This is a genomic window from Streptomyces sp. yr375, from assembly GCF_900110755.1.
Taxonomy (GTDB): Bacteria; Actinomycetota; Actinomycetes; order Streptomycetales; family Streptomycetaceae; genus Streptomyces.
This window is the reverse complement of sequence record NZ_FOFF01000047.1, coordinates 1-57,499: the sequence shown is the minus strand read 5'-3', so window position 1 is coordinate 57,499 and position 57,499 is coordinate 1. Positions and strand designations below refer to the sequence as shown.

At 70.5% G+C, this 57,499-nt stretch carries 49 protein-coding genes, 2 pseudogenes and 1 riboswitch (1 of these 52 cut by a window edge); of the genes and pseudogenes, 19 read left to right on the top strand and 32 right to left on the bottom strand.

What is annotated here, in order from left to right:
• The 3 genes from BMZ82_RS32065 to BMZ82_RS32055 all read right to left on the bottom strand — a co-directional run.
• Positions 1-821, bottom strand: partial view of an ABC transporter ATP-binding protein gene (locus BMZ82_RS32065; protein ID WP_371271338.1) — the 5' portion only. The gene continues 178 nt to the left of window position 1, outside the view; only the first 821 of its 999 coding nucleotides appear in the window; it begins with the start codon at positions 819-821; its stop codon lies beyond the left edge, outside the window.
• A gap of 78 nt (positions 822-899) precedes the next feature.
• Positions 900-2,213, bottom strand: coding sequence for a LolA family protein (locus BMZ82_RS32060; protein WP_177244765.1), 1,314 nt, complete (start codon positions 2,211-2,213; stop codon positions 900-902).
• A 305-nt stretch (positions 2,214-2,518) separates the two neighbouring features.
• Positions 2,519-3,529, bottom strand: coding sequence for a polyprenyl synthetase family protein (locus BMZ82_RS32055; RefSeq protein WP_093780907.1), 1,011 nt, complete (start codon positions 3,527-3,529; stop codon positions 2,519-2,521).
• 432 nt (positions 3,530-3,961) lie between these two features.
• Positions 3,962-4,163, top strand: a riboswitch (cyclic di-AMP (ydaO/yuaA leader).
• A gap of 3 nt (positions 4,164-4,166) precedes the next feature.
• Here BMZ82_RS32055 and BMZ82_RS32050 point away from each other — a divergent pair.
• Positions 4,167-4,649, top strand: a complete 483-nt coding sequence (locus tag BMZ82_RS32050) for a transglycosylase SLT domain-containing protein (protein WP_093780906.1) — start codon at positions 4,167-4,169, stop codon at positions 4,647-4,649.
• A gap of 22 nt (positions 4,650-4,671) precedes the next feature.
• On the opposite strand, the gene BMZ82_RS32045 is transcribed toward BMZ82_RS32050, so the two are convergent.
• A complete protein-coding gene (locus BMZ82_RS32045; protein WP_093780905.1) occupies positions 4,672-5,514 on the bottom strand; it encodes an HAD family hydrolase in 843 nt (280 codons plus the stop codon).
• Between the two features lie 258 nt (positions 5,515-5,772).
• Between BMZ82_RS32045 and BMZ82_RS32040 the strand changes: the two genes are divergently transcribed.
• From BMZ82_RS32040 to BMZ82_RS32015, 6 genes are all read left to right on the top strand, one after another.
• Entirely contained in the window at positions 5,773-6,837 is a 1,065-nt protein-coding gene (locus BMZ82_RS32040) for a GNAT family N-acetyltransferase (protein ID WP_256252226.1), read from the top strand.
• A 77-nt stretch (positions 6,838-6,914) separates the two neighbouring features.
• Positions 6,915-8,339 carry a glycosyltransferase family 2 protein gene (locus tag BMZ82_RS32035; protein ID WP_093780903.1) on the top strand — a complete coding sequence of 475 codons (1,425 nt, stop codon included), beginning with the start codon at positions 6,915-6,917 and terminating at the stop codon, positions 8,337-8,339.
• Positions 8,336-9,166: a polysaccharide deacetylase family protein gene (locus tag BMZ82_RS32030; protein ID WP_256252225.1), complete on the top strand. Its 831-nt coding sequence runs from the start codon at positions 8,336-8,338 to the stop codon at positions 9,164-9,166. Before BMZ82_RS32035 ends, BMZ82_RS32030 begins: the two co-directional genes overlap by 4 nt.
• 84 nt (positions 9,167-9,250) lie before the next feature.
• The gene (locus BMZ82_RS32025) at positions 9,251-11,158 is read left to right on the top strand and encodes a hypothetical protein (protein WP_093780902.1); all 1,908 of its coding nucleotides are present in this window, start codon (positions 9,251-9,253) and stop codon (positions 11,156-11,158) included.
• A 39-nt stretch (positions 11,159-11,197) separates the two neighbouring features.
• Positions 11,198-11,710 carry a DUF1616 domain-containing protein gene (locus BMZ82_RS32020; protein ID WP_256252224.1) on the top strand — a complete coding sequence of 171 codons (513 nt, stop codon included), beginning with the start codon at positions 11,198-11,200 and terminating at the stop codon, positions 11,708-11,710.
• A 32-nt stretch (positions 11,711-11,742) separates the two neighbouring features.
• A complete protein-coding gene (locus BMZ82_RS32015; RefSeq protein ID WP_256252223.1) occupies positions 11,743-12,861 on the top strand; it encodes a glycoside hydrolase family 26 protein in 1,119 nt (372 codons plus the stop codon).
• A gap of 4 nt (positions 12,862-12,865) precedes the next feature.
• Here the strand turns inward: BMZ82_RS32015 and BMZ82_RS32010 are convergent, their stop codons facing one another.
• Together BMZ82_RS32010 and BMZ82_RS32005 are read right to left on the bottom strand one after the other, a co-directional pair.
• The gene (locus BMZ82_RS32010) at positions 12,866-15,223 is read right to left on the bottom strand and encodes a lipopolysaccharide biosynthesis protein (RefSeq protein WP_371271337.1); all 2,358 of its coding nucleotides are present in this window, start codon (positions 15,221-15,223) and stop codon (positions 12,866-12,868) included.
• Positions 15,216-16,451 carry a DegT/DnrJ/EryC1/StrS family aminotransferase gene (locus BMZ82_RS32005; RefSeq protein WP_093780900.1) on the bottom strand — a complete coding sequence of 412 codons (1,236 nt, stop codon included), beginning with the start codon at positions 16,449-16,451 and terminating at the stop codon, positions 15,216-15,218. The genes BMZ82_RS32010 and BMZ82_RS32005 overlap by 8 nt, the downstream gene beginning before the upstream one ends.
• 355 nt (positions 16,452-16,806) lie before the next feature.
• Between BMZ82_RS32005 and fahA the strand changes: the two genes are divergently transcribed.
• The 4 genes and pseudogenes from fahA to BMZ82_RS31990 form a co-directional block, all read left to right on the top strand.
• Positions 16,807-18,030 (top strand): fumarylacetoacetase, encoded by a 1,224-nt coding sequence (fahA, locus tag BMZ82_RS32000; protein WP_093780920.1) that lies wholly within the window; start codon positions 16,807-16,809, stop codon positions 18,028-18,030.
• 271 nt (positions 18,031-18,301) lie between these two features.
• Positions 18,302-19,240 carry a M56 family metallopeptidase gene (locus BMZ82_RS31995; RefSeq protein WP_093780899.1) on the top strand — a complete coding sequence of 313 codons (939 nt, stop codon included), beginning with the start codon at positions 18,302-18,304 and terminating at the stop codon, positions 19,238-19,240.
• Between the two features lie 110 nt (positions 19,241-19,350).
• Positions 19,351-19,584, top strand: a pseudogene (locus BMZ82_RS41015) (GntR family transcriptional regulator); the annotation flags it as partial.
• Positions 19,582-20,134: pseudogene (locus BMZ82_RS31990) on the top strand (HEAT repeat domain-containing protein); the annotation flags it as partial. The pseudogenes BMZ82_RS41015 and BMZ82_RS31990, both read left to right, overlap by 3 nt.
• A 96-nt stretch (positions 20,135-20,230) precedes the next feature.
• Here the strand turns inward: BMZ82_RS31990 and recQ are convergent.
• From recQ to BMZ82_RS31915, 15 genes are all read right to left on the bottom strand, one after another.
• Positions 20,231-22,264, bottom strand: a complete 2,034-nt coding sequence (gene recQ, locus BMZ82_RS31985; protein ID WP_256252222.1) for a DNA helicase RecQ — start codon at positions 22,262-22,264, stop codon at positions 20,231-20,233.
• Between the two features lie 228 nt (positions 22,265-22,492).
• Positions 22,493-24,151: an NADH-quinone oxidoreductase subunit NuoN gene (gene nuoN, locus BMZ82_RS31980; RefSeq protein ID WP_093780897.1), complete on the bottom strand. Its 1,659-nt coding sequence runs from the start codon at positions 24,149-24,151 to the stop codon at positions 22,493-22,495.
• Positions 24,148-25,719: an NADH-quinone oxidoreductase subunit M gene (locus BMZ82_RS31975; RefSeq protein WP_093780896.1), complete on the bottom strand. Its 1,572-nt coding sequence runs from the start codon at positions 25,717-25,719 to the stop codon at positions 24,148-24,150. Before BMZ82_RS31975 ends, nuoN begins: the two co-directional genes overlap by 4 nt.
• 5 nt (positions 25,720-25,724) lie before the next feature.
• Positions 25,725-27,638, bottom strand: coding sequence for an NADH-quinone oxidoreductase subunit L (gene nuoL / locus BMZ82_RS31970; RefSeq protein WP_093780895.1), 1,914 nt, complete (start codon positions 27,636-27,638; stop codon positions 25,725-25,727).
• 15 nt (positions 27,639-27,653) lie between these two features.
• On the bottom strand, positions 27,654-27,953 hold the full coding sequence (nuoK, locus tag BMZ82_RS31965; protein ID WP_020130147.1) for an NADH-quinone oxidoreductase subunit NuoK: 300 nt from the start codon (positions 27,951-27,953) through the stop codon (positions 27,654-27,656).
• A complete protein-coding gene (locus BMZ82_RS31960; protein WP_093780894.1) occupies positions 27,950-28,804 on the bottom strand; it encodes an NADH-quinone oxidoreductase subunit J in 855 nt (284 codons plus the stop codon). Before BMZ82_RS31960 ends, nuoK begins: the two co-directional genes overlap by 4 nt.
• Positions 28,801-29,439, bottom strand: coding sequence for an NADH-quinone oxidoreductase subunit NuoI (gene nuoI, locus BMZ82_RS31955; RefSeq protein ID WP_093780893.1), 639 nt, complete (start codon positions 29,437-29,439; stop codon positions 28,801-28,803). Before nuoI ends, BMZ82_RS31960 begins: the two co-directional genes overlap by 4 nt.
• Entirely contained in the window at positions 29,432-30,796 is a 1,365-nt protein-coding gene (gene nuoH / locus BMZ82_RS31950) for an NADH-quinone oxidoreductase subunit NuoH (RefSeq protein WP_093780892.1), read from the bottom strand. The genes nuoI and nuoH overlap by 8 nt, the downstream gene beginning before the upstream one ends.
• Entirely contained in the window at positions 30,793-33,294 is a 2,502-nt protein-coding gene (locus tag BMZ82_RS31945; protein WP_093780891.1) for an NADH-quinone oxidoreductase subunit G, read from the bottom strand. The genes nuoH and BMZ82_RS31945 overlap by 4 nt, the downstream gene beginning before the upstream one ends.
• The gene (gene nuoF, locus BMZ82_RS31940) at positions 33,291-34,640 is read right to left on the bottom strand and encodes an NADH-quinone oxidoreductase subunit NuoF (protein ID WP_093780890.1); all 1,350 of its coding nucleotides are present in this window, start codon (positions 34,638-34,640) and stop codon (positions 33,291-33,293) included. The genes BMZ82_RS31945 and nuoF overlap by 4 nt, the downstream gene beginning before the upstream one ends.
• The gene (gene nuoE / locus BMZ82_RS31935) at positions 34,640-35,512 is read right to left on the bottom strand and encodes an NADH-quinone oxidoreductase subunit NuoE (protein ID WP_093780889.1); all 873 of its coding nucleotides are present in this window, start codon (positions 35,510-35,512) and stop codon (positions 34,640-34,642) included. The genes nuoF and nuoE overlap by 1 nt, the downstream gene beginning before the upstream one ends.
• Positions 35,509-36,846, bottom strand: coding sequence for an NADH-quinone oxidoreductase subunit D (locus BMZ82_RS31930; RefSeq protein ID WP_093780888.1), 1,338 nt, complete (start codon positions 36,844-36,846; stop codon positions 35,509-35,511). Before BMZ82_RS31930 ends, nuoE begins: the two co-directional genes overlap by 4 nt.
• A complete protein-coding gene (locus tag BMZ82_RS31925; protein WP_093780887.1) occupies positions 36,843-37,577 on the bottom strand; it encodes an NADH-quinone oxidoreductase subunit C in 735 nt (244 codons plus the stop codon). Before BMZ82_RS31925 ends, BMZ82_RS31930 begins: the two co-directional genes overlap by 4 nt.
• The gene (locus BMZ82_RS31920; RefSeq protein ID WP_093780886.1) at positions 37,574-38,128 is read right to left on the bottom strand and encodes a NuoB/complex I 20 kDa subunit family protein; all 555 of its coding nucleotides are present in this window, start codon (positions 38,126-38,128) and stop codon (positions 37,574-37,576) included. Before BMZ82_RS31920 ends, BMZ82_RS31925 begins: the two co-directional genes overlap by 4 nt.
• A 13-nt stretch (positions 38,129-38,141) precedes the next feature.
• Positions 38,142-38,501, bottom strand: a complete 360-nt coding sequence (locus BMZ82_RS31915; protein ID WP_007383963.1) for an NADH-quinone oxidoreductase subunit A — start codon at positions 38,499-38,501, stop codon at positions 38,142-38,144.
• A 741-nt stretch (positions 38,502-39,242) separates the two neighbouring features.
• Between BMZ82_RS31915 and BMZ82_RS31910 the strand changes: the two genes are divergently transcribed.
• Together BMZ82_RS31910 and def are read left to right on the top strand one after the other, a co-directional pair.
• Entirely contained in the window at positions 39,243-40,052 is an 810-nt protein-coding gene (locus BMZ82_RS31910; RefSeq protein ID WP_093780885.1) for a C40 family peptidase, read from the top strand.
• 327 nt (positions 40,053-40,379) lie between these two features.
• Positions 40,380-41,006, top strand: coding sequence for a peptide deformylase (gene def / locus BMZ82_RS31905; RefSeq protein ID WP_093780884.1), 627 nt, complete (start codon positions 40,380-40,382; stop codon positions 41,004-41,006).
• Positions 41,007-41,033: 27 nt separating this feature from the next.
• On the opposite strand, the gene BMZ82_RS31900 is transcribed toward def, so the two are convergent.
• Positions 41,034-42,341 (bottom strand): geranylgeranyl reductase family protein, encoded by a 1,308-nt coding sequence (locus tag BMZ82_RS31900; protein WP_371271336.1) that lies wholly within the window; start codon positions 42,339-42,341, stop codon positions 41,034-41,036.
• Positions 42,342-42,438: 97 nt separating this feature from the next.
• On the opposite strand from BMZ82_RS31900, the gene BMZ82_RS31895 reads away from it, so the two are divergent.
• Positions 42,439-42,945: a GNAT family N-acetyltransferase gene (locus BMZ82_RS31895; protein ID WP_093780883.1), complete on the top strand. Its 507-nt coding sequence runs from the start codon at positions 42,439-42,441 to the stop codon at positions 42,943-42,945.
• Between the two features lie 120 nt (positions 42,946-43,065).
• On the top strand, positions 43,066-43,383 hold the full coding sequence (locus BMZ82_RS31890; RefSeq protein WP_093780882.1) for a PASTA domain-containing protein: 318 nt from the start codon (positions 43,066-43,068) through the stop codon (positions 43,381-43,383).
• A 76-nt stretch (positions 43,384-43,459) separates the two neighbouring features.
• On the opposite strand, the gene BMZ82_RS31885 is transcribed toward BMZ82_RS31890, so the two are convergent.
• The 4 genes from BMZ82_RS31885 to BMZ82_RS31870 all read right to left on the bottom strand — a co-directional run bounded on the left by BMZ82_RS31885 (position 43,460) and on the right by BMZ82_RS31870 (position 48,182).
• The gene (locus tag BMZ82_RS31885; RefSeq protein ID WP_093780881.1) at positions 43,460-44,155 is read right to left on the bottom strand and encodes a demethylmenaquinone methyltransferase; all 696 of its coding nucleotides are present in this window, start codon (positions 44,153-44,155) and stop codon (positions 43,460-43,462) included.
• A gap of 43 nt (positions 44,156-44,198) precedes the next feature.
• Entirely contained in the window at positions 44,199-45,326 is a 1,128-nt protein-coding gene (locus BMZ82_RS31880) for an acyltransferase family protein (protein WP_177244763.1), read from the bottom strand.
• Positions 45,327-45,448: 122 nt separating this feature from the next.
• On the bottom strand, positions 45,449-47,845 hold the full coding sequence (locus BMZ82_RS31875; RefSeq protein ID WP_093780880.1) for a bifunctional polysaccharide deacetylase/glycosyltransferase family 2 protein: 2,397 nt from the start codon (positions 47,843-47,845) through the stop codon (positions 45,449-45,451).
• 19 nt (positions 47,846-47,864) lie between these two features.
• Positions 47,865-48,182 carry a hypothetical protein gene (locus BMZ82_RS31870; RefSeq protein ID WP_093780879.1) on the bottom strand — a complete coding sequence of 106 codons (318 nt, stop codon included), beginning with the start codon at positions 48,180-48,182 and terminating at the stop codon, positions 47,865-47,867.
• A gap of 396 nt (positions 48,183-48,578) precedes the next feature.
• On the opposite strand from BMZ82_RS31870, the gene BMZ82_RS31865 reads away from it, so the two are divergent.
• On the top strand, positions 48,579-49,661 hold the full coding sequence (locus BMZ82_RS31865; RefSeq protein WP_093780878.1) for a chitinase: 1,083 nt from the start codon (positions 48,579-48,581) through the stop codon (positions 49,659-49,661).
• A gap of 15 nt (positions 49,662-49,676) precedes the next feature.
• On the opposite strand, the gene BMZ82_RS31860 is transcribed toward BMZ82_RS31865, so the two are convergent.
• From BMZ82_RS31860 to BMZ82_RS31840, 5 genes are all read right to left on the bottom strand, one after another.
• Positions 49,677-50,300 carry a hypothetical protein gene (locus BMZ82_RS31860; protein ID WP_093780877.1) on the bottom strand — a complete coding sequence of 208 codons (624 nt, stop codon included), beginning with the start codon at positions 50,298-50,300 and terminating at the stop codon, positions 49,677-49,679.
• 15 nt (positions 50,301-50,315) lie between these two features.
• Positions 50,316-51,515 carry a cyclic dehypoxanthinyl futalosine synthase gene (gene mqnC, locus BMZ82_RS31855; protein ID WP_093780876.1) on the bottom strand — a complete coding sequence of 400 codons (1,200 nt, stop codon included), beginning with the start codon at positions 51,513-51,515 and terminating at the stop codon, positions 50,316-50,318.
• A gap of 72 nt (positions 51,516-51,587) precedes the next feature.
• Entirely contained in the window at positions 51,588-52,346 is a 759-nt protein-coding gene (locus BMZ82_RS31850; RefSeq protein ID WP_093780875.1) for a prepilin peptidase, read from the bottom strand.
• 2 nt (positions 52,347-52,348) lie between these two features.
• Positions 52,349-54,007, bottom strand: a complete 1,659-nt coding sequence (locus BMZ82_RS31845) for a serine/threonine-protein kinase (protein WP_093780874.1) — start codon at positions 54,005-54,007, stop codon at positions 52,349-52,351.
• Between the two features lie 62 nt (positions 54,008-54,069).
• On the bottom strand, positions 54,070-54,927 hold the full coding sequence (locus BMZ82_RS31840; protein WP_093780873.1) for a menaquinone biosynthetic enzyme MqnA/MqnD family protein: 858 nt from the start codon (positions 54,925-54,927) through the stop codon (positions 54,070-54,072).
• 288 nt (positions 54,928-55,215) lie between these two features.
• Between BMZ82_RS31840 and BMZ82_RS31835 the strand changes: the two genes are divergently transcribed.
• From BMZ82_RS31835 to BMZ82_RS41010, 3 genes are all read left to right on the top strand, one after another.
• The gene (locus BMZ82_RS31835; RefSeq protein ID WP_003974443.1) at positions 55,216-55,419 is read left to right on the top strand and encodes a cold-shock protein; all 204 of its coding nucleotides are present in this window, start codon (positions 55,216-55,218) and stop codon (positions 55,417-55,419) included.
• Between the two features lie 166 nt (positions 55,420-55,585).
• Complete coding sequence (locus BMZ82_RS31830) at positions 55,586-56,287, top strand: class I SAM-dependent DNA methyltransferase (protein WP_093780872.1); 702 nt, start codon at positions 55,586-55,588, stop codon at positions 56,285-56,287.
• Between the two features lie 37 nt (positions 56,288-56,324).
• The gene (locus tag BMZ82_RS41010; RefSeq protein ID WP_177244761.1) at positions 56,325-56,465 is read left to right on the top strand and encodes a hypothetical protein; all 141 of its coding nucleotides are present in this window, start codon (positions 56,325-56,327) and stop codon (positions 56,463-56,465) included.
• 175 nt (positions 56,466-56,640) lie between these two features.
• Here the strand turns inward: BMZ82_RS41010 and BMZ82_RS42865 are convergent.
• The coding region (locus BMZ82_RS42865) for a LamG domain-containing protein (protein WP_093780871.1) at positions 56,641-57,499 on the bottom strand (859 nt) is incomplete at its 5' end.

Sequence of the window (57,499 nt, the reverse complement as noted above, 5' to 3'; positions counted from 1 at the left end):
ACGTCGCCCGCGCCCTGCTCCTTCAGTACCCGGGCCGCGTCCGCCGGGTCCGGGGTCGTCACGACCAGCCGGCCGCGGGTGCCCGCCGCGAGGTCCGCCACCGCACCCTGGACGATCAGCCGGCCCTGCGCCATCACCGCCGCGTGCGTGCACACGTGCTCGATCTCGTCGAGGAGGTGCGAGGAGAGGAAGACGGTCGTGCCCTCCGCTGCCAACTCCCGGATCAGCGAACGGATTTCGCGCATGCCCTGCGGGTCCAGACCGTTGGTCGGCTCGTCGAGGACGAGCAGCCGGCGCGGCTGGAGAAGGGCGGCTGCGAGGCCCAGGCGCTGTTTCATGCCGAGCGAGTACGCCTTCGCCTTCTTGCCGGCGGCGGCCGTCAGCCCCACCCGCTCCAGCGTCGCCGCGACCCGCGCACGCCGGGTGCGCGGGTCGGCGGTCGGGTCGGCGGCGTCGTAACGGAGAAGGTTGTCGCGGCCGGAGAGGAAGCCGTAGAGGGCGGGGCCCTCGATGAGGGCCCCGACGTGCGGCAGTACGGTGCGCGCGGCCTGCGGCATGGGTTGCCCCAGGACGTGGGCCGAGCCCGCCGTGGGTTCGATGAGCCCCATCAGCATGCGGATGGTGGTGGTCTTGCCGGAGCCGTTGGGACCGAGGAAGCCGAAGACGCTGCCCGCCGGGACGGTCAGGTCGAGGCCGTCGACGGCGAGTTGTCCGCCGCGGAAGCGTTTGGTGAGGGCGCGGGTGCGGATGACGGTTCCGTCGTCCACAGTTCCGTCGTCGACGGTTCCGTCGTCCGTGGACTCCCTCACCGGCTCCCCCATCCCCGCCCCATCCGCTCCCCGGTCTCCCGTACCCGTGCCGCCTGCTTCGCCTTACGCGCCTTGCACGCCTTACCCGTCTTACTTCGCCGCGTTCGCCGCCTTCACCAGGGCGTCCTTGGTGACCGCGCCGACGTAGACCTTGCCGTCGTCCGTCATCAGGGCGTTGATCAGGCGGGTGGAGAAGACCGTGCCGGAGCCGAACTTACCGCTCACCTTGTCGCCGAGGGAGCCGAGGAAGCCGCCGAGTTCGCCGCCGGACGCGGAGCCCGAGGGCGCGCCCTTGCTGCCGGTGTCGAAGGTGGCGATGGAGGTCCAGCCCTCGCCGAGGACGTTCAGACCGTCGGCACCGCCGAAGCCCTGCGCGAAGTCGTCGCCGGAGCCGGACGCGTCGGAGTGTCCCGGTGCCGTCCCCGTCGCCCCTTCCTCGCCCCACTTTTCGCCCTTGCCGGCCTTGTCGGCCTCGTCGGCCTTCTCGGCCTTGCCGCCCTCGGTGACCTTCGCGCCCTTGGGGGCGGTGAAGTCGAAGGTGGCGGCGGCGGGCTTGGCGAAGCTGACCTCGGTGAAGCCGACGTCCACGACGGCGGCGCCGCCGCTCGCGGGGGTCAGCGTGAACTTCAGCGGCAGGCCCGTCTTCGCGTCCACGGCCACACTGATCGCACCGACCGTGGAACCGGACTGCTTCGGCTTGACCAGCAGCTTGTAGGCGTCGCGCCCGGCGACGTGGACGGTGCCGTCGACGGTCACCGAGGTCGTGTCGTCGACCGCCTTCAGGGCGTCCTCGGTGAGGTCCTTCGGCGTGGCGGGAACGGGGGTTTTCGTCTCGCCCTTGTGGGAACTCTCGTCGACGGTGGAGTGATAGACCTCGTTGGAGGCGCTGTCGTACCCCCACACATTCGTGCCGTTGTGGATGACGCTGTACTCGGCCGCGTTCTCCAGCAGCGAGAGCTTCTGCTTGTCGGGGCCGTCGGCGGCGACGCGCAGGGTGTGCGTGCCGGAGGCGAGTTCGGTGAGCTTGGCGGACGGGTCGGCGGACGAACCGTCACCACCCTGCTGCGCGGCCCCGGAGAGGAGCCCGCTCTCCAGCCCGCCGAGGTCGGGCAGGCCGAGGTCGGTGGTGATCTTCACCGTTCCGGACAACTGCTGTACGTCCGAAGCGGCGATCTTGTCGAGGAGTTGCTGCGCGGTGATCTTCGGCAGGTCGGGGTCGCCGGAGTCGGCGAGCGCGGGGACCAGCCCGATCGTCGCCGCCGCGACACCGATCACGGTGACCGGGACGACGTACCGAAATGCCTTGCGCCGCCCGGCGCGCAGGTCGCCGGCCTCCCCGCCGTCGAACGTCCCGCCGATCGCCGCCCCGCCGGTCATGGTGTCGTCGGTTGCCTTCGGTGCCATGTCTGCCTTACCTCCGTCGTCGGCGGCGGCCGGCCATCCCGCTGAACGTCCCACCCCAAGCCGCCGTTCTCACCCGAATCGGTGAGGAGTGGTGTTTTCCGTGGTTCCCATCTGACCAAACGGCACACGGAAAAACGTCAGACCGGGGAGCCAACTCCGTGTACGCCTGCGGTATGACACGAAGGCGTGGAGGCGGCATCCAACCCGTAGGGGTTGCGACGAACGGGGGTTACGACGAACGGGGGCTACGACAAGCACGGGCTCCGACCCGTAGGGGAAAGGAGAGGGTTCCGGAGCCGAGAGGGTCAGCCGGCTCGGTGGACCACCGCGTCGCACAGCTCCATCAGCGCCGCCTTCGCGTCGCACTCCCGCAGCGGCGCCAGCGCGGACCGCGCGTCCTTCGCGTACCGCACGGTGTCCCGGCGGGCCTGCTCCAGCGCCGGGTGGGCCCGGAGCGCCGCCAGGGCCTCGGCGAGCCGGGCGTCGTCACTGAGGTCGGAGTCCAGCAATTCGCACAGCGCGATGTCCTCGGGCAGCGACAGCCGCGCCGCCCGCTCCCGCAGCCGCAGCACGGGCAGCGTGGGAACGCCCTCGCGGAGATCCGTCCCGGGCGTCTTGCCCGACTCGTGCGAGTCGGAGGCGATGTCCAGGACGTCGTCCGCGAGCTGGAAGGCGACGCCCAGCCGCTCGCCGTACTGCGTCAGCACGTCGACGACCGTCTCGTCGGCGCCCGACATCAGCGCTCCGAAGCGGCAGGCCACGGCCACCAGCGAGCCAGTCTTGCCGGCGAGCACGTCGAGGTAGTGCTCGACCGGGTCGCGCCCGTCCGTCGGCCCGGCCGTCTCCAGGATCTGCCCGGTGACCAGCCGCTCGAACGCCTCCGCCTGCACCCGCACCGCCTCCGGCCCGAGGTCGGCCAGGATGTGCGAGGCGCGCGCGAAGAGGAAGTCACCCGTGAGGACGGCGACCGAGTTGCCCCAGCGGGCGTTGGCGCTGGACACCCCGCGGCGCACGGCCGCCTCGTCCATCACGTCGTCGTGGTACAGAGTCGCCAGGTGGGTCAGCTCGACGACCACGGCCGACGGCACGATGCCCGGCGCGTACGGGTCACCGAACTGCGCCGCGAGCGCCACGAGCAGGGGCCGGAACCGCTTCCCGCCCGCCCGCACGAGATGCTGGGCGGCCTCCGTGATGAACGGGACCTCACTCTTGGTGGCCTCGAGCAAGCCTTCCTCGACAGCCGCCATTCCGGCCTGGACATCGGCTTCCAGAGCCTGGTCCCGCACGCTCAGCCCGAACGGCCCGACGACGGTCACGAGGGGTCTCCTGTCTGCTGGTGTCTAGTGGCGGTTACGCGGTTTGTCGATAGGTCTCTGCCATCACTCAAGTCAGCGTATCCGGTCACGTTTCGATCACCGATAGCCCCCACGGTTACAGGCCAGGCGGTATCGGATCACGCCCCTTATATTTCCGATCAGCATGTATGAACAAATATTTATATAGATTGGGCTCAATGCCCGATTTGCCACTCTTGTGGATGCCGGTGAGTTGACTCACTCGCCGCGGTGACCCGGCCTCGGCCCGGCCTCGGCCGATTCCCCCGCATCCCCCCGCACCCCCAAGCAAGTTGGCGCTTTGCACTTACAAAGGATCAAGCACCCCATAGGCCCCATACAAAGGTCAATAGGGCCGATCTGTGAATTCGCCACTTGTTCCGGACATGTGCTGTCGCATACGTTCCCGGCCTGTCGGGCGGAACGCCGAATCCTGCCGCCGCCCGTCACCCATCGAGATCCGCACGGCAGGAGCGGGGGAACCAGGTAAGCCGCCGAACCGGATGTTTCAGACATACCGGTACGGCTCGGGGTGAAGTCGCGTCCGTCAGGGCGCGGCCGGGCAGCTCCCGCCCGAACCCGACAGCTCACCTCGCAGGCGCCGGAGAGGAACTTCGTCATGTCCGCAGCCGCTCAGCCGCGCCGCAACCGGCGTACCCGTCTCGTCCGCACGCTCACCGCCGCCGCCACCGGCGCGGCCGTGCTGGCCCTCCCGATCATCGGGGCGACCAGCGCCTCCGCGGCGACCCCGACCGTCGCCACCGCGACCAGCCTCGGCTACGCCGACAACCTCGACGGCTGGATCCGCGCGTCCCTCGAGGTCATGGCGGACCACGGGATCCCGGGCTCGTACAACGGCATCTACCGCAACGTCATCCGCGAGTCCTCGGGCAACCCCTACGCCATCAACCTCTGGGACTCCAACGCGGCCGCGGGCATCCCGTCCAAGGGCCTGCTCCAGGTGATCGACCCGACCTTCAACGCCTACCACGTCTCCGGCACCTCGTGGAACTCGTACGACCCGGTCGCGAACATCACCGCCGCCTGCAACTACGCGGCCGACCGCTACGGCTCGATCGACAACGTCTTCGGCGCGTACTGATCACCGACGACTGACACGGGTACTACGGAAACAGTCTTTCGAGGACGACGGCCACGCCGTCGTCCTCGTTCGACGTCGTCACCTCGTCGGCCATTGCCTTGAGTTCGGGGTGGGCGTTGGCCATCGCGACTCCGCGCGCGGCCCAGTCGAACATCGGGATGTCGTTGGGCATGTCGCCGAAGGCGATGGTGTCCTCGGGCCGCAGGCCGAGGTGTTCGGCGGCCAGGGCCAGGCCGGTCGCCTTGGTGATCCCGCAGGGCTGGAGCTCGACCGTGCCGGGACCCGACATGGTCACCGTGGCGAGCGAGCCGACCGCCGAGCGGGCCGTCGCCGCCAACTCGTCGTCGGACAGGGTGGGATGGCGCAGCAGCACCTTGCTGATCGGCTCGCACCACAGGTCGTCGCGCCGCTCGACGCGCAGGGCGGGCAGGGTCGGGTGCGGCATCCGGTAGCCCGGCTCGATGAGCGTCAGCCCGTCCACGCCGTCCTGGTCGACGGCCGCGTACAACTGCCCCACCTCCGCCTCGATCTTGCCGAGCGCGGTCTCCGCCAGTTCCCGGTCCAGGGTGACCGACCACAGCAGACGGTCCGCGCCGGCGTCGTACAACTGCGCGCCCTGTCCGCACACCGCGAGCCCCCTGCTGTGCAGGCGGTCGAGCAGCGGTCGTACCCGCGGGGCCGGGCGGCCCGTCACCACGAGGTGGCGTGCGCCGGCGTGCGCGACCCGCGCGAGCGCGTCGAGCGACCGGTCGGAGAAGGTGTCGTCGCCGCGGAGCAGCGTCCCGTCCAGGTCGGTGGCGATGAGGGAATACGGGGAAGACGGGGAGGACGGGGTGCGTGGGGCATATGCGGTGGGTGCGGCCATGATCAGAGAATACGGATCCCACAGCCCCCGGGTTCGACGCGAACCGAACGACGACCGGGTCCTGCCCGGTTCTGCCAACTCCCCTTTAAAAGAAACGGCTTTCTGACGCATCGCCGGGTAGCGGACGGTTAAAGGCCTCTGCACCGGTTGGCAACAACATCCGACGCTACCTACCGCGACGCCCTGATGGAGCGGTACCGTCCAGGTGTCCAGGGGGGACTTGATCGGGGGGTCAGGTTGAGCAGTGGGCGCATTCGTGTGCTGAGGACGGAAGACCTCGGCGAGGGGGAGAGGGAGCGGTGGCGCGCGCTGCGTGCCGCGTCGACGCTGCCGCGAAACCCCTTCATGGAACCGGAGTTCACCGACGCCGTGGGGCTCGTGCGGCCCCGCGCTCGGGTGGCGGTGGTGTACGAGGGGCGTGAGCCGGTCGGCTTCCTGCCCCACGAGCGGGGCCGGCTCGGCCAGGGCCAGGCCCTCGCGTACGGCGTCTCGGACGCGCAGGGCGCGGTACTGGCCCCGGGTCTCGGGCTGAACGCCGCCGAACTGATGCGGGCGTGCTCGCTGTCGAGCTTCGCCTTCGACAACCTGGAGGCGGACCAAGGGCTGTTCGTGCCGCACGCGGCCGAGGAGTACGCCTCCTATGTCATCGACGTCGAAAAGGGGTACGAGACCTACGAGTCGGTGCTGCGCGCCCAGTCGCCGAAGTTCCTGAAGACGACGCTCGCCAAGGAGCGCCGGCTCGGCCGTCAGGTCGGGGAGCTGCGGTTCGTGTTCGACGAACGCGACCCGGCCGCGCTGCGCACGCTCATGGCGTGGAAGTCCGGGCAGTACCGCAGGACCGGCCGCCGGGACCGGTTCGTCCAGGAGTGGATCACCCGGCTCGTGGCGGCGCTCGCCGAGACCCGCGCGCCGGAGTGCGCCGGCACGCTGTCCGTCCTCTACGCCGGTGAGCGGCCGATCGCCGCGCACTTCGGGCTGCGTTCGTCGACCGTCCTGGCCTGCTGGTTCCCGTCGTACGAACCGGAGTTCGCGAAGTTCTCGCCGGGTCTGGTGCTGCATCTGCGGATGGCCGAGTCGGCCGCCGCCGAGGGCATCGGCCTGCTCGATCTGGGGCGGGGCGCGGCCGAGTACAAGGACGCGCTGAAGACCGGGGAGCTTCCCGTGTACGAGGGGGCGTGGACGCGTCCGGGGGCGGGCGCCGCGCTCTACTGGCTCAGCCGTGAACCGTCCCGCCGCGCACACCACTTCGTACGCAACCGGCCGAGGCTCGCCGCGGCGGCCGCACGGACCTTGAAGAGCGCGGGCCGACTGCGCCGCCCGTGACGCCATCACCGGTCGCCACACGCAGCACGCTCAGCACGCTCAGCACGCTCAGCACGGTCATGAGACAAGGGAGGGCCATGTCCCGCGCAAGAGCTGTGCGGCAGGAGATCGTACGGCGGGAGATAGAGGGGTTTCTCGACATCCGGCCGGTGCAGGTCGCCGAACTCGACCTCGGCCTCGAACTGGACGGGAGTCTGGCCGGGGGCGGCGTGCTCAGACCCGGTCCGGGCAGCCCGCCCATCACGCACGGGCCGGTGTTCGTGCTGGTCAGGCGCGGTGGGCGGCCGGTCGGGACACTGCTCGCGCAGGTACCGGAGGGCGCCGATCCGAAGACGGTCCTGGTGGGCCTCGCCGCCCGTGAGCACGCCGCGGCGGGGCCCGTCCACCTGCCCCTGCCCGGTCCGGCACCCGGTCCGACGCCCGTACCGCCGTCCACCACCGTCGTGATCGCCACCCGCGAACGCGCCGCGCTGCTCGCCCACGCCCTCGACTCGCTCCTCGCCCAGGACCACCCGGACTTCGAGATCGTCGTCGTCGACAACGCGCCCGTGACGGACGCGACCCGCGACCTCGTCGAGCGCAAGTACGGCGAGCGCGTGCGGTACGTGACCGAGCCGGTGCCCGGTCTCGCGGTCGCGCACAACAAGGGCGTCGCGGTCGCGCACGGCGAGGTGATCGCCTTCACGGACGACGACGTCGTGGCGGACCCGCGCTGGCTCACGGAACTCACCGCGCCCTTCACCGCCGACCCCCGCCTCGGCTGTGCCACCGGCCTGATCCTTCCGGCCCGGCTGCGCACACCCTCCCAGGTCCTCCTGGAGAGCCACGGCGGCTTCGCCAAGGGCTTCACGCCCCGCACCTACGACCCACTGCGCCCGCCCGCCGACGAGCCGCTGTTCCCCTTCACCGCGGGCCGCTTCGGCTCCGGCGCCAGCATGGCCTTCCGTACGGCGGTGCTGCGGGCGGTCGGCGGCTTCGACCCGGCGACGGGCGCGGGCACGCGCGCGCGTGGCGGCGACGACCTCTACGGGTTCGTCCGCGTCCTCGCCGCCGGCCACCGGCTGCACTACACCCCGCAGGCCCTGGTCTGGCACCACCACCGGGAGACCTGGCGGGACCTGGAGACCCAGGCGTACGGCTACGGCGCCGGCCTCACCGCCTACCTCACCGCGATCCTCGTCAACCAGCCCGGTCTGTTCCCGGCGTTCCTGGCCCGGCTGCCCCGGGGCCTGGCCTACGCGCGAACCCTTACGGCGAGCCGGGAGGCGGAGGTGGGGGCGGATTCCGGGACGGATTCCGGGACGGACTCGGGGACGGACTCGGGGGCGCATGCGGGGGGCGCGCCCGGCGGGCACGACGATCGGGCGCACGCCTGGCCCGGACGGCTCTCCCGGCTCCAGCGGCGCGGCATGCTCTACGGGCCGGTGGGGTATCTGCGCGCCCGGCGCGCGCTGCGGCTACGGCTCCGGCCGGCGGAGCAGGAGCGGGGTGCCGAGCGATGACGGCGTCCGCGCACAGAGGGGACACGGGTGCCGTAGGGGACAGCATCCCGGTGTTCCTGTACCACGCCGTGATGGAGGAACCGCCGGACTGGATCGCCGAGTTCACCGTCAGCCCGAAGCAGTTCGGCGCGCATCTGGACGCCGTCGTCGACAGCGGACGTACGCCCGTCACGATCAGCGCGCTCGCCGATCACCTCGCGGGGCGGGCGCCGTTGCCGCCCCGGCCGGTGCTGCTCACCTTCGACGACGGTTTCGCCGACCTGCCGGGCGCGACCGCCGAGGCGCTGGCCGGGCGCGGGCTGGCCGCCACCGCCTACCTCACCACCGGCGCCATCGCCCCGGGCGGCCGCAGTCTGCTGCCGCCCGCGCCGATGATGACGTTGGAGCAGGCGGCGCGGCTGGAGCAGTACGGCATGGAGATCGGCAGCCATACGGTCACCCACGCCCAGTTGGACACCCTCGCGCCCCGGGCGCTCGGGCACGAACTGCGGGCGTCCCGCGCGGTGTTGGAGGACGCCCTCGGCCACCGCGTCCGCCACCTCGCCTATCCGCACGGCTACAACAGCGGCCGGGTACGGCGGATGGCGGCCGCCGCGGGCTACGAGACGGCCACCGCCGTGCGGCACGCGCTCAGTTCGGACCGCGACGAGCGCTACCGCATCGCCCGGCTCATCGTGCGCCGCGGCCACACCGTCGCCGACGTCGAGGGCTGGCTGACGGGTTCCGGCGCCCGGGTCGCCCCGTATCGCGACGGACCGAAGACGGTCGGCTGGCGGTGGTACCGCCGCGCCCGCGCCACCGTCCGGGGTCCGCTCTTCGCCGGCTGAACAGGCTTTGGCGATTTTGGTGTGAAAAGGCAACGAAATTCCTATAGTTGACGTGCAGTTGACGTGGGGGAGGGGAGCCTCAGCGTGCAGCAACATGTGCCTGTACCGACCACCGAGAGCAGCGAACCGCCCGCCCCCGCGCCGGCCACGGGCAGCGGACGACGCAGACCCTGGCGGATCCCGCGCCGCGCGCCGGACGCCGCCGCCCTGCTGACGCTGCTGCTCGCCGCCGGGCTGTGGGCGTACGCGCTGCCCCGCATCGGCTTCCGCGAGATGGGCGACTACGGCCTGCTGAACCGGCTCCCGGCCGCCTACTACCTGTCGCTGCTGGTGCTCACCGCGGGCTTCGTCCTCAGTCTGCGGCGCGCGGGCACCGCACCCTGGTGGCCCGCCGCGCACTGCGCCGCGCTGCTGTTCGCGCTCAAGGCGCCCCCGGCGGTGCTGTACGACGCGGTGCGCTACCCGTGGGCCTCCAAGCACGACGCGATCGTCAACACCCTGCTCGCCAACGGTGAGTTACGGCCGGGTGCGGCGTTGTCGGGCAACATGTCGGCGTACGACCAGTGGCCGGGCTTCTTCACGCTCAACGCGGGTCTGGTGCGGGCGTTCGGCGTGCAGAGCGCCGCCGCGTACGCCAACTGGGCGCCGATCGTCTTCGGCCTGCTCATGATCCCGGTGCTCGTCCTGATCTACCGCACCTTCTGCGAGGACTGGCGGCTGATCTGGACCGCCGTATGGATCTTCCAGCTCGCCAACTGGGTCGGCCAGGACTACTTCGCCCCGCAGGCGCTCGCCTACCTGCTGCATCTGACGGTGCTCGCGGTGGTGCTGCGGCACTTCGTACGGCCCGGCTCGGCGGGGCGGCTGCGCGACCGCACCTACCTCGACCCCGTGGCCGCCCCCGTCCCGCCGCCGACGGGGCGCGGGCAGCGCGCGGTCTGCGTGGTGATCCTGGCTCCGCTGATCGCCGCCATCAACGCCACGCACCAGCTCACCCCGGTGATGCTCACCATCTGTCTGCTCGCGCTCAGCCTCACGCGCCGCTACCGCAACTACGGGCTGCTGGTCGTCACCGCGCTGCTGATGCTGACCTGGGACCTCACCATGGGGCGGCCGCTGTTCGTCGAGACGCTCGCCACCATCAGGAAGTCGATCGGCGAGCTGACCGAGAACTCGCGCGCGGGCTACGCGGGCCAGCTCACCGGGCCCGGTCCCGAACTAGCGGGCACCGCCAACGTGGTGATGGTGCTGGCCATCGCCGTCCTTGCCGGGACCGCCGTCCTGCTGCGACGCCGGCTGACCCGCAGCGCGCTGCCGCTGCTGCTGGTGTCCGTCGCCCCGGTGCCGCTGTTCGCCATCAACGACTACGGCGGCGAGATGCTCTTCCGCGTCTACCTGTTCGCCCTGCCCGGCGCGGCCTTCTTCGCCGCCGCCGCACTCGTCCCGGCTGTCGCGGGGACCCGCCGCAGCCGGGCGAAGGTGCTGCGGCGCCGGGTCGCGGCCGTCGCGCTGCCGGCCGTCCTGCTGGTGCTGCTGGCCGGCTTCCTGCCGTCGTACTACGGCAAGGAGCAGATGTTCTACACGCCGCCCCAGGAAACCGCGCTGGTCACCAGGGCCCTCGACGCGGCACCCGACGGCTCCCTGATCCTCGCCACCACCGGTTCCTTCCCCCAGGCGCTCCACCACTACGACCGCCTCGAGCACTGGTTCTTCGCCGAACAGGCGCTGCCCGACAACGAGAAGATGCTGAAGGACCCCGCCGCCTATCTTGCCTCCGGCATCACCCCGGGCACCAAGGCCTACGTCGTCCTCACCCGCACCCAGGACATCTACGCCACCGGCGAGGGCCTGCTCCCCGCCGACGGCTTCGAGACCCTACGGTCGAAACTGACCGCCTCCCCCCTCTTCCGAACCATCGAAACCCACCCGTACGGCGTCGTCCTGGAGTACCGCCCGGCTGCCGCCCGCCGCCCGACAACCGCCGTCCGATGACCCATGACCGATGACCTAGGACCGACCACAAGGTGCCCGATGACTGACCACGAAGTGATCGATCCGACGACGGACGACCCTGACGAGGCCAAGGGCGCCAGGAACCTCGGGAGCGGCAGGAGCGGCAGGAGCGGCAGGAGCGCCATGATCACCCCGACTCACCTGAGAGTCCTCGTCGCGGCCTCGGGCTGGCTGGCGCTGGCCGCCACCACCGTGCCCGGCCCCACTCCGCTGCGCTGGATCCCGGTACTCCTCTTCGTCCTGTTCGGCCCGGGCTGCGCGGCGCTGTATCCGCAGCCGAGCGCGCTGGCATCCGGCGCACGGCTGGAGGCCATCGCGCTCACGGCGCCCGTCAGCCTCTCGCTCGGCGTGCTCACCGCCACCTCGCTGTTCCTGGTGAAGGGCTTCTCGATGACCGTCTTCCTCGTCTCGCTCGCCGCTTTCACGACGGTCACCGCGGCCCTGCCCGGCCTGCCCCTGCCCGCCGCACGACGCGGCGCACTCGAACGCCCCAAGCCCAAACGCAGGCCCACCAGCGGTAACAAGGCATGAAACGACACATGAGGGGCGGCGGGAAAGGCGACGTGCGGGACGGTACGACGGGTGTGAGGCGGCGCTCCTGGGCGGCTGTCGTGCTGGTGGCGGTGGCCGCGTTGCTCGCCGGGATCGGCATCTGGGCCGGCCGTTCCGAGGACCCGGAAGCCGGCGCTGACGCCCTGCCCGACAACGCCGCCTCGGGTGAGCTGCCCACCGGTGCCTGTGCCCCGACCGGCACGCTGGTCCCGCCCTGTGGTGCCTGGTGGGGCGCTGCCGTGCCGTACGCCGGGAACGGCTCGCTCAAGGACGCCGTGCTCGGCTTCGAGAAGCGGATCGGCCGCAAGCTCGACCTCGTCTACAACTACCACGACATGTCCGGCACCAAGCTCGACGGAGAACTGCTCACCCCCGACGAAGTGGACCTCGGCAAGGACCGGCTGCTCATGCTGGCCTGGGAGTCCACCGTCTGGACCGAGCCGCACCACGAGAACTGGACGGAGACCCAGCTCGGCTGGCAGAACATCGCCTCCGGAAAGCTCGACGAGAAGATCCTCGATCCGCAGATCCGGCGCATCAAGGCCTACGGCAAACGCGTCTTCCTCTCCTTCGACCAGGAGACCGACGCCCGCATCAAGGAAGGCGCCGGCACCCCGAAGGAGTTCATCGCCGCGTACCGCCACCTTCGCGACCGGTTCCGGAAACTGGGCGCCGACAACGTCGTGTGGGTGTGGACCGTCTCCGGCTACCTCGGCAGCGCGGCCGACATGAAGGCGCTCTACCCCGGGGACGCGTACGTCGACTGGATCGCCATGGACCAGTACAACTACTACGCGTGCCACGGCACCACCGACTGGAAGGACTTCCTGCGCAGCCAACGGCCCAGCTACGAGTGGCTGCGCGCGAACATCACCGACGACAAGCCCGTGATGCTCGCGGAGTTCGCCACCGCGCCCGACGCCGACGCCCCGCAACGCCAGCGCGACTGGTACACCCAGATCCCCGCCGCCGTGAAGCAACTCCCCGACGTGAAGGCCCTGGTGCACTGGAACCGGCCGACCTCCGACCAGCCGGCGTGCGATCTGACCGTCAACGCGGGCCCGGGTCTCGAGGGTTACCGCGAGGCGGGGAAGAACGGCTACTTCCACCAACCCGTCCCGCCCCGCTGACCGTTCACCGCCGATCCGACACCCGTCTCCCCTCCCCACGCTTCCGACGCTTCCCACGGAGCCACACCGACAGGGTGGCGAGGACGAGCACCAGCACGAGGCCGCCGAACAGGGGCAGCGCCGCAGCCGCGAGCTCCTGCCGCCACACCCAGCCGCCCAGCGCGACGAGATACAGCACCCCCCAGCACCCCGGCCACGTCAGCCGCCGGCTCGCGCGCGCCAGCAGCAGCCACAGCGGTACGAGGCACAGGAGCTGCGCGGCCGGCGGCGCCCACCGCAACAGCGGCTCGGGCCCGTCGAGCCCCACCCCGTGCGCGAGGAACCGGGCCGCTTTCCCGTACAACGTCCCACCGACCGGCGTCGGTTCCCAACCGAAGGCGACGGGTACGGCGTACAGGGCGAGCAGCGCGGACCCCAGCGCCGCCCCCGGCAGCCACGCGTCTCTCGCGGCCCGCAACGTCACCGCACCGACGAACACCACGAGCACCAGTCCCCCGGCGACGACCGCCGTGAGCGGCAGCGCCGCCAGCCACTGCCGCCCGGTCAGCGCATCGGCCGACGGCCCGTCGACCCACGGCAGCGCACGCAACGCCGCCCAGAACCCCACGGTCCCCACCCCGAGCAGCCCCCACAACACGCCCCCGACCCACCGCTCCCGCGCCGGCGTCTGTGCCCGTTCCTGTTTCTGTTCCTGTTTCTGTGCGGACGAGGCCCGCACCCCCGCACCACTGCCAGCCACCCCCTTCTCCTGGGCCACCCCCTCCTCGTCGGCCACCGCATCCCGCCCACCGGCCCCGTGCGGCCGCACGATCAGCGCCAGGGTGTCCGCCTGCAACGCCTCGCGCTCGTACCCGGGACGCCCTATGAACAGGGTGACCGTGTCCTCGTCGATGCCCTCCCGCTCGTACGCCGCCCGGCGCGCCCAGTTCGTGCCGTATCCGGCGGTGGCGTTCAGCCGCGCCCAGCGCGTGCCGTAGGCGGCCGGGGCGGCGGTGGACCGGCCGGCGGGCAGGCGGTCGTTGCGGCGCAGCGCGGAACGCAGGCCGACGGCGGAGACGACGGCGATCAGGGTCATGCTGAGCAGCACCGCCCAGCCCGCGCCCGCGATCCCGGCCGGGGCGAACAGCACGGCCGCGGTGCCCAGCACGAGCGTGCACATGGCGCCCTGGAGCGCGGCGAGCATCCCGGTACGGCCCTGCACCCGCAGCACCCCGATGTACAGCTCGACCACGACCCGGGGCAGCGCCCCCGCGGCCAGCAGCCGCAGCACGGTGGTGCCGTGCTCGGCGTAGTCCTCGTCGAACGGCAGCAGGATCTGCGGGGCGAACAGCACCAGCACGAGCACCACCGGCACCAGCAGCAACGTCATCCGGCGCAGCGCCCCGCGCACCCCGTCGGCGAGTCTGCGCGGGTCGTGCGAGGCGTGCGCGGTGAGGGAGGAGGCCATGTTGATGGCCATGAACTCCATCGTGCCGCCGACGGTGTACGCCACGTAGAAGTAGCCGTTCTCCGCCGCGCTGAAGCGGACCGCGACCATCACCGGCAGCAGGTTGATCATCGCCAGGCTGAACAGCGCGCCCAGCGAGTCCCCGGCCAGGAAGCGGCCCATCTCCCGCAGCCCGGGCGGCTCCACGTCGCGGTCGGCGGCGGCCTGGCGCGGGATCAGCCTGCGGAAGATCAACCAGCCCAGCGGCAGGGTCGAGAACGCGATCGCGACGGCCCAGGACACGAAGATGCCGAGCACCGGCAGCGCGGTCGCGAAGACGACCAGCAGGATCAGCTTGCCGACCGAGAACACCGCGTTGCCCAGAGGCACCCACCCCGATCTACGCAGCCCGGTGAGCACGCCGTCCTGGAGGGTGAGCAGGGCCCACGCCACACACGCGACGACGAACACCGCCCCCGCGGTCGCCGTGCCGAGCGGCGCGTACGTCGCCCCCCACAGATCGAGGGTGAGCAGGAAGACGAACGCGGCGACGGCCACGACCACCGAACTGGCCGCGTACGCCCGCCACACCAGCGCGCCCGTGGCCCGTCCCGCGCGCGGCACGAAGCGGACGACGGCGCCGATCATCGTCGTCGCCGTGACGCTGGCGAGCAGCCGCATCGCCGCGATCGCGGCCGAGCCCTGCCCGACGGCCTCCTCCGAGTAGTAGCGCGCGGCCACCAGCCAGAAGCCCAGTCCCAGCACGGCGGAGACGCCCGTGCTGAGCATCAGGAAGTAGGCGTTGCGAAACAGCGAGTCGGAGCCTCGGCCGCCGCCGTCGGCCGGCGTCGGGCCGGCCGCCTCCGCCGCGGCGGACGGCGCCGCGGGCTCGGGTACCTGGATCTCGGCCTGGATCTCGGCCTGGGTCTCAGCCACGGGTCGACTCCAGCCCTCCCGGCACCTCGGCCGGCCGTACGCCGGAGTCCTGGAGCACCCCGACGACCTGCCGGGCCCGCAGCGGATCCACGGGCAGCGCGTGCCGGGCGAACCAGCGCGCCCCGGCGGGATCGGGCGACGGGTCGGTGAAGGCGGCACCCGCGTAGTCGTCCAGCGGCGGGTCATAGAGGTACCCGACGACGATGCCCCGCCGGGCGAGCGCCGCCCTCGCGGCCTCCCGGTCGGCGACGAACAAGGGGACCCGGAACAGGGGTTGGACGCGGTCGGCGCGGGGCTCCGCGGGCTGCGCCCACGGTGTGGACAGCAGCAGTTCCGTGCCCGCGCGGCAGGCGGTCAGCACCTCGTCCAGGCGGTCGACCCGGCGGCCGATGCGGCCCGCTCTCAGCGGTCCCGAACGCAGCCGGTAGTCGTGCATGTCGACGCGGACCCAGGAGTCGTGCGCGGCGAGGTCCGGCGCCGCGTCGACGGCACGGGCCAGTTCGGCCGGCCGCAGCGGCATCCGGATCTCCTCCCGCTCCATCAGCCCGAGCAGCCGCATGGTGGCCCAGGCCGCCCGCCGCAACCGCAGCCCCCGCACGGCCGCCTCCGCGTACGGCCGGACGGTGTAGGCGAGTTCCGCCGTGAACCGCCCCGGCAGCAACAGGTCCTCGCAGGTCTTCTCCAGCGCCTCGCGCAGCCCAGGGTCGGCGCAGGCTAAGAAACCTCCGGCCTTGGCACCGACATGCTTCGACAGGCTGAAGACGGAGGCGTCGCCCCAGGCCCCGACCGGTCGGCCGCCCACCTCGCTGCCGATCGCGTGCGCCCCGTCCTCGAACAACGGGATGCCCAGCGCGTCGCACTTCTCCCGCAGGCGCGGAGTGTCGTCCGGGTTGCCGTACAGATTCGTCGTGAGCACACCGGACAGCGAGCCCCACACCTCGTCGGGCACGGCGTCGACGTCGATCGACGCGTCCAGCGGGTTCAACGGCGCCTGCACCGGTCTGAGTCCGGCCGCGAGCACGACGAAGAAGATCACGTCGTCGTTGACCGGCGACATCAGCACGCGTCCGCCGGGCGGGCACCAGTGGCGCAAGGCCACGAACAGCCCGAATCTGCACGACGGCACGTACACGCATTCCCGGCCGAGTCTGTCGCGCATCGTCGCTTCCAGCCGCTTCGGCCGTGAGCCACGCCGCGCCGACCCGAGACCGGCCTCCCCTATGGCCATTCGCCCCCCAGGTGTGCCAGCCGAAAGCCCCCTCCCCGAGGCCTTCCAACACCCGTTCAGAGTGTCCCCTTTCGCACCGCTCCGTCAAGATTGCGGACCGGCCGGTGGACGACTTCCGGTGAGCAACCGGACGCGGAGCGCTGCCGTCCGAAACGCTTGGCCGGTCCAGCCCCCGTGTCGGTTCCGCGAGGTCGGCCGTAACGTGTGGCGCGGCTCGGCGCACCCGCGCGACACCCGCCCGGAGTCCGGCGAGCACGACACGGCGAGCGCCGCAGACCGCACCAAGGAACGCGCCCAAGAACGCACCACGGAGCGCGTGAACGACACGAGCGACACGAAAGAGAGGCAGTACCCGATGCCCCCCTTCGACCTTCCCGAGGGCGACCCCTTCGGTCCGCACAACCTCCCGTACGGCGTGTTCTCCCTGCCGGGCTCCGCGCGGCGGACCGTCGGCGTCCGGCTCGGCGACCACGTCCTCGACGCGGGCGCGGCGGCCCGCGCGCTCGGCTCGCCGCACGCCGAGCTGCTCGCCGCGCCGACCCTCGGCCCGCTGCTGGCGGCGGGCCGCACGACCTGGTCGCAGGTGCGCCGCGCCCTGACGGAGTGGGTGACCGACCCCGCCCACCGCCCCACCGTCGAACCGCTCTTCCACCCCCTCTCCGCGGTGACCCTGCACCTCCCCTTCGAGGTCGCCGACTACGTCGACTTCTACTCCTCCGAGCACCACGCCCGGAACGCCGGAGCGATCTTCCGCCCGGACGCCGGGGACGTCCTCCTGCCCAACTGGAAGCACCTGCCGATCGGTTACCACGGCCGCGCCGGCACCGTCGTGGTCTCCGGTACGGACGTCGTCCGCCCGTCGGGCCAGCGCAAGGCGCCCGCCGATCCGGCCCCGGTCTTCGGCCCGTCCGTGCGGCTCGACATCGAGGCCGAGGTCGGCTTCGTGGTCGGTGTGCCCTCGCAGCAGGGCAACCCGGTCGCGCTGGCCGACTTCCGCGAACACGTCTTCGGCCTGTGCCTGCTCAACGACTGGTCGGCCCGCGACCTCCAGGCCTGGGAGTACGTCCCCCTCGGCCCGTTCCTCGCCAAGTCGTTCGCCACGTCGGTGTCGGCCTGGATCACCCCGCTGGAGGCCCTGGACAACGCACGGGTGACGCCCCCGGAGCGCACCCACCCCCTGCTCCCCTATCTGGACGACTCGGCCACCGAACCCGCCGGCTACGACCTGCGCATCTCCGTCGCGCTCAACGGTCACGTCGTCTCCGATCCGCCCTTCTCCACCATGTACTGGACGGCCGCCCAGCAACTCGCCCACCTCACCGTCAACGGCGCGTCCCTGCGCACCGGCGACCTGTACGGCTCGGGCACGGTCAGCGGCCCGAACCCGCACGAGCGCGGCTCCCTCCTGGAACTGACCTGGAACGGCCGTGACCCCCTCGAACTCCCCGACGGCAAGCGGACGTTCCTGGAAGACGGCGACGTGGTGACCCTCTCGGCCTGGGCTCCCGGCCCCGACGGCACACGGGTGGGCCTGGGAGAGGTGAGCGGCCAGGTGATCGCCGCCCGAAGCGACGACTGACACTGCCGACGACAGGTCGGGGGACGAGGCCGGTGACAGGACCGGTGACGAGTCCAATAGTGGTACCGGTGACAGGGCGGGGCGGTCCGGGCTGAATCGGGGCGTCCTCGTGGGCTGACTCCCGGAGTCACCGCCGTCATACTGGCGGCGGGCACGGTCCTCGCGCCGAGCCCGCCGCCCGTGGCAGGCCGCACCCCCACAGGTACGCGGTACGCATCCCGTGCGCGCAGGGCGCACGCCCCCTTCCCGACCAGGATCCGGAGCCCATGGCATGACTGTCTGCCTGCTCCTGCTGAGCGTCGTCGCGCTGACGGCCGCCGTGCCGGCTCCGCGTGCGCTCACCCGCTCCGTGTGGCCCGAGCGGGAGCCGGTGGTCGGGCTGTGGGTGTGGCAGTGCCTGGTCGCCACGGTCCTGCTGTGCTGCCTGACAGCCCTGGTGCTGGGTGCCACGGCCGTGTTCCACACCGTCCGCGCGCGGGTCTTCGCCCCCGCACCGCCTGCGGTCACCGAGGCGTACGACCTCTCCGGCGTCCCGCTGTGGGCGGCGGCCCTGACCCTGCTGCTGGCCTGCGGGGCCGCCTGGACCACCGCGATGCTGGCCCGCGAGCTCGTCGACGCACGCCGACGCCGCGGCCAGGCCAGGGCCCACCTGCGGGAACGCGCCCCGGACCTGCCCGCGGGCCTGCCGTCCGCCCGCGGCCCGCTGCTCGTGCTGGAGGACGAGTATCCCGACGCCTGGTGGATGCCCGGCAGTCCACCCCAGTTGATCGTGACGACCGGTGCCCTGCACCGCCTCACCGCCCACCAGTTGGACGCCGTCCTCACCCACGAACGCGGCCATGCCCGCGCCCACCACGACTGGCTGCTCCACCTCTCGACCGCCCTTGCCACCGGCTTCCCCCGCGTTCCGCTCTTCTCCCACTTCTGCGACCAGACCCACCGCCTGGTCGAACTCGCCGCCGACGACACGGCGTCGCGCCGCTGCGGCCACCTGACGACGGCGCTGGCTCTGATCGAGCTGAACCAGCACCGGGGCGTCCTGTCCTGCGCCTCCAGTCACCGTCTCCTGGGCGAGCGCGTCGACCGACTGCTCCAGCCGCCCCCGCGCCTGCTCCGCAGACACCGGGCGCTGACGACGACGGCGGCCGCGCTCGTCCCCCTGCTGCCCCTGCTCATCACCTTCGCCCCGGGACTGACGGCCCTGTCCTGACCCGGCGGATCTTGGTCAGGATCCGCCCGTCTTCCCAGGTCAACGCCCTACCGGACGTACCCGCAGGTGGCGCAACACTCCGGCAACACTGCTCTTCCTCCTGCCTCGCCATGGTTCGAAACACGGCACCGACCGACCGCATCCGAGACCGCGCCGGCCAGGGCGCGACCACCGTCGCCGCCCACCGCACGCGTCCTCGGCTGCATGCGGACCAGGCCCGTCAGCTCGCCGACCTCCTACGGGCGGAGGGCCTGGTGCAACGCCTGCCCGGCGTCGGCACGGTCGTCGGGGCGCAGAAGTACCCCCACGGACTGGACCGCCTGATGGGCCTCTCGGAGACCCTGCACGTATTGCGCGCCCTGCGCCTCGGTGACGCCGCCCTGTTCGCGGGCTCTCTCACCGACGCCGACATCGCCGTCCGGATCGAGGCCGTCCGTGCCCTGGTCTCCGTCGACGGTGGCGGCCGGCCGCCTCACCGACATCTCACCGGCCGACCTCGGCACCGGGGCCGGCATCGCCCCCGAGCGTGACGCCGTCCACGCGGCCCTCGTCGGGCTCGTCGACGATCCCGACTCCTTGGTGCGTGCCGCCGCCTACGGGGCGTTGGGGACCACCGGCTACCCGGCACCGCTCGCCGCCCGTGCCGTGACCGCCCTGGCCGACCCCGCCTGGCAGGTCCGCGCCGGTGCCGCCACGGCGCTGTCCGTGGCCCACGCCGACACGGCCGTCCCCGTCCTCGCCAAGGCCCTGGCCGACCCGAACGCCGACGTCCGCAAGGCCGCCGTCCTGGCCCTGACCCACCACCGCGCCTCGGAGGCCGCCCGCGCCGCTCTCGCCACGGCGACGACGGACTCGGACGCGGACGTCAGGGCGTACGCGACCCGCGCCCTATGAGGAACCGCTCCACTAAGCCTCCCCAGTCCCCCCTCGCCACCAGGTACCCAGCCGGTCAGCCGGTCCGGTCAGTCCCCCCCTGTCCAGTCCCCGTCCCTACATCCAGTCTTCGGGTTCCGGCTCCGCGTCCATCTCGGGCCAGTAGTCCGGGTCGCCCGGATCCTCTGCGGCAGCCGGAGCGGTACCCGGAGCAGCGCCGGGAGCGGAGGCGGGTGTGGAGCCGGTAGGCGGCGCCGGATCGTTGGCGGTGCCCGGCGGGGCGTCCAGTGCGGCCAGGACCGCGATCACGCCCTCCCCGTATGTCACCAGCTTCTTCTCGCCGACCCCGCTGATGCCGCCGAGCTGTCGCACCGACGTCGGCCACGCCGTGGCGATCTCCCGGAGTGTGGCGTCGTGGAAGATGACGTACGCGGGAACGCCCTGTTCGCGGGCCTGTTCGGCGCGCCAGGCGCGCAGGGCCTCGAAGGCGGGGAGCAGTGCCTCGGGCAGTTCGGCCGCGGCGGCCTTGGGCTTGTTCCGGCCGGAGGCGGAGGAGCCCGACGCCTTCGACGTGGCGGGCTTTTTCGGCTCCTTGCGCAGCGGTACGTCCCGCTCGCGGCGCAGCACCTCGCCGCTGGCTTCCGTGAGCACCAGCGTGCCGTACTCCCCCTCGACCGCGAGCAGCCCCTGGGCCAGCAACTGCCGTACGACGCCCCGCCATTCGCCCTCGGCGAGATCCTCGCCGATGCCGAACACCGACAACTGGTCGTGGTCGAACTGGATCACCTTGGCCGTGCGCTTGCCCATCAGGATGTCGACGATCTGCACGGCGCCGAACTTCTGGCCGCGCTCCCGCTGCAGCCGCACCACGGTCGACAGCACCTTCTGGGCGGCGACCGTGCCGTCCCAGGTCTCCGGCGGTGTCAGGCAGGTGTCGCAGTTGCCGCAGCCCGCCGCGGACGGGTCCTGGCCGAAGTAGGCGAGGAGCTGGCTGCGGCGGCACTGGGCGGTCTCGCACAGGGCCAGCATCGAGTCCAGGTGGGCGCCGGCCCGCCGCCGGAAGGCCTCGTCGCCCTCACCGGACTGGATCAGTTTGCGCTGCTGTATGACGTCGTTGAGGCCGTACGCCATCCATGCCGTGGAGGGCAGTCCGTCACGGCCGCCGCGCCCCGTCTCCTGGTAGTAGCCCTCGATCGACTTGGGCAGGTCGAGGTGGGCGACGAACCGCACGTCGGGCTTGTCGATGCCCATGCCGAAGGCGATGGTCGCGCACACGACCAGGCCGTCCTCCCGCAGGAACCGGGACTGGTGCGCCGCGCGGGTGCCCGCGTCCAACCCTGCGTGGTAGGGCACCGCCGCCACGCCGTTGCGGGAGAGGAACTCGGCTGTCTTCTCCACGGAGTTGCGCGAGAGGCAGTACACGATGCCCGCGTCGCCCGCGTGCTCCTCGTGCAGGAAGCTCAGCAACTGCTTCTTGGGGTCGGCCTTCGGCACGATCCGGTACTGGATGTTGGGCCGGTCGAAGCTCGCCACGAAGTGCCGGGCCGACGGCATGTTCAGGCGCTGGGTGATCTCCTCGTGCGTCGCGCGGGTGGCCGTCGCCGTGAGGGCGATCCGCGGGACGTCCGGCCAGCGCTCGCCGAGCAGGGAGAGCGAGAGGTAGTCGGGGCGGAAGTCGTGGCCCCACTGGGAGACGCAGTGCGCCTCGTCGATCGCGAAGACCGCGACCTTGCCGCGCGAGAGGAGGTCCAGGGTGGAGTTCAGGCGCAGCCGCTCCGGCGCCAGGTACAGCAGGTCCAGCTCGCCGGCGAGGAACTCGGCCTCGACGACGCGCCGCTCGTCGAAGTTCTGCGTGGAGTTCATGAACCCGGCGTTCACGCCGAGCGCCCGCAGCGCGTCCACCTGGTCCTGCATGAGGGCGATGAGAGGCGAGACGACGATGCCCGTACCGGGTCTGACCAGGGACGGGATCTGGTAGCACAGCGACTTGCCGCCGCCGGTCGGCATGAGGACGACCGCGTCCCCGCCCGCCACCACGTGTTCGATGACCGCTTGCTGCTCGCCGCGGAAGGCCTCGTACCCGAAGACCCGGTGCAGCGTGGCCAGCGCCTCGCTCTCGGTCCGCTCCGGTGTCCCGGTGATCGCTGTCATCGCGCTGATCCCACCCGTCCCGCCCATCGTCTGGTCCCCCGTACGTCGTCACTCGACCACTGCCTCCACGATAGGGGTCCGGACTGACACCACCCGAGTTATCCACAGGCCCGATCGAGTCACCCTGTGTACAACTTCCGTCACTCGAACATGGCTGCGGGCCCGGCCCCGGGAAAACCAAGGGGAACCGGGCCCGCCGCCGGCCAGGACGCGCCGTATCAGTGCAGCTCAGCGCACGAACACGCCCGCCTGGTTCGCCAGGTCCAGGAAGTACTGCGGTGCCACACCGAGCACCAGCGTGACCGCCACGCCGACCCCGATCGCCATCATCGTCAGCGGCGACGGAACGGCGACGGTCGGGCCCTCGGGCCGCGGCTCGCTGAAGAACATGAGCACGATGACCCGGATGTAGAAGAACGCGGCGATCGCCGACGAGATCACACCGACCACGACCAGTGGTGCCGCGCCGCCCTCCGCGGCCGCCTTGAACACGGCGAACTTTCCGGCGAACCCGGAGGTCAGCGGGATGCCGGCGAAGGCCAGCAGGAACACCGCGAACACGGCCGCCACCAGCGGCGACCGCCGGCCGAGCCCCGCCCACTTGGACAGGTGCGTGGCCTCGCCGCCGGCGTCGCGCACGAGGGTGACCACGGCGAACGCGCCGATCGTCACGAACGAGTACGCGGCCAGGTAGAAGAGGACGGACGACACGCCGTCCGGGGTGGTCGCGATGACACCCGCGAGGATGAATCCGGCGTGCGCGATGGACGAGTACGCCAGCAGCCGCTTGATGTCGGTCTGGGTGATCGCGACGATCGCGCCGCCCAGCATGGTGACGATCGCGACGCCCCACATGACCGGCCGCCAGTCCCAGCGCAGGCCGGGCAGGACGACGTACAGCAGACGCAGCAGCGCGCCGAAGGCGGCCACCTTGGTCGCCGCGGCCATGAAGCCGGTGACCGGGGTCGGCGCACCCTGGTAGACGTCGGGCGTCCACATGTGGAACGGCACCGCGCCCACCTTGAACAGCAGCCCCATGACGATCATCGCCGCGCCGACGAGGAGCAGCGCGTCGTTGCCCATGGTGTCGGCGAGCGCCGGGTTGACGTTCTGGACGGTGCCGTCGACGACCTGCGCGATCGTGCCGTACGACACCGAGCCCGCGTACCCGTAGAGCAGCGCGATGCCGAAGAGGGTGAACGCGGAGGCGAACGCGCCGAGGAGGAAGTACTTGACCGCGGCCTCCTGCGACATGAGCCGCTTGCGGCGGGCCAGGGCGCACAGCAGGTACAGCGGCAGCGAGAAGACTTCCAGGGCGATGAAGAGGGTCAGCAGGTCGTTGGCCGACGGGAAGACCAGCATGCCGGCGACCGCGAACAGCAGCAGCGGGAAGACCTCGGTGGTCGCGAATCCGGCTTTGACGGCGGCCTGCTCGCTGTCGCTGCCCGGCACGGAGGCCGCTTGGGCGGCGAAGGAGTCGACGCGGTTGCCGTGCATCTCGGGGTCGAGGCGCCGCTCGGCGAAGGTGAACAGGCCGACCAGTGCGGCCAGCAGGATGGTGCCCTGGAGGAAGAGGGCCGGTCCGTCGACGGCGATCGCGCCCATGGCGGCGATGCGCGCCTTCGTGGTGCCGTACCCGCCCTCCGCCAGCGCCACCACCGCGGCGAAGGCGGCGACCAGCGCCACGACGGATACGAACAACTGTGCGTAGTAGCGGTGCTTGCGCGGCACGAACGCCTCGACGAGCACGCCGATGATCGCCGCGCCCAGGACGATCAAGGTGGGCGACAATTGCCCGTACTCGATCTTGGGTGTGTCGATCTTCGCGATCGGGTCGGCCGCGGTTGCCGCCGTTGTCCACAGGCTGTGGACGGCTGATGCGCTCACTTGGCCGCCTCCACCTCGGGCTTGGGGTCCTTCTTGTGTACGTCGGACAGGGTCTGCTTGACGGCCGGGTTCACGATGTCCGTGACCGGCTTCGGATAGACGCCGAGGAAGATCAACAGCACGATCAGCGGGGCGACGACCACGAGCTCACGCGCGCGGAGGTCGGGCATCGCGGAGACCTCGGGTTTCACCGGGCCCGTCATCGTCCGCTGGTAGAGGACGAGGGTGTAGAGCGCGGCGAGGACGATGCCCAGGGTGGCGACGATGCCGATCGCCGGGTAGCGCGCGAACGTGCCGACCAGGACCAGGAACTCGCTCACGAAGGGCGCGAGCCCGGGCAGCGACAGGGTCGCCAGGCCGCCGATCAGGAAGGTGCCGGCGAGCACCGGGGCGACCTTCTGCACCCCGCCGTAGTCGGCGATGAGCCGCGAGCCGCGGCGCGAGATCAGGAAGCCGGCGACCAGCATCAGGGCGGCCGTCGAGATGCCGTGGTTGACCATGTAGAGCGTCGCGCCGGACTGCCCCTGGCTGGTCATCGCGAAGATGCCCAGCACGATGAACCCGAAGTGCGAGATCGACGCGTACGCCACCAGCCGCTTGATGTCCCGCTGTCCCACCGCGAGCAGCGCCCCGTAGATGATGCTGATCACCGCGAGGACGAGGATGACGGGCGTCGCCCACTTGCTCGCCTCGGGGAACAACTGGAGGCAGAACCGGAGCATCGCGAAGGTGCCCACCTTGTCGACGACCGCCGTGATGAGCACGGCGACCGGCGCGGTCGCCTCGCCCATGGCGTTGGGCAGCCAGGTGTGCAGCGGCCACAGGGGGGCCTTCACCGCGAAGGCGAAGAAGAAACCGAGGAACAGCCAGCGTTCGGTGTTCGTCGCCATGTGGAGCGAGCCGCCGGCCCGGGCCTGCGCGATCTCCTGGAGGCTGAAGTTCCCGGCGACCACATAGAGGCCGATCACCGCGGCCAGCATGATCAGACCGCCGACCAGGTTGTACAGCAGGAACTTCACGGCCGCATACGACCGTTGCGTGGACGCCGTCTCCTCGCCGTGCTCGTGGGCGCGGTCGCCGAAGCCGCCGATGAGGAAGTACATCGGGATGAGCATGGCTTCGAAGAAGATGTAGAAGAGGAAGACGTCGGTGGCCTCGAAGGAGATGATCACCATCGCCTCCACCGCAAGGATGAGAGCGAAGAAGCCTTGGGTGGGCCGCCAGCGCTTGCTGCCCGTCTCCAGCGGGTCGGCGTCGTGCCAGCCCGCCAGGATGATGAACGGGATCAGCAGGGCGGTCAGCGCGATGAGCGCCACCGCGATGCCGTCCACGCCCAGCTCGTACCGGACCCCGAACTCCTTGATCCAGGAGTGGGATTCGGTGAGCTGGTAGCGGTCGCCGCCGGGGTCGAAGCGGACCAGGACGACGACCGCCAGGGCGAGCGTCGCGAGGGAGATCAGCAGCGCCAGCGCTTTGGCGGCGTTGCGCCGGGCGGCCGGGACGGCGGCCGTGGCGACCGCCCCGATCGCCGGGAGCGCGGCCGTCGCTGTCAGCAGAGGAAAGGACATCGGTATCAGACCGCCCTCATCAGCAGGGTCGCGGCGATGAGGATCGCCACCCCCCCGAACATCGAGACCGCGTACGACCGCGCGTAGCCGTTCTGCAACTTGCGGAGCCGTCCGGACAGGCCGCCCATGGAGGCCGCCGTGCCGTTGACGACGCCGTCGACCAGGGTGTGGTCGACGTAGACCAGGGAGCGGGTGAGGTGCTCGCCGCCGCGCACCAGGACGACGTGGTTGAAGTCGTCCTGGAGGAGGTCGCGCCGGGCCGCGCGGGTGAGCAGCGATCCGCGCGGGGCGACGACCGGGACGGGACGGCGGCCGTACTGGGCGTAGGCGATGGCCACGCCGACGACGAGCACCACCATGGTGGCGAGGGTGACCGTCAGGGCGCTGACCGGGGAGTCGCCGTGGGAGTGGCCGGTGACGGGCTCCAGCCAGTGCACGAAGCGGTCGCCGATGCTGAAGAACGCGCCGGCGAAGACCGATCCGAAGGCCAGCACGATCATCGGGATCGTCATGGACTTCGGGGACTCGTGCGGGTGCGGCTCGTGCCCGTCCTCGTCGGGCTGCCAGCGCTTCTCGCCGAAGAACGTCATCAGCATCACGCGCGTCATGTAGAACGCGGTGATGGCCGCGCCGAGCAGGGCGCAGCCGCCGAGGATCCAGCCCTCGGTGCCGCCCTTGGCGAACGCCGCCTCGATGATCTTGTCCTTGGAGAAGAAGCCCGACAGGCCCGGGAAGCCGATGATGGCGAGGTAGCCGAGGCCGAAGGTGACGAAGGTGATCGGCATGTACGTCCTGAGGCCGCCGTACTTCCGCATGTCGACCTCGTCGTTCATGCCGTGCATGACCGAGCCGGCGCCGAGGAACAGGCCGGCCTTGAAGAAACCGTGCGTCACCAGGTGCATGATCGCGAAGACGTAGCCGATGGGGCCGAGGCCCGCGGCCAGCACCATGTAGCCGATCTGCGACATCGTCGAGCCGGCCAGCGCCTTCTTGATGTCGTCCTTCGCGCAACCGACGATCGCACCGAACAGGAGCGTGACGGCGCCGACGACGGTGACGACCAGTTGCGCGTCGGGCGCCGCGTTGAAGATCGCGGCGGACCGGACGATCAGGTACACGCCCGCGGTGACCATCGTCGCCGCGTGGATGAGGGCCGAGACCGGGGTCGGGCCCTCCATGGCGTCCCCGAGCCAGGACTGCAGCGGCACCTGGGCGGACTTGCCGCAGGCGGCGAGCAGAAGCATCAGGGCGATGGCGGTGAGCTTGCCCTCGCTCGCGTCCCCGGCGATGCCGGGCTGCCCCTCCGACCCGAGCAGCGGGCCGAAGGCGAAGGTGCCGAAGGTGGTGAACATCAGCATGATGGCGATCGACAGGCCCATGTCGCCGACGCGGTTGACCAGGAAGGCCTTCTTCGCGGCCGTCGCGGCGCTGGGCTTGTGCTGCCAGAAGCCGATGAGCAGGTAGGACGCGAGACCGACGCCCTCCCAGCCGACGTACAGCAGCAGGTAGTTGTCGGCGAGGACGAGCAGCAGCATCGCCGCGAGGAACAGGTTCAGGTAGCCGAAGAAGCGGCGGCGGCGCTCGTCGTGCTCCATGTACCCGATCGAGTACAGGTGGATCAGCGAGCCGACGCCCGTGATCAGCAGCACGAACGTCATCGACAACTGGTCGAGGCGGAAGGCGACGTCCGCCTGGAAGCCCCCCACCTGGATCCAGGTGAACAGGTGCTGCGTCAGTGTGCGGTGTTCGGCGTCCTTGCTCAGCAGGTCGCCGAAGAGGACCACGCCGAACACGAACGAGGTGGTCGACAGGAGCGTGCCGATCCAGTGGCCCACGGCGTCGAGCCGACGGCCGCCGACCAGGAGCACGGCCGCTCCGAGCAGGGGCGCCGCGATCAGCAGCGCAATCAGGTTCTCCACGATTCTTCCGACCCCTTACAGCTTCATCAGGCTGGCGTCGTCGACCGAGGCCGAGTGGCGGGAGCGGAACAGCGACACGATGATCGCGAGTCCCACCACGACCTCCGCGGCGGCGACGACCATCGTGAAGAAGGCGATGATCTGGCCGTCGAGATTGCCGTGCATCCGGGAGAAGGTGACGAACGCGAGGTTGCAGGCGTTGAGCATGAGTTCGATGCACATGAACACGACGATCGCGTTGCGCCTGATCAGCACGCCCGTCGCGCCGATCGTGAACAACAGGGCCGCGAGGTAGAGGTAGTTGACGGGGTTCACTTCGACGCCTCCTCGGTCCGCTGGGCGTTCCACTTCAGGTGCGGCGGCTCGACCGCGGACCGCTCCAGGCGCTCCTCGGCGCGCTGTTCCAGGGCCTTGAGGTCGCTCAGCGCCTCGGTGGACACGTCCCGGATCTGACCGCGCTCGCGCAGCGTCCTGCTGACCGTGAGCTCCGACGGGGTGCCGTCGGGCAGCAGGCCCTGGACGTCGACGGCGTTGTGCCGCGCGTACACGCCGGGGGCGGGCAGCGGCGGTACGTGCGTGCCCTCGCGGACGCGCTGCTCGGACAGCTCGCGCTGGGTCTTGGCGCGCTCGGTGCGCTCGCGGTGGGTGAGCACCATGGCGCCGACGGCGGCCGTGATGAGCAGGGCGCCGGTGATCTCGAAGGCGAAGACGTATTTGGTGAAGATGAGGGCCGCGAGGCCCTCCACGTTGCCGTTCGCGTTCGCCTCGGCGAGGCCGTCGAACTCCGTCAGGGAGGCGTTGCCGATGCCGGCGATCAGCAGGACGCCGAAGCCGAGACCGCTGACGAGGGCCAGCCAGCGCTGCCCCTTGATGGTCTCCTTCAGGGAGTCCGCCGTGGTGACGCCCACGAGCATCACCACGAACAGGAACAGCATCATGATCGCGCCGGTGTAGACGACGATCTGCACGATGCCCAGGAAGTACGCGCCGTTGGCGAGGTAGAACACCGCCAGGATGATCATGGTCCCGGCGAGGCAGAGCGCGCTGTGCACGGCCCGCCTCATGAAGACGGTGCACAGGGCGCCGATCACCGCGACGGTGCCGAGCACCCAGAACTGGAAGGCCTCGCCGGTGGAGGTTGAGTAGGCGGCGAGCTGCGCGCTCATGCCTCCACCCCCTCGTCGCGGGCCGTGCCCGAAGGGCTCGCCGACGGCCGCGGTTCGCCCTTGGAGACGGCCGCCTGCTGCTCCGTGCCCGGCGCGGCCTCCGTCACCAGACCCCGGTAGTAGTCCTGTTCGTCCGTCCCCGGGTAGAGGGCGTGGGGGGAGTCCACCATGCCGTCCTCGAGGCCGGCGAGCAGTTGCTCCTTGGTGTAGATCAGGTTGGCGCGGCTGGAGTCGGCGAGCTCGAACTCGTTGGTCATCGTCAACGCGCGCGTGGGGCACGCCTCGATGCACAGGCCGCACAGGATGCAGCGGGCGTAGTTGATCTGGTAGACGCGCCCGTACCGCTCGCCTGGCGAGTAGCGCTCCTCCTCGGTGTTGTCCGCGCCCTCCACGTAGATGGCGTCGGCGGGGCAGGCCCAGGCGCACAGCTCGCAGCCGACGCACTTCTCCAGGCCGTCCGGATGGCGGTTGAGCTGGTGCCGTCCGTGGAACCGGGGAGCCGTGGTCTTCTCCTGCTCCGGGTACTGCTCGGTCAGCCGCTTCTTGAACATGGCCTTGAAGGTCACGCCGAAGCCGGCGACGGGGTTCTGGAAGCCGGGCTTCGACTGCCCGGTCTCCTTCGGCTCCTCAGCCATCGGACGCCTCCTTTCCATCCTGCGATCCGTCACTCACAGTGTCCACCCCACCACTGACAATGAGCTCCCGCTCCCGGCGCGGACTGCGCCGAGGCACCGGCGGCAGCTCCTGTCCGGGCAGCGGCGGCACGGGGAATCCGCCCGCCATCGGGTCGAACCCGGCGGCGGGTTCGGCGGGCTCCTGCGCCTCCTTCCCTCCGTGGCGGAACATGTCCACGACGAAGGAGAGCAACAGCACGGCCAGGACCCCGCCGGCGACGTACAGGAAGATGTCGGCGAAGTCGTAGTGCTCGTTGCGCAGCGTCCGTACGGTCGCGACGAGCATCAGCCACGTCACCGAGACCGGGATCAGGACCTTCCAGCCGAGCTTCATCAACTGGTCGTAGCGGACGCGGGGCAGCGTGCCGCGCAGCCAGATGAAGAAGAACAGCAGCAGTTGCACCTTGACGACGAACCAGAGCATCGGCCACCAGCCGTGGTTCGCGCCCTCCCAGAAGCTGCTGATCGGCCAGGGGGCCCGCCAGCCGCCGAGGAAGAGCGTGGTCGACACGGCGGAGACCGTCACCATGTTCACGTACTCGGCGAGCATGAACAGCGCGAACTTGATCGACGAGTACTCGGTGTTGAAGCCGCCGACCAGGTCGCCCTCGGACTCCGGCATGTCGAAGGGGGCGCGGTTGGTCTCGCCGACCATGGTGACGATGTAGAGGATGAACGACACCGGCAGCAGCAGGATGTACCAGCGGCCTTGCTGCTGCTCGACGATCGTCGACGTCGACATCGACCCCGAGTAGAGGAACACCGACGCGAACGCGGCGCCCATCGCGATCTCGTACGAGATCATCTGCGCGCAGGACCGCAGGCCGCCCAGCAGCGGGTACGTGGAGCCGGAGCTCCAGCCCGCCAGGACGATGCCGTAGATGCCCACGGAGGCGACCGCGAGGATGTAGAGCATCGCGATCGGCAGGTCGGTCAACTGCATCGTGGTGCGCTGGCCGAAGATCGAGACTTCGTTGTCGGCCGGGCCGAAGGGGATCACCGCGATCGCCATGAAGGCCGGGATGGCCGCGATGATCGGCGCGAGGACGTACACCACCTTGTCCGCGCGTTTGACGATGATGTCCTCCTTCAGCATGAGCTTCACGCCGTCGGCGAGCGACTGGAGCATGCCCCAGGGGCCGTGCCGGTTGGGGCCGATGCGCAACTGCATCCAGGCGACGACCTTGCGCTCCCAGACGATGGAGAACAGCACGGTCACCATCAGGAAGGCGAAGCAGAAGACGGCCTTGACGACGACCAGCCACCAGGGGTCGCGGCCGAACATCGAGAGGTCTTCAGCGGCCAGGTACGGGCTCATGCCTCCACCTCCTTGGGGGCGTCGGCGGTGTGCGTCGCCGGGCCGATACGGACGAGGGAGCCGGGCGTGGCCCCGGCGTCGGAGGCGACGCCCCGGCCGGTGGAGTTCAGCGGGAGCCACACCACGCGGTCGGGCATCTCGGTGATCTGCAGCGGCAGTTCGACCACCCCGGCAGGTCCGGTCACGGCGAGCACGTCGCCGTCCTTGACGCCCGCCTCGGCGGCCGTGGCGGGCGACACACGCGCGCGTGCGGCGTGCCGGGTCCCGGCGAGCGCCTCGTCACCCTGCTGGAGGACACCCTGGTCGAGCAGCAGACGGTGCCCGGCGAGGACGGCCTCCCCGGCGGCGGGGCGCGGCAACTGCGCCGCGCTCTCCAGGGGGTCGGTGGCCCGGGAGCCGTCCCAGGCGCCGAGCCGGTCGAGCTCCGCGCGCGCGGTGCGCAGGTCCGGCAGGCCGAGGTGGACGTCCATGGCGTCGGCCAGCATCTGCAGCACGCGCGCGTCCGAGGGCGCCGGGCGGCGGGTCATCTGGTCGGGCTTCAGCGCCGCCTCGAAGGAACGGACCCGGCCCTCCCAGTTGAGGAAGGCGCCCGCCTTCTCGACGACCGCGGCCACCGGGAGGACGACGTCGGCGCGCTCGGCGACCTCGCCGGGCCGCAGCTCCAGCGACACCACGAAACCGGCCTCGGAGAGCGCCTCACGCGCGCGTGCCGGGTCGGGCAGGTCCGCGACCTCGACGCCCGCGACGAGCAGCGCCTGAAGTTCGCCGGACGCGGCGGCCTCGACCATCTGACCGGTGTCCCGGCCGTGGCGGTGCGGGAGTTCGGCCAGGCCCCAGACCGCGGCGACCTCCGCACGCGCGCGTGGATCGGTGGCCGGCCGGCCACCTGGCAGCAGCGACGGCAGCGCACCCGCCTCGATCGCGCCCCGCTCCCCCGCCCGGCGCGGAATCCACGCCAGCCGGGCGCCGGTCGCCGAGGCGGCCCGCACGGCGGCGGTCAGACCACCGGCCACACCGGCCAGCCGCTCCCCGACGACGATCACCGCGCCCTCGGCCCGCAGCGCCTCCGCGGCCCGCGCGCCCGCGCCCTCCAGGCCGACGTCGCCAGCCAGCGCGTCCAGCCACTCCGTCTCGGTGCCCGGAGCGGCCGGCAGCAGCGTGCCGCCCGCCTTCCCCAGCCCCCGGGTGGCGTGCGTGGCCAGCGAGAACACCCGCTGCCCGTGCCCCCGCCAGGCCTTGCGCAGCCGCAGGAAGACGCCGGGCGCCTCCTCCTCCGACTCGAACCCGACCAGCAGAACGGCGGGCGCCTTCTCCAGGAAGGTGTACGTGACGCCCGTACCGTCGAGGTCGCGGCCGCGGCCGGCGACGCGGGCGGCCAGGAAGTCGGCCTCCTCGCCGCTGTGCACGCGCGCGCGGAAGTCGATGTCGTTGGTGTCGAGCGCCACGCGCGCGAACTTGCTGTACGCGTAGGCGTCCTCGATGGTGAGCCGACCGCCGGTCAGGACACCGGTCCGGCCGCGCGACGCCAGCAGCCCCTGAGCCGCGATCTGCAACGCCTCCGGCCAGGAGGCCGGTACGAGGTCGCCCTCGGCGTTGCGCACCAGAGGCGTGTCGAACCGGTCCCGCTGCTGCGCGTACCGGAACGCGAACCGCCCCTTGTCGCAGATCCACTCCTCGTTGACCTCGGGGTCGTCGGCGGCCAGGCGCCGCATGACCTTGCCGCGCCGGTGGTCGGTGCGGGTGGCGCAGCCGCCTGCGCAGTGCTCGCACACGGAGCGCGAGGAGACGAGGTCGAAGGGCCGGGAGCGGAATCGGTACGCCGCCGAGGTCAGCGCGCCGACGGGGCAGATCTGGATGGTGTTGCCGGAGAAGTACGACTCGAAGGGGTCGCCGTCACCGGTGCCGACCTGCTGCAGCGCGCCCCGCTCGACCAGTTCGATCATCGGGTCGCCCGCGATCTGGTTCGAGAACCGGGTGCAGCGCGCGCACAGCACACACCGTTCGCGGTCGAGCAGCACCTGCGTGGAGATCGGGACGGGCTTCTCGTACGTCCGCTTGCGGCCCTCGAAGCGGGATTCCGCCTGGCCGTGCGACATGGCCTGGTTCTGCAGCGGGCACTCGCCGCCCTTGTCGCAGACCGGGCAGTCCAGCGGGTGGTTGATGAGGAGCAGCTCCATCACGCCGTGCTGCGCCTTCTCGGCGACGGGCGAGGTGAGTTGGGTCTTCACCACCATCCCGTCCGTACACGTGATCGTGCAGGACGCCATGGGTTTGCGCTGGCCCTCGACCTCGACGATGCACTGGCGGCAGGCGCCGGCCGGGTCGAGGAGAGGGTGGTCGCAAAAGCGCGGGATCTCGATGCCGAGCTGTTCGGCGGCCCGGATGACCAGGGTGCCCTTGGGCACGCTGATCTCGGCGCCGTCGATCGTCAGCGTCACGAGATCTTCCGGCGGGACCGCCGCCCCGCCCCCGGAGGGAGCGCTGGTGGTCACCGTCATGCGTTCACCTCCGTGTGCTTGTCCGCCCAGACGGTCGACCGGGCCGGGTCGAAGGGGCAGCCGCGGCCCGTGATGTGCTCCTCGTACTCCGCGCGGAAGTACTTGAGCGAGGAGAAGATCGGCGAGGCGGCGCCGTCGCCGAGGGCGCAGAAGGACTTGCCGTTGATGTTGTCGGCGATGTCGTTGAGTTTGTCGAGATCGGTGAGCGCGCCCTTGCCGGCCTCGATGTCGCGCAGCAACTGCACGAGCCAGTACGTGCCTTCGCGGCACGGGGTGCACTTGCCGCAGGACTCGTGGGCGTAGAACTCGGTCCAGCGGGTGACGGCCCGCACGACGCAGGTCGTTTCGTCGAAGCACTGGAGAGCTTTGGTACCCAGCATGGAACCCGCGGCGCCCACTCCTTCGTAGTCAAGAGGGACGTCGAGGTGCTCGTCGGTGAACATCGGCGTCGAGGAGCCGCCCGGCGTCCAGAACTTGAGCCGGTGCCCGGGTCGCATGCCGCCGCTCATCTCGAGGAGTTGGCGCAGGGTGATGCCGAGCGGGGCCTCGTACTGGCCGGGGGCGGCGACATGGCCGCTGAGCGAGTAGAGCGTGAAGCCCGGGGACTTCTCGCTGCCCATCGACCTGAACCATTCTTTTCCGTTTTTCAGGATCGCGGGAACTGAAGCGATCGACTCGACGTTATTCACCACAGTCGGGCACGCATAGAGGCCCGCGACCGCAGGAAAGGGGGGACGAAGCCGCGGTTGACCACGGCGGCCTTCGAGCGAGTCGAGCAGCGCGGTCTCCTCACCGCAGATGTACGCGCCGGCGCCGGCGTGCACGGTGAGTTCGAGGTCGAGTCCGCTGCCCAGGATGTTCTCGCCGAGGTAGCCCGCCGCGTAGGCCTCGCGCACGGCCTCGTGCAACCGCCGCAGCACAGGGACGACTTCACCACGCAGATAGATGAAGGCATGAGACGACCTGATGGCATAGCAAGCGATCACCATGCCCTCGATGAGGCTATGCGGGTTCGCGAAGAGGAGCGGGATGTCCTTACAGGTCCCGGGCTCCGATTCGTCGGCGTTGACAACTAGATAGTGCGGCTTTCCATCCCCCTGGGGAATGAACTGCCATTTCATTCCCGTCGGGAATCCCGCGCCGCCCCGCCCTCGCAGACCGGAGTCCTTTACGTACGCGATGAGGTCGTCCGGCGACATGGCGAGCGCCTTGCGGAGGCCCTCGTATCCTTCGTGCCTTCGGTAGACGTCCAGGCTCCAGGACCTGTCCTCGTCCCAGAAGGCCGACAGCACGGGTGCGAGCAGCTTCTCGGGGCTGCTGCCTTTCAGTTCGGGTGCCAAGGTCATCACTCCCCCTCCTCGGCGGTAGGCCCTGCCGGGTGGGCCGGGTCGGAGGCCGACGTGTCCTGCGGCGCGTCGTGCGAACTCAGGTGCTCGGTGGGCGACGGCTCGTGCACCGCCCGGTCCTGCGGTTCGTCGTGCGGCCCGCCGTCCCGCGGGTGGACCACGCGCGCGGGTGCGGTCTCTCCCCTTGCCAGGCGAAGACCCGCCAGCGACGCCGGTCCGGCGCTGCCGCTCGCCTCGACGGCCCCGTCCCGCTCGTCGGGGAAGCCCGCCAGGATCCGGGCGGTCTCCTTGAAGGTGCACAGCGGCGCACCGCGCGTGGGCGAGACCGTGCGTCCGATCCGCAGGTCGTCCACCATGCGCTTGGCGCTCTGCACGGTCTGGTTGTCGAAGAACTCCCAGTTGACCATCACGACCGGCGCGAAGTCGCAGGCCGCGTTGCACTCGATGTGCTCCAGAGTGATCTTTCCGTCGTCGGTGGTCCCACCGTTGCCGACACCCAGGTACTTCTGGAGCTCCTCGAAGATCGCGTCGCCGCCCATCACCGCGCACAGCGTGTTGGTGCAGACGCCCACCTGGTAGTCCCCGCCGGGGCGGCGCCGGTACATGGTGTAGAAGGTGGCGACCGCGGTGACCTCGGCCGTGGTCAGGTCGAGCACGTCCGCGCAGAACCGCATCCCGGTGCGCGTGACGTGGCCCTCCTCCGCCTGCACGAGGTGCAGCAACGGCAGGAGCGCGGACCGGGAGTCGGGGTAGCGGGCGATGATCTCGCGCGCGTCCGCGTCCAGCCGGGCTCGGATGTCGTCCGGGTAGCCGGGCGCGGGCAGTTCGGGCATGCCCAGGCTCACGCCCTGCTCGGAAGAAGAGGTGGTCACCGGTCGACGCCTCCCATCACGGGGTCGATGGAGGCGACGGCGACGATGACGTCGGCGATCTGGCCGCCCTCGCACATCGCCGCCATGGCCTGAAGGTTGGTGAAGGACGGGTCGCGGAAGTGGACCCGGTAGGGGCGGGTGCCTCCGTCGGAGACGGCGTGCACCCCGAGCTCGCCCTTGGGCGACTCGACGGCCGTGTACGTCTGTCCCGGCGGTACCCGGAAGCCCTCGGTGACCAGCTTGAAGTGGTGGATCAGGGCCTCCATGGAGGTGCCCATGATCTTCTTGATGTGGTCGAGGGAGTTGCCGAGACCGTCGGGTCCCAGGGCGAGCTGTGCGGGCCAGGCGATCTTCCGGTCGGCGACCATGACCGGGCCGGGCTGGAGCCGGTCCAGGCACTGTTCGACGATCCTGAGCGACTGGCGCATCTCCTCCAGCCGGATCAGGAAGCGGCCGTAGGCGTCGCAGGATTCGGCGGTCGGGACGTCGAAGTCGTACGTCTCGTAGTCGCAGTACGGCTGCGTCTTGCGCAGGTCGTGCGGGAGGCCGGCGGCGCGCAGGATCGGGCCGGTGGCGCCGAGGGCCATGCAGCCGGCCAGGTCGAGATAGCCGACGTCCTGCATACGGGCCTTGAAGATGGGGTTCCCGGTGGCGAGCTTGTCGTACTCGGGGAGGTTCTTCTGCATCTTCTTCACGAACGCGCGGATCTGGTCCACCGCGCCGGGCGGCAGGTCCTGGGCGAGTCCGCCGGGGCGGATGTACGCGTGGTTCATCCGCAGGCCCGTGATGAGCTCGTAGATGTCGAGAATCAGTTCACGATCACGGAATCCGTAGATCATGATCGTGGTGGCGCCGAGTTCCATGCCGCCGGTGGCGATGCACACCAGGTGGGAGGAGATCCGGTTCAGCTCCATCAGGAGAACCCGGATGATCTTGGCTCGCTCGGTGATCTGGTCCTCGACGCCGAGGAGCTTCTCGACGGCGAGACAGTAGGCGGTCTCGTTGAAGAAGGACGTCAGGTAGTCCATGCGCGTCACGAACGTGGTGCCCTGTGTCCACGTGCGGTATTCGAGGCTCTTCTCGATGCCGGTGTGGAGGTAGCCGATGCCGCAGCGGGCCTCGGCGACCGTCTCGCCCTCGATCTCCAGGATGAGGCGGAGCACCCCGTGGGTGGAGGGGTGCTGGGGCCCCATGTTGACGACGATGCGCTCGTCGTCGGCGCGGGTCGCGGCCTGGACGATCTCGTCCCAGTCGCCACCGGTGACCGTGTACACGGTGCCTTCGGTGGTCTCGCGGGCCGAAGCGGCGGCGGCCGCTGCTGACTGTCTGCTCATGAGTACGACCTCCGCTGGTCCGGGGCCGGGATCTGGGCACCCTTGTACTCGACGGGGATGCCGCCGAGGGGGTAGTCCTTGCGCTGCGGATGGCCCTGCCAGTCGTCCGGCATCATGATCCGCGTCAGGGCCGGGTGGCCGTCGAAGACGATCCCGAAGAAGTCGTAGGTCTCGCGTTCGTGCCAGTCGTTGGTCGGATACACGGAGACCAGGGACGGGATGTGCGGGTCGGCGTCCGGGGCGCTGACCTCCAGGCGGATCAGCCGGTTGTGGGTGATCGAGCGCAGGTGGTAGACGGCGTGCAGCTCGCGCCCCTTGTCATTGGGGTAGTGCACGGCGCTGACTCCGGTGCACAGCTCGAAGCGCAGGGCCGGGTCGTCGCGCAGGGTGCGGGCGACGCGGGGCAGGTGCTCGCGGCCGATGTGGAAGGTGAGCTCGTCGCGGTCGACGACCGTCCTCTCGATCGCGTTCTCGGGGAGCAGGCCTTGCTCCTCCAGTGCGCCTTCGAGTTCGTCGGCGACCTCGTCGAACCAGCCGCCGTAGGGCCGGCTCGCCGCTCCCGGGAGGCGGACCGAGCGGACCAGGCCGCCGTAGCCGGAGGTGTCGCCGCCGTTGTTCGCGCCGAACATGCCGCGCTGGACGCGGACCTCCTCACCGCCCTGGCCTCGCTGACCTGGGAGGTTGGAGGAGGAGAGATCCTTCTCGGGGTTCACCCCGTTCGCGTCGCTCACCGCAGCAGCCCCTTCATCTCGATCGTGGGCAGGGCCTTGAGCGCCGCTTCCTCCGCCTCGCGGGCCGCTTCCTCGGCGTTCACGCCCAACTTGGAGTTCTGGATCTTGTGGTGGAGCTTGAGGATCGCGTCCACCAGCATCTCGGGGCGCGGCGGGCAGCCCGGGAGATAGATGTCCACGGGGACGATGTGGTCGACGCCCTGGACGACCCCGTAGTTGTTGAACATGCCGCCGGAGGACGCGCACACACCCATGGAGATGACCCACTTGGGGTCGGGCATCTGGTCGTAGACCTGCCGGAGCACCGGGGCCATCTTCTGGCTGACCCGGCCGGCGACGATCATCAGGTCCGCCTGGCGGGGCGAGCCCCGGAAGACCTCCATGCCGAAGCGTGCCAGGTCGTAGCGGCCGGCGCCGGTGGTCATCATCTCGATGGCACAGCAGGCGAGGCCGAATGTGGCGGGGAAGACGGACGACTTCCGTACCCAGCCGGCGGCCTGCTCGACGGTGGTCAGCAGGAAACCACTCGGCAGCTTTTCTTCGAGTCCCATGACTAAAGGCCCCTCAGTCCCATTCCAGGCCGCCGCGCCGCCATACGTACGCGTATGCGACGAAGACGGTGAGCACGAAGAGCAGCATCTCCACGAGCCCGAAAACACCCAGGGCGTCGAAGGTGACGGCCCAGGGGTAGAGGAAGACGATCTCGATGTCGAAGACGATGAAGAGCATCGCCGTCAGGTAGTACTTGATGGGGAAGCGCCCGCCGCCGGCCGGCGTGGGGGTCGGCTCGATACCGCACTCGTAGGCCTCGAGCTTGGCGCGGTTGTACCGCTTCGGCCCGATCAGCGTGGCCATGACCACGGAGAAGATCGCAAAGCCTGCCCCGAGGGCTCCCAGTACGAGGATGGGCGCATACGCGTTCACCGCTCCTCGCTCCTCTCAGTCGGCACTGACTGCTGGCGATGGCATCGGACTCACATCAGCCTCACCGGCCCCACGAACCCCGCCCGTCCCGACGAAGATCGCGAACATGTGAAGCAGGTCACAAGCCCAACTGCCTCGCATCTTATGCCCGCCGATCTGTGATCTGCGACACGGGGTATTACACAAGCTTTGTGATCTCCACCACCTGACGAAGGATCATGAAGTCATATCGGCGGTGATCTTCATACGGGAAGCATCGAAGTGATCACAAGAAGTGACATTTACACCCGTCGTCGCAGGCTGAGAGGGTCGTCTCAATATCAAGAAGCTTCCCTTGCATGCAAATTGGTAATGGATGCGATGTCCTGATATTGGATCGCGTTCACACATCAGAGGGAGGGCGGGGCGAGATGTGGACGCGCACGCGTCCACGAACGGAAGCGGCGCTACCGCCTGCGCGAGACGCGGCCGTCGCGGTAACCGTTCCGTGACCTCCACCACATCCACAAGAGGCGCACAACAAGGGGGCTTGGCCAACGGTCCCAACCGATGTTAGGCCGAGGGCAATTCGGACGTAACGATGAAAGACCGTGATCACAGGCTTGATCACCTGTGCCCGTATTGTCCGTTACGGCGTCAATAAAGAACTCGGGGCAAGGGAATTGGGGCGGCGATTGAACAACTGTGGCGCAGCACACGTTTCTTGAAGGTATGGAGGAGCCCCTGATATCGCTTGGTCCCATGTCCCACACCGCTCACATACGCAGCCACCGGAAACCCCGCCGCAACGCGTCGACGATCGCGATGCGGGCCGGAGTCGCCAGTGGTGTACTCGGCTCGCTGGCCGTCGGCGTGGCGGCCGGCTCGGCGAACGCCGCCGAGCCGGTGACGCAGACGCTCGAACTGCCCGTGCTCACGGGCGACCTGGCCGCCCAGGTCGCGCAGTCCGCCGAGGCCACGCAGCAGGCCGCGGCGAACTACCAGTTGCAGGCCGAGCGTGACGCGGCCGCGGCGGCCGCCGCCAAGGAGGCCAAGAAGGACCTCGCCGACGCGAAGGCCGAGGCCACGAAGAAGGCGGAGGCCGCCCGCAAGGCCGCCGCCGAGCGTGCCACCCGCAATGCCGAGCGGACCACGCTCACCACGGAGTCGAGCGCCGACTCCAGTGGTTACAGCAGCACCAGCACGTCCACGGCGACCGGTTCGGCCGCGGCCGTCATCGCCTTCGTGAAGGCGCAGATCGGCGACGCGTACGTCTCCGGCGGCACCGGCCCCAACTCGTGGGACTGCTCGGGTCTCATGCAGACCGCCTTCAGGCAGGTCGGCATCAGCCTGCCGCGGGTCTCCCAGGACCAGTCGACCGCCGGCACCCAGGTGTCGCTGGACAACCTTCAGCCGGGCGACATCCTGTACTGGGGCAGCGCGGGCAGCGCGTACCACGTGGCGGTGTACGTCGGCGACGGCATGTTCGTCGGCGCGCAGAACCCGTCCACCGGTGTGGCCGAGAAGCCGCTGTCCTACGACCCGCCGACCGGCGCGGTGCGGGTGCTCTGACACCCCTTCGGTGCCCCTGAGGGCACCTCACGCACGGAAGGGCCGCAGCCGCTCGGGGGCAGCGGCCCTTCGGGCTTCCCCTGACGCGCTCGGGCGCGCGGGCCGCCGTCCGGCAACGGCAGACGCCCCACCACGCGCACTCGGCCGCCACAGGCCGCCCTCCCGCGCCTCCTACGCCCGCCCCCGCCGCACCACGCTCCCCCGCGCGCTCCAGCGCGTATCAGCCGTCTCCTGGCGCGCCAGGCCGTAGCGGTCGCTCTCCTGGCATGCTCGGCGGGCGGGTCGTGGAACTCCGCGGCTCGTCCACGCGTTGGAGGAGAGAACGCCATGCCACGTGTCTTCGTTCAGGGTCGGCCCGTCGCCTCGTATCCCCCGCTCGCGCCCGAGGCCCGGCGCGGGTCGGTGCGGCGGGTCGTCGAGGTCGGCGAAGAGGTGCTGCACAAGTCCTGCCGGGACGTGACCGAGTTCGGGCCCGAGTTGGCCGCGCTCATCGACGACATGTTCCTCACCATGTACGTCGCCGACGGGGCCGGGCTCGCGGCGAACCAGGTCGGCGTCGGTCTGCGGCTGTTCGTCTACGACTGCCGGGACGACGAAGGTGTCCGACATGTCGGACACATCGTCAATCCGGTGCCGGACCGGCTCGACCCGGTCGGGCGACGGCTGCTCGACGAGGGCGAGGGGTGCCTGTCGGTGCCGGGCGCCGTCATGGACGTACCGCGGCCGGACCGGGTCGTGGTGCGGGGGTACGACCGGGAGGGCCGTCCGCTGGTCGTCGAGGGGAGGGGGTACTTCGCGCGGTGCCTCGAGCACGAGAGCGACCATCTCGACGGCCGGGTCTATCTGGACCGGCTCTCGAAGAAGGGCCGGAAGCAGGCCCTGCGGCAGGTGGCGGACCGGCGGGAAGAGGTCTTCGCGCGCCGGACCGCCAAACAGCAGGCCCTCACCGCCTGACCGGGTGGGTTCGGCTCGTGAGGGGGGTCAGGCCTTTGGGGCTACCTTGCTCAGGCCGTTGATGATGCGGTCCATCGCGTCGCCGCCTGTGGGGTCTGTGAGGTTGGCGAGCATCTTCAGGGTGAACTTCATCAGCAGCGGGTGGGTCAGGCCGCGCTGGGCGGCGATCTTCATGACCTTCGGGTTGCCGATGAGCTTCACGAAGGCGCGGCCCAGCGTGTAGTAGCCGCCGTAGGTGTCCGCGAGGATCTGCGGGTAGCGCTGCAGGGCCAGTTCGCGCTGGCCGGGGGTGGCGCGGGCGTGGGCCTGGACGATGACGTCGGCGGCGATCTGGCCGGACTCCATGGCGTAGGCGATGCCCTCGCCGTTGAAGGGGTTCACCAGGCCGCCGGCGTCGCCGACCAGCAGCAGGCCCTTGGTGTAGTGGGGCTTGCGGTTGAAGGCCATGGGGAGGGCGGCGCCGCGGATCGGGCCGGTCATGTTTTCGGGGGTGTACCCCCAGTCCTCCGGCATGGACGCGCACCAGGCCTTGAGGACCTCGCGCCAGTCGAGTTCCTTGAAGGAGTCGGAGGTGTTCAGGACGCCGAGGCCGACGTTCGACGTGCCGTCGCCCATGCCGAAGATCCAGCCGTAGCCCGGCAGCAGCCGGTCCTCGCCCGGGCCCCGGCGGTCCCACAGTTCGAGCCAGGACTCCAGGTAGTCGTCCTCGTGGCGCGGGGAGGTGAAGTAGGTGCGGACGGCGACGCCCATCGGGCGGTCCTCGCGGCGGTGCAGGCCCATCGCGAGGGAGAGGCGGGTGGAGTTGCCGTCGGCGGCGACCACCAGCGGGGCGCGGAAGGTGACTTCGCGCTTCTCCTCGCCCAGTTTGGCGCGCACACCGGTGATGCGGCCGGTGCGGTCGTCGATGATCGGGGCGCCGACGTTGCAGCGCTCGTAGAGGCGGGCGCCCGCTTTCTGGGCCTGGCGGGCGAGTTGCTCGTCGAAGTCGTCGCGCTTGCGGACGAGGCCGTAGTCGGGGAAGGAGGCGAGATCCGGCCAGTCGAGCTGCAACCGCACCCCGCCGCCGATGATCCTGAGGCCCTTGTTGCGCAGCCAGCCGGCCTCCTCGGAGATGTCGATGCCCATGGCCACGAGCTGCTTGGTGGCGCGCGGGGTGAGGCCGTCGCCGCAGACCTTCTCGCGCGGGAACTCGGTCTTCTCCAGGAGGAGTACGTCGAGTCCGGCCTTGGCGAGGTAGTAGGCGGTCGTGGAGCCGGCCGGCCCCGCGCCGACGACGATCACGTCGGCGGTGTTTTCGGAGAGGGGCTCGGCGTCGGTCTCGTTCACGACGGTCACGGCGGGATCTCCCCAAGTTCGTAATCTGCGTGCCGACCGGCACTGGACATGGGCAGTCTATTCAGCAGAATTGATCATCTGGCTGAAGGGCTGCCCAGTGAACAGAGCTCTGCCCGTTGTACGGCTGCGTGTTCCCACGGACGAGGACGCGGTCGCCTGGCATCGGGTGTTCGACCACCCGGACGTGATGGAGTTCCACGGCGGCCGATCCGCGGAGCTGTCCGCCTACGAGGAGCTGACCGCCCGCCAGCGCCGGCACGACGCCGAGCGCGGTTTCTGTCTGTGGACGATGCTGGACCGCGACGAGCGGGTCATCGGGTTCACGGGCGCGCAGCCGTGGCCTCGGGAGTGGGGTCCCAAGGGGGAGATCGAGATCGGGTGGCGGCTCGGGCGGGAGCACTGGGGGCAGGGGTATGTGACGGCTGCCGCGCAGATGACGCTGGAGCGGGTGCGGGCGGCCGGGGTGCCGGGGGTGGTGGCCATGGTCGACGCCCGCAACGAACGGTCCATCGCCGTCACGCGGCGGCTGGGGATGCGGCTCGGGGAGGTCTACACGACGCCGGAGCCGAAGCGGCAGGGGCGCTGCTACCGCCTCGACTGGTGACCCTGTGTAGTCGTCGGCCACAGAAAGACACGTAGCGCTTTCGGACGGCACCCCCTGGCGGTTACCCTTCCAGTACCGCTGGGGGTGACATCTGTGTTCATACAGCCCAAAACACCCGAAGTGCGCGTGCCCAGGCTCGTAGGCCTGATGGCCGTGGACGCGCGCGAGGCGGCCATGGCGCACGGCGTGCTGCTGGCCGCACCGGACCGGCCCGACTTCCACCGCGCGGTCGTCGACCACGTCGTACGGCAGTACCCGCCGCCGGGTGCGGAGGTGCCGCGCGGTGCCGTCGTCACCGTGTGGTTCGACTTCGGCGAGGGGGAGGGCGGCGGAGGCGCGGGGGTGCACGAGCCGCGGGTGCCGAAGCCGGGCGGGGGCGGGTTGCAGCGGGAGCTGGACCAGCCCGGGGAGCATCCGTTCGAGGCGATCAGCGGGTGAGTCCCCCTTCCGGGGTTCCCCTTGCCCTTCCGGGGTTCCTTTTGCCAAGTCCCTTTCGGGGTCAGGTCCCCTACCGTCAGGCCTGCTTGAAGCCGCGGTGCAGGGTGACCACGCCGCCTGTCAGGTTGCGCCAGGCGACCTTCGTCCAGCCGGCCTTGCGCAGGTGCTCGGCCAGGGCGGGCTGGTCGGGCCAGGCGCGGATGGACTCGGCGAGGTAGACGTAGGCGTCGGGGTTCGAGGAGACCGCGCGGGCGACCGGGGGCAGGGCGCGCATCAGGTACTCGGTGTAGACGGTCCGGAAGGGCGCCCACGTCGGGTGCGAGAACTCGCAGATCACGACGCGTCCGCCGGGCCGGGTCACCCGGTGCATCTCGCGCAGGGCCGCGTCGAAGTCCTGCACGTTGCGCAGCCCGAAGGAGATGGTGACGGCGTCGAAGGTGTCGTCCTTGAAGGGCAGCCGGGTCGCGTCGCCGGCCGTGAAGGGCAGCCAGCCGTGGTTGCGCTTGCCGACCTGGAGCATGCCGAGGGAGAAGTCGCAGGGGACGACGTACGCGCCGGTCCGTGCGAAGGGGAGGGAGGAGGTGGCCGTGCCCGCGGCGAGGTCCAGGACCTTCTGGGCGGGGCGGGCGTCGACCGCCTTCGCGACCTCCTTGCGCCACCTGCGGTCCTGGCCCAGCGACAGCACGTCGTTGGTCAGGTCGTACCGTTCCGCCACGCGGTCGAACATCGAGGCGACTTCGTGGGGCTGCTTGTTCAGGGAAGCGCGGGTCACCTCGCCATTCTTGCAGCACCCCCTCGGGGAATTTCGGGCAACCTCACGGCAGGAGCCTCGGCTTCTTCTTCGCCGCCACGTCCTCGACCCACCCGCACAGCAGCACGAAGACGCCGATCAGCACACAGGCCACGCCGAACATGAACCACTGGCTGTCCAGCGGCAGGTAGGTCTCGAACGCGGGGACGTCCCAGAAGCGGTCGATCAGCGGGACGGCGAGGATCAGGGCGATCTGGTGCCAGAGGTAGATCGTGACGGCGCGCGCGTTGAAGACGGTGACGATCCGGTTGGTCCGCCGGAAGCGGGTCAGCCAGGCGAAGTCGATGCCGAAGTACGACTTGGCCCACATCAGCAGCATGACGAAGCCGGCCGACCAGAAGGCCTGCGCGAGCGGGATCTCGTCCAGGTCGTAGGTGCCGGCGTCGGCCTGGTGCGTGAAGGCGTACCAGCCGCCGAAGCCGATCGCCGCCAGCGAGACGACGGCCACCAGGGCCGGTTTCAGCCGCTGGAGCACGCCGTCGCGGTGCGCGAAGCCGAGCAGCCAGCAGAAGAGGTACGTCGACAGGTCCCACAGGGCGGAGCCGACGCGGTTGTCCGGGCCCGCCCAGACGAAGTTCAGGACCAGGATCGGCGCGAGGGAGAGCGCGAGCACCGGGAGCGGAGCCAGGCGGAACACGCGCAGCAGGAGCGGGGACAGCAGGACGAACCAGAGGTACGTCCGCAGGTACCAGAGGATCTCCCAGGCCTGCTCGCCCCAGGCGTTGCCCGGCGGGTCGCCCAGCGGGACGACCCAGTAGACGATCTCCCAGTTCGGCATCCAGCCGTGCACCAGCATCGCCAGGACGACGAAGACGCCCCAGAACCAGAAGGGGGGCAGGAGGCGGCGCAGCCGGCTCTTGAGGACCTTGGGCGCGGGCCGCTCCAGGGACTTCGCCATCAGGGTGCCGGCCAGGCCGAACATGATCCCCATGGACGGGAAGACCATGCCGGCCCAGGCCCAGCCGAAGGTGTGGTACGCGACGACCCTGATCAGGGCGAGGGCGCGGAGGGTGTCGAAGTAGCGGTCCCGCTGGGGGACGGGGGCGGCAGTGGCGGAGGCAGCGGTGGCGGTGGGGGTGACGGTGGGCGCGGGTGCCGCGGCGGCCCGCGTTCCATCCGCGCCCGACACCACGGGACCCGCTGAACCAGCCGAACCAGCGGAACCAGCCGGAACCGCCGGACCGGTCGGATCAGCGGGACCAACCGAACCAGCCGGAACAGTCGGCCGTACTGCGCCCTTGCTGTGCGCGCCCATCAGCTCACCCCGGCCGGGGTGCCGACCTCGCCCGTGCGCTTCAGTTTCTGCCAGCGCAGGCGGCCGCCGGTGAGGGCGGTGATGCAGGAGTGGATGAGGACGAGGTACATCATCTGGCGGTAGGCCAGTTGCTGGAGCGGCATCATGAGGAGGTAGCGGTACTTCTCGCGGTCCAGGCGGAACGCGTAGGCCGCGCAGCCCAGTTGGACGCCGAGGACCGCGAGCCAGGCCAGCAGCGCCGCCTGGAAGTCGACGAAGATCATCGAGTAGACGGTGAAGACGTCGATGAGCGGTGCGAAGACCGGCGTGACGATCTGGAAGAGGACCACCAGCGGCATGCCGACCCGGCCGAAGCGGCCCGAAGGCCCCTTGTCCGTCAGGGACTTGCGGTGCTTCCACAGGGCCTGCATGGTGCCGTAGGACCAGCGGTAGCGCTGGGACCAGAGCTGCTTCAGGGAGCCCGGCGCCTCCGTCCAGGCCTTGGCGTGCTCCTGGTAGACGACCTGCCAGCCCGCGCGGTGCATCGCGATGGTGATGTCGGTGTCCTCGGCGAGGGTGTCCTCGCTCATGCCGCCGACCTCCAGCACCGCGTCGCGGCGGAACGCGCCGATCGCGCCGGGGATGGTGGGCATGCAGCGCAGCAGGTCGTACATGCGGCGGTCGAGGTTGAAGCCCATCACGTACTCGATGTGCTGCCAGGCGCCGATGATCGTGTCGCGGTTGCCGACCTTGGCGTTGCCCGCGACGGCGCCGATTTTCGGGTCGGCGAACGGCTGCACGAGCTGGTGCACGGCCTCCGGCTCGAACACCGTGTCGCCGTCCATCATCACGACGATGTCGTAACTGGCGCTGCGGACACCGTTGTTGAGGGCGGCCGGCTTGCCCGCGTTCTCCTGGCGGATGACCCGGACGTTCGTCATGCCGAAGGACCTGGCCGCCTCGCGCGCGATCTCGGACGTGTCGTCGGTCGAGCCGTCGTCCACGACGATGACCTCGATCGGGTGGGTGCTCTTCGCCAGCGACTTGAGGGTGTTGGCGATGCACTCCTTCTCGTTGTACGCCGGGACGATCACGCTGACCGGCCGGGTGACGGTCGGCCCCCAGTTGAAGCGGCGCTTGTTGCGCAGCCGGTAGTGGCGGCGGGCCAGGATCAGCATCATCCCGAAGCGGCCCAGGACGGCCACGCCGACGACCATCAGTCCCACCGAGAGCGTCGGGACGGTCCACTCGGCGAGGGTGACCGCCGCGATGAGGGCCTTGCCCTCGTAGAGGGTCATGCCGGTGGCCTCGCGGTGGGCGGCCTGGAGGGGGGCGATGGCCGCACCCGCGCCCGCGCCGGCACCCGCGCCGTTTCCGGTGCCGTTGCCGGGGGCTGCACCGCCGTAGCCGTTGCCCTCGCCGTTCGGAACGGTGCCGGGCCGCTCGCCGGTCGCCCCGCCGGCCCCAGCAGCGCCGGTAGCTCCAGCGGCCCCTGTCGCCCCGGCGGCCCCCGTCGCTCCCGCGTTCTGCGTCCCGTTCTGTTCCTGTATGACGCCGCTGATGGTGGTGAAGGTGTAGCCCGCGGCCTTCATCTTCTTGATGTACGTCGGCAGCGCCTTGATCGTCTGGGAGCGCTCGCCGCCCGCGTCGTGGAAGAGCACCGACGCGCCCTTGCCGTCCTCGGGCGTGGCCCACTCGACGATCTTCGAGACGCCCGGCTTTTTCCAGTCGTCGCTGTCGGTGTCGACGAAGACGCTGGTGTAGCCGTCCTCGCCGAGCTTCTTGTAGATGGGCCAACTGAAGTTGTCGATGGCGTCCGTCTCGGAGGAGTACGGGGCGCGGAAGAGCGTCGTCGTGATGCCGGCCGCGCCCGCGAGCGCGAGTTGGGTCTGCTCCATCTCACGGTTGACGCGGGCGGTGGACTGGTAGGAGAGGTCGACGTGGGTGAACGTGTGGATGCCCACCTCGTTGCCCTCCTCGACCATGTCCTTCACGATGTCCGGGTAGCGCGAGACCATCGAGCCGACCAGGAAGAACGTGCCGGGCACGTCGTACTCCTGAAGGATCTCCAGCACCTGGGGCGTCCAGGTCGGGTTCGGGCCGTCGTCGAAGGTCAGCGCGATCGTCTTGTCCGGCACCGAGACGGTGGTGGCCTGGCCGCCCCGGAAGGTCAGGATGGGGCCGCCGTCGAGGACCTTCTCGGGCACGTCGGCCGCGCTGGCCGCGGTGCGCACGCGCTGGTCGCCGCCGACCTCGGCGCGCAGATAGCCGTCCAGGAGCATCACGCTGGTCAGCGCGAGCAGGAGCAGCAGGGCGAGGATGACGCGCGGTTTCTGCAGCGCCGCGGCCTTGCCCGCCGCCCGCTCCATGCGGGAGGGGGCGCGGCGGCGGCCGCGGGAGGGGGAAGTGGTCGTCATGGGAGTGGCTGCGCTCCGGTCAGTTGGCGGACGCGGTCGCGGTCGGGGCGGAGCTGGGTGGCTCGCCGGTGGCGACGCCCGCGGGCGGGATGCCGGTGGGCCGCGCGGGCGGGCTGCCGATGCCGCCCTGCGGCTGGGCGCCGCCGCCGGGGCCGGAGTTCTGGCCGCCGCCCGGCCCGCCGCCGCCGAACGGCAGCAGCGAGGACGGCGTCAGGGACGTGCCCCAGCCCATGAAGGCGGCACCGAGGACGACGGCGTACGCGACGCAGCCGACTCCCAGGAGGATGCCGATCCGGCGCAGCAGTTTGGATCTGCGTCCGGAGTTGTCAACGAACACGGGCCCCTCCGCGGAGGCGTCGTCACGTTTGCGGCCGCGACGGCTGCCGCGAACGGCGGCACGGCTTTCGATGGCAGGCTCGGATTGCATTCCCCGGATATTAGAGAGCCTTTATGTGGCATGAACTCTGAGTCTCATGTGAGAGACCCATGAGAAACACGTGAACCTGTCCGTTCCCTGAGAGAACGCCGAAACTCCTGCGCAACCTCCGGCCACCATGGGAGGGTTGATTATCCCTTTTGGGCGGCTGGTCATCACCTTTGCGCGTTTTCCTCCATGAACTGACTGTGTGTCCACTGTTCCCACGTGATCAGCCCACATGTGAGACATTTCCAATTCGGGAACGCCCCTTGTTTCCCTTCTGAGACAGAAATCACGAGAGCGGGTGCATAAGCAATGAGGAGTTTCCTGATGCCGACGGTCGGGGTCACCTGCCTGGTTGCCCTGACCGTGGCGGGATGCTCCGCCGGCTCCGACAGCAGTACGTCGGACGCGGCGCCCAAGGCCACCGGACCGTCATCGGCGTCATCGGCGTCACCGAGCGCCACATCGTCCGGTACACCCGATACGTCCAGCACATCCGGTGCGTCCAGTAGTACCGGCACCTCCTACGCGCCCTACGTGAGCGCGGTGGAGGCGTCCGCCAACGACTCCGCCGGCTCGCCGACGGCGTACAACCTGGCGTTCGTCATCGCGGGCGGCAGCAGTTGCACGCCGAAGTGGAACGGTACGAACGCCATCGGCGACTCGGCGGTGAAGTCCCGTCTCTCGGCGCTGACGAAGTCGGGCGCCACGGTGCGCGTCTCCTTCGGCGGGGCGTCCGGCAAGGAGTTGGCGGCGACCTGCGACAGCGTGGCGGAACTCGCCGAGGCGTACGGCGCGGCGCTCGACGCGGCCGGCTCCACGCAGGCCGACTTCGACATCGAGGGCGACGAACTCACCGACTCCGACTCGGTCGCCCTGCGTTCCCAGGCGATCGCGGCGCTCCAGAAGGAACGCCCTGACCTGGAGGTCTCCTTCACGCTCCCGGTGATGCCGAGCGGGCTGGACTCCGACGGGCTGGCGCTGCTGGCGTCCGCGAACAAGTACGACGTCCAGGTCGCGACCGTCAACCTCATGACGATGAACTACGGCGAGTCGTACTCCGGCGACATGGGCGGGTACGCGATCACCTCGGCGACGGCCGCGCAGGCGCAGTTGAAGAAGGTGTTCGGGACGGACGACTCCGTCGCGTGGCGCGGGATGGCGCTCACGTCGATGATCGGTACGAACGACGTCGCCAACGAGACGTTCACGCTGGCGGACGCGGCGGAAGTGCGGGCGTTCGCCGCGCAGAAGGGTATTTCCTGGGTTTCCATGTGGTCGACGTTCCGGGATCAGCAGTGTTCGGACGCGGACGCGGCGAAGAATGACGCGCTGACCAATTGCAGTGGGGTCGAGCAGAGTTCGGGGGCGTTCGCGGAAGCGTTTTCGGAGTAGGGCGCGGGGGTTTCCCTACCGGCGTCTGTAGAGGAGGCGCCCCTCGATCACCGTGGCCACGCACGTACCCGCGCCGCGCTCCGCCAGTTCCGCTTCGTCCCGTACGTCGAAGACGGCGAAGTGGGCAGGGGAGTCGCGGCGGATCGGTGGGGCGAACTCCACCGGCGTTCCGGCGGCGTACAGGTCGAGCGCGGGCGTCCCGCCGGGGTGTCCGCGCCGGTTCACGATCGTCAGGCCGGAGCGGCGTACGGCGTCCCGCACCGGGCGGCTGCCGAGTTCGCCGTCCGCGCAGGCCACCGCGACCGTGCCGTGGGCCAGCATGCGCTGCACCCCGCGCCGGGCGCTCGCGCCCCGGCGCGCGTCGTCCAGGGATTGCGCCGTGGCCAGTGCCGTGAGCGCGGCGCCGGTCAGGGGCTCGGTGCCGAGTGCGTCGGCCTCGCGCGGGTCCGGGTGGTACGCGCCCTCCAGCAGCTCCGTGCCGTACGGGTTGACGAGGCCGGGCGTGAGGATGCCGGGCCACTGGCGCACCCGGGCGCGCGGAAACGCGGCGACGAGCACCTCCAGCGGGCCGGCCTCGGCGATCCGGGCGCCCTCGACGGCGAGCGCCCGGCCCCTGGAGTCGGCGTGAATCGTCAACACGGCAACCCTGGTCGGCTAGTTGGAGGCGAGGAGCTTCAGTTCGGGGTGGGCCGTGCCGCCCTCGATCGCCGTGGACGAGATGTGGGACATGACGCGCTCGTCGACGGGGTCGTTCGCCGGGTCGTCGTGCACGACGAGGTGCTCGTACGTCGTCGCGCGCTGGGCCGGGACGCGGCCCGCCTTGCGGATCAGGTCGATGATCTCGAGGCGGTTGGAACGGTGCTTGGCGCCGGCCGAGGAGACCACGTTCTCCTCCAGCATGATCGAGCCGAGGTCGTCCGCGCCGTAGTGCAGGGAGAGTTGGCCGACCTCCTTGCCGGTCGTCAGCCAAGAGCCCTGGATGTGGCGGATGTTGTCCATGAACAGCCGGGCGATGGCGATCATCCGCAGGTACTCGAAGAGCGTCGCGTGCGTGCGGCCCTTCAGGTGGTTGTTCTCGGGCTGGTAGGTGTACGGGATGAACGCGCGGAAGCCGCCCGTCCGGTCCTGTACGTCACGGATCATGCGCAGGTGCTCGATGCGCTCGGCGTTGGTCTCGCCGGTGCCCATCAGCATGGTGGACGTCGACTCGACGCCCAGCCCGTGCGCGGCCTCCATGATCTCCAGCCAGCGCTCGCCGGACTCCTTGAGCGGCGCGATGGCCTTGCGGGGCCGGGCGGGGAGCAGTTCGGCGCCCGCGCCCGCGAAGGAGTCGAGACCGGCCGCGTGGATCCGCGTGATGGCCTCCTCGACGCTCACCTTGGAGATGCGGGCCATGTGCTCGACCTCGGACGCGCCGAGGGAGTGGATGACCAACTGCGGGTAGGCGGCCTTGATCGCGGCGAAGTGCTTCTCGTAGTACTCGACGCCGAAGTCCGGGTGGTGGCCGCCCTGGAACATGATCTGCGTGCCGCCGAGTTCGACGGTCTCGGCGCAGCGGCGCAGGATGTCGTCCAGATCGCGGGTCCAGCCCTTGGCCGTGTCCTTCGGAGCCGCGTAGAAGGCGCAGAACTTGCACGCCGTGACGCACACGTTCGTGTAGTTGATGTTCCGCTCGATGATGTACGTCGCGATGTGCTCGGTTCCCGCGTACAGACGGCGGCGTACGGCGTCGGCGGCCGCGCCGAGCGCGTGCAGCGGGGCGTCGCGGTAGAGGTCGAGGGCCTCTTCCGGAGTGATCCGCCCGCCGTCCGCGGCACGGTCGAGCACGGACTGGAGGTCGGCCTTCTCGGGCACCGGAGCGTCCCTTTCGTCAAGGGTTGTGGACAGACCGAACCAGCCTACGCCAGCGTCCTCCGCCCCCGGACCTCAGGCCGCGTACGCGCCGATCAGCAGTCCGGTGAGGGTGCCCGCCAGCATGAACGGGCCGAAGGCGACCGCCGCCTTGCGGCCCGCCCGGCCCGCGACGATCAGCGCGCCGCCGTACAGCGCGCCGAACAGGAACGCGGCGAGGGTGCCCAGCATGACCGTCGGCCAGCCGTACCAGCCGAGGACCGCGCCCGTGCCCAGGGCCAGTTTCACGTCGCCGAAGGCCAGGCCTGCCGGGTGGATGAGGTGGAGGAGCAGGTAGCCGGTGCCGAGGGCGAGGGCTCCCAGCAGGGCGGTGGTCCAGTCGCCGGCGTGTTCGGGGAGGAAGGCGGTCGGGGCCAGCAGGGCGAGGGCGGCGACCGCGAGGGGGAGGGTGAGGGGGTCGGGGAGGCGGTGGGCCCGTACGTCGACCACGGCCAGCAGTACCCCGAGCGGTGCCAGCAGCAGCCAGACGAGCAGCTCGGGGCGGGTGCCGGTGGCGGCGGCGAGCGCGGCACAGAGGAGTGCGGTGAGGGCGGGGAGGAGGAGCGTGCCGGGGGCGTAGGAGGGGGTGCCGGTGTCGGCGCACCCTCCGCATCTCGCGCGGCCCAGCCAGCCCCGGAGCGGGTGGCCGTCCGGGCAGGTCGTCCGCCAGCCGGGGTCGTGGTCGGAGCCGTCCGCCGCCTGCTCCCACGGGACGGCGAAGCGGTAGGCGGCGCGCGGGAGGAGCGTGCCCGCCGCCGCGCCCCACAGCGCGGCCACGGCGATCAGTGTGTTCATCCCTACTCGACCTTCGACATCCGGGCCACCGGGTTGCCCTCCGCCGCGCTGTCCGACGTGTACGTCAGGTCGTCGCCGGTCGGGGTGAGGCGGATCGTGTGGGGTTCCGGGTTGCAGCCCGCGTGGTTGTTCTTCGCGCCCGCCGAGTCGGCGACGACCTCCTTCGCCGTCACCTGCTTCAGCGTCAGGACGTCGACGCAGACCCCGCCGAGCACATCCGTCTGCCGCAGCTCCCCCACCTTCCCGCCCACGCTCGCCTGTTGGACCGTCACCCGGAACGTGCCCATCGGGAGCGCGCCGTCCAGCCCGGTGCCCTGGCCCTCCCAGGTGCCGAGGTAGCGGGCCGGCAGCACGGTACCGGCTGCCGACGGTGCGGAAGAGTAGGCGCCGCTGCCGGCATCCGCACCCGCGTCACCCGAGTCGTCGTCGCCCTTCGGCAGCAGGTGGAACAGGAACACCGAACCGACCGTCACCGTCGCCATCGCCCCCGCGACCGCCAGCGCGACGGTGCAGCTCAGCCGCCGCCCGCGCCCGCCCGCACCGGGCGCGGCGGTGGCGGCCACGGTGACCGACACCTTGCCGGGAGGCCCGGGCACCCCGTCGCCCGGCTCGGCGTCACGAGGCACCGGTACGGGTACTGGCACAGGCACGGGCACGGGCACAGGTGCGTCCATCACCGGCGGCGGCCCGAACTCCCCCACCGTCAAAGCCGGGTTGCTGAACCCCACCGGCCCCGACGGGACCGCCCCCGCCGCCTCCAGGTTCAGCAGTTGTACGGCGCTGCGCCCCAGTTGTTCCACCAGCGCACCCGGCAGCCACCCGCCCGCCACCAGCCGGGCCGCGCCCTCGGGCGCGAGCCGTCGGGCCACCTCGGCGGGGGACGGCCGCAGCGCCGGATCCTTGGACAGGCAGGACTCCACCAACGACCGGAGTTCGCCGCGCAGTTCGCCGTCCGGCTCGCCGAGTTCGGGCTCCTCGTGCACGACCTTGTAGAGGAGGGCGGCCGAGGAGTCGCCGGGGAACGGGGGCCGCCCGGTCGCCGCGTACGCCAGTACCGCGCCGAGGGAGAAGACGTCGGCCGCGCCGGACGCGCCCTGGCCGAGGATCTGTTCGGGGGCCATGTAGCCGGGCGAGCCGACCGAGACGCCGGTCGAGGTGAGCGAGGCCGTGCCGTCGATCGCGCGGGCGATGCCGAAGTCGATGAGCAGCGGGCCGTCGACGGTCAGCAGGACGTTGGACGGCTTCACGTCCCGGTGCACCAGACCCAGTCCGTGCACGGTCGTGAGCGCCTCCGCGAGGCCCGCGCCCAGGACGCGTACGGAGGTCTCGGGCAGGGGTCCGCCGCCGGAGGTGACCGTGGCGGCCAGCGAGGGGCCGGCCGCGTAGCCGGTGGCGACCCACGGGACCGGGGCCTGCGGGTCGGCGTCCAGGACCGGCGCGGTCCACGCCCCGCCGACCCGCCGCGCGGCCTCGACCTCGCGCCGGAAACGGGCGCGGAACTCCTCGTCGAGGGCCAGGTGCGGGTGCACGATCTTCACGGCGACCGTGCGGCCGCCGGCGCTGCGGCCCAGGTAGACCCGGCCCATCCCGCCGGACCCGAGCCGGCCGAGCAGCCGGTAGGGACCCACGCTCGTGGGTTCGTCGGCACCGAGCGGCTGCATGGACGTCCACCCCTCCCCCGTAAGGAGTCCCCCGTAAAAAGTCTTTGAGACTCTTCAGCAGGTTACGCAGGACCGGGCTGGAGCAGTTCCACCTTCACGTCCGCCGGGAAGCCCGTCGTCGGGCCGACGCGGCGGGCGAACTCGGTGACGGCGGCCAGCTGGGGTGCGCCGAAGCGGAAGTCGAGGGTGGTGAAGTACCGCTCCAGGACCTGTTCGTCGAACTCCTCCCAGCGGGCCGCCTGCTCGGCGACCTTGCCGACCTCGTCGAGGGAGAGGTTGCGGGAGTCCAGGAAGGCCCGGTGGACCTGGCGGGTGATGACCGGCTCGCGCTCCAGGTAGTCCCGGCGGGCCGCCCACACGGCGAAGACGAAGGGCAGGCCTGTCCACTCCTTCCAGAGCGCGCCGAGGTCGTGCACCTCCAGCCCGAACCGGGGTCCGTCCAGCAGGTTGGCGCGCAGGGCCGCGTCGCCGATGAGTACGGCCGCCTCGGCCTCCTGCATCATCAGGCTGAGGTCGGGCGGGCACGTGTAGTAGTCGGGCCGGACGCCGAAACGGTCCGCCAGCAGGAGCTGGGCGAGGCGTACGGAGGTGCGGGAGGTCGAGCCGAGGGCGACCCGGGCGCCGTCCAGCTCCTCCAGCGGGACCTGCGAGACAATCACGCAGGACATGACGGGACCGTCGCAGCCGACGGCGATGTCGGAAAAGGCGACCAGGTCGTCCGCGTTCCTGAGGAACTCGACCAGGGTGACGGGGCCGATATCGAGGTCGCCCCGCACCAGCCGCTCGCTGAGCTTCTCCGGGGTGTCCTTCGTGAGCTCGAAGTCGAGGAGGGTGCCGGTTCTCGCGAGCCCCCAGTAGAGGGGCAGGCAGTTGAGGAACTGGATGTGGCCGACGCGCGGCCGGGTGCGAGAATTGTCCACATCGCGAGGCTAGACCCCTTCCGGTACGCTGCGGACTCCGACCCCGGCGTCAACCCCTTTTCGCGATCTTCAAACATCCGGGTGACGTGATCTTGACCTCTATTGCATTCGGCTGCCTGCATGCTAGGCTCGCCGCAAGTTGCAGTTTGGTTTCCCTTGCAGTACAGAGCCTGCGGAGCATGTAACCGCGGGCTCTCGTCGTTTTCAGACGTATGCAGTTGTGCGGCACTTGCTTTCACGCTTGCAGGGTTCTGGAGCAGGGCAACCCTTTGGGCCCAAGGAGGGCTTATGGCTACCGGAACCGTGAAGTGGTTCAACGCCGAAAAGGGCTTTGGCTTCATCGCCCAGGAAGGCGGCGGCCCCGACGTCTTCGTCCACTACTCGGCGATCAACGCACAGGGTTTCCGTTCACTCGAGGAGAACCAGCAGGTCTCCTTCGACGTGACGCAGGGCCCGAAGGGTCCGCAGGCGGAGAACGTCACCCCCGTCTGATCCTCACACCCGTGGGATCGCAAGTCTGAGAGCAGTACCCAAGGAGCCCCGTGCCGTACGGCACGGGGCTCCTGCCTCTGCCCCCGGTCGGCGGGTCCCCGGCGTGGCGCTCGGCATGACCGGGAACGACCCCGGTTGTCGGTGCGGGCGGCTAGGGTCCCCGCACATGACCGACACCACCGGCGCCACGACAGCAGACCCCGCCTCCACCCCCACCCCCGGCTTCCTCGCCGCCACCCGCACCTTCTACGACGCCGTCGCCGAGGACTACGCCGATCACTTCCGTGACGAGCTCGCCGACAGGCCGTTGGAGCGGGCGGTGCTCGCGGTGTACGCCGAGCTCGTCGGGGCCGGTGGCCGGGTGGCCGACCTGGGATGCGGGCCCGGCCGGACCACGGGGCGCCTCGCCGCGCTCGGGCTCGGCATGTCCGGGCTCGACATCTCGGAGTCGATGCTCGCGATCGCGCGGCGCGAGAACCCGGGGATCCGGTTCGAGCGGGGCTCGATGCTGAAGCTGGACGGGCACGCGGACGGTTCCCTCGACGGGGTCGTCTCCTTCTACTCCTCCATCCACACCCCTGCGGACGAGCTTCCGGCCCTCTTCGCCGAGTTCCACCGCGTCCTCGCCCCCGGCGGCCACCTCCTCCTCGCCTTCCAGGTCGGCGACGAGCCCCGTGTCTTCGACCGTCCCTGGGACCGCCCGGTCACTCTCGCCTTCGAACGACGCCGTCCGGAGCGGATGGCCGAACTGCTGACGTCGGCCGGCCTCGCCGTACGGTCCCGCACGGTGCGCGAGGCGGAGACCGACTTGGGCGAGTCCAGCCCGCAGGCCTTCCTGATCGCCCGCAGGCCGCCGGAGACCCGATAGAGCTGAACGCGTTCGAAGACTCTGGGAGGGTATGGCTGTGAGATGGCCCCTCCGAGGTGCGGCACTCGCGCTGTCCGCCGCGTTGCGCGTCGCGCTGATGGTCGTGTCGTGCGCGTGCGGCCCCTACGAGTACTACCGCGGCACGGGGCTGCACGACGCCACGACTCCCGCTGCTTGAGCGGCAGTTCGGTACAGGTCCGGCTACCTCGACGGCGAGGGCGGCGACCGCCTCGAAGCCGCCGCCTGCCCCGCTCCGTCCACCTCCGCGCTTCCTCGCGCACGCGGCCACGTGAACGGCCGGGCGGGGCCCGGGTCGGTGACCCGGGCCCCGCCTTGATCTCGGCCGAACTGCTCTAGCTGTTGGGGTAGTCAGTGAGCAGCGAATTCGTGACCGAGGACGGGGCGGTGGTGGTTACCAGCACCCGGTCGCTCATCCCGTCGTAGCCGACCTTCACGTGGTACGTGTCGTCGGCGTCGGGCGCGATCTGCGCGTAGGCCGCCGCAATCGCGTCCTTCACCTCGGCGGCGGTGAACATCTGGCTCTTCGCGGTGGTGACCGTGGGCCAGGTGGTCGGCGCCACCCCGTCCTGGTCGGTCCAGTCGGTCGGCGTCGCCAGGTTGTCGATGTCTCCCGTGTAGTCCTTCGGGAAGATGATCACCGGGCCGATGACCGGGTCCTCGAAGTACGCGAGCGCGCAGTTGTAGTCGGCCAGCTCCTGTATCTGCGCCCACCTCTTGTCGGGGTTGTCGAGCCGGTCCTGGACCTCGACCGGGGACAGGGCGCGGTCGTAGATGCGGAAGTCGCGCATCCGGCCCTTGAAGTACTGGTCGTTGGAGTACAGGGACTTGCCGATGAAGTTCGCGGTCGTCGTCCCGCCGCCGATCGCACCCGGGGTGATGGTGACGTTCGTGTTGCGGGCCTTCTCCACGCCGTTCTCGTACAGGATGCCGGTGGTACCGGTCTGCGTGTACGTCACGTGCTCCCACTGACCGCGCGGCAGCCCGTACGTCGTGTCCGCCGGCTTGACGTCCTGCTTGGCCGTGTAGTCGGTCATCGACAGCGACGTCCGGAAGGCGGTACCGGTCGTGAACAGGTAGCCGTTGCCCATGCTGCCGCTGGTGTTGCCCAGCCCGTAGAACATGTACGGCGTGCCCTGGGTCGAGTCGATCTGCACGTCGAAGTCGACCGTGATCGAGTTCATCCCCGCCATG

Bases quoted from the DNA above. Each gene is read 5' to 3' on its own strand.
- BMZ82_RS31875 (WP_093780880.1), bottom strand. From the start codon at position 47,845: ATGACGACCACTTCCCCCTCCCGCGGCCGCCGCCGCGCCCCCTCCCGC.
- BMZ82_RS32045 (WP_093780905.1), bottom strand. From the start codon at position 5,514: ATGGCCGCACCCACCGCATATGCCCCACGCACCCCGTCCTCCCCGTCT.
- BMZ82_RS32035 (WP_093780903.1), top strand. From the start codon at position 6,915: ATGTCCCGCGCAAGAGCTGTGCGGCAGGAGATCGTACGGCGGGAGATA.
- BMZ82_RS31975 (WP_093780896.1), bottom strand. From the start codon at position 25,719: ATGTCCTTTCCTCTGCTGACAGCGACGGCCGCGCTCCCGGCGATCGGG.
- BMZ82_RS31930 (WP_093780888.1), bottom strand. From the start codon at position 36,846: ATGAGCAGACAGTCAGCAGCGGCCGCCGCCGCTTCGGCCCGCGAGACC.
- BMZ82_RS32060 (WP_177244765.1), bottom strand. From the start codon at position 2,213: ATGGCACCGAAGGCAACCGACGACACCATGACCGGCGGGGCGGCGATC.
- nuoH (WP_093780892.1), bottom strand. From the start codon at position 30,796: ATGAGCCCGTACCTGGCCGCTGAAGACCTCTCGATGTTCGGCCGCGAC.
- BMZ82_RS31845 (WP_093780874.1), bottom strand. From the start codon at position 54,007: ATGCAGCCGCTCGGTGCCGACGAACCCACGAGCGTGGGTCCCTACCGG.
- BMZ82_RS31850 (WP_093780875.1), bottom strand. From the start codon at position 52,346: ATGAACACACTGATCGCCGTGGCCGCGCTGTGGGGCGCGGCGGCGGGC.
- BMZ82_RS31835 (WP_003974443.1), top strand. From the start codon at position 55,216: ATGGCTACCGGAACCGTGAAGTGGTTCAACGCCGAAAAGGGCTTTGGC.
- BMZ82_RS31830 (WP_093780872.1), top strand. From the start codon at position 55,586: ATGACCGACACCACCGGCGCCACGACAGCAGACCCCGCCTCCACCCCC.
- BMZ82_RS31995 (WP_093780899.1), top strand. From the start codon at position 18,302: ATGACTGTCTGCCTGCTCCTGCTGAGCGTCGTCGCGCTGACGGCCGCC.
- BMZ82_RS31910 (WP_093780885.1), top strand. From the start codon at position 39,243: ATGTCCCACACCGCTCACATACGCAGCCACCGGAAACCCCGCCGCAAC.
- BMZ82_RS31945 (WP_093780891.1), bottom strand. From the start codon at position 33,294: ATGACGGTGACCACCAGCGCTCCCTCCGGGGGCGGGGCGGCGGTCCCG.
- nuoI (WP_093780893.1), bottom strand. From the start codon at position 29,439: ATGGCTGAGGAGCCGAAGGAGACCGGGCAGTCGAAGCCCGGCTTCCAG.
- BMZ82_RS32050 (WP_093780906.1), top strand. From the start codon at position 4,167: ATGTCCGCAGCCGCTCAGCCGCGCCGCAACCGGCGTACCCGTCTCGTC.
- recQ (WP_256252222.1), bottom strand. From the start codon at position 22,264: ATGACAGCGATCACCGGGACACCGGAGCGGACCGAGAGCGAGGCGCTG.
- fahA (WP_093780920.1), top strand. From the start codon at position 16,807: ATGCCCCCCTTCGACCTTCCCGAGGGCGACCCCTTCGGTCCGCACAAC.
- def (WP_093780884.1), top strand. From the start codon at position 40,380: ATGCCACGTGTCTTCGTTCAGGGTCGGCCCGTCGCCTCGTATCCCCCG.
- BMZ82_RS32005 (WP_093780900.1), bottom strand. From the start codon at position 16,451: ATGGCCATAGGGGAGGCCGGTCTCGGGTCGGCGCGGCGTGGCTCACGG.
- BMZ82_RS31960 (WP_093780894.1), bottom strand. From the start codon at position 28,804: ATGAGCGCGCAGCTCGCCGCCTACTCAACCTCCACCGGCGAGGCCTTC.
- BMZ82_RS32030 (WP_256252225.1), top strand. From the start codon at position 8,336: ATGACGGCGTCCGCGCACAGAGGGGACACGGGTGCCGTAGGGGACAGC.
- BMZ82_RS31920 (WP_093780886.1), bottom strand. From the start codon at position 38,128: ATGGGACTCGAAGAAAAGCTGCCGAGTGGTTTCCTGCTGACCACCGTC.
- BMZ82_RS31865 (WP_093780878.1), top strand. From the start codon at position 48,579: ATGAGGAGTTTCCTGATGCCGACGGTCGGGGTCACCTGCCTGGTTGCC.
- nuoF (WP_093780890.1), bottom strand. From the start codon at position 34,640: ATGACCTTGGCACCCGAACTGAAAGGCAGCAGCCCCGAGAAGCTGCTC.
- BMZ82_RS32020 (WP_256252224.1), top strand. From the start codon at position 11,198: ATGACTGACCACGAAGTGATCGATCCGACGACGGACGACCCTGACGAG.